At 70.8% G+C, this 57,671-nt stretch carries 47 protein-coding genes and 1 tRNA gene (1 of these 48 running past the window's edge); 43 read left to right on the plus strand and 5 right to left on the minus strand.

What is annotated here, in order from left to right:
* Window positions 1–351 precede the first annotated feature (351 nt).
* The 18 genes from FLX08_RS30835 (at window position 352) to FLX08_RS30920 (ending at window position 23,096) form a co-directional block, all read left to right on the plus strand.
* Window positions 352–1,635 (plus strand): bifunctional folylpolyglutamate synthase/dihydrofolate synthase, encoded by a 1,284-nt coding sequence (locus FLX08_RS30835; RefSeq protein WP_142623834.1) that lies wholly within the window; start codon window positions 352–354, stop codon window positions 1,633–1,635.
* Entirely contained in the window at window positions 1,632–1,982 is a 351-nt protein-coding gene (locus FLX08_RS30840; protein WP_244313028.1) for a DUF4233 domain-containing protein, read from the plus strand. Before FLX08_RS30835 ends, FLX08_RS30840 begins: the two co-directional genes overlap by 4 nt.
* Window positions 1,983–1,993: 11 nt before the next feature.
* A complete protein-coding gene (locus FLX08_RS30845; RefSeq protein WP_142623788.1) occupies window positions 1,994–3,517 on the plus strand; it encodes a hypothetical protein in 1,524 nt (507 codons plus the stop codon).
* A gap of 318 nt (window positions 3,518–3,835) precedes the next feature.
* A complete protein-coding gene (ndk, locus tag FLX08_RS30850) occupies window positions 3,836–4,246 on the plus strand; it encodes a nucleoside-diphosphate kinase (protein WP_030505860.1) in 411 nt (136 codons plus the stop codon).
* A gap of 219 nt (window positions 4,247–4,465) precedes the next feature.
* Window positions 4,466–5,497 (plus strand): rod shape-determining protein, encoded by a 1,032-nt coding sequence (locus FLX08_RS30855; protein WP_142623789.1) that lies wholly within the window; start codon window positions 4,466–4,468, stop codon window positions 5,495–5,497.
* A gap of 8 nt (window positions 5,498–5,505) precedes the next feature.
* Window positions 5,506–6,780: a rod shape-determining protein MreC gene (gene mreC / locus FLX08_RS30860; protein WP_142623790.1), complete on the plus strand. Its 1,275-nt coding sequence runs from the start codon at window positions 5,506–5,508 to the stop codon at window positions 6,778–6,780.
* A 3-nt stretch (window positions 6,781–6,783) separates the two neighbouring features.
* Window positions 6,784–7,302: a rod shape-determining protein MreD gene (gene mreD, locus FLX08_RS30865; protein WP_142623791.1), complete on the plus strand. Its 519-nt coding sequence runs from the start codon at window positions 6,784–6,786 to the stop codon at window positions 7,300–7,302.
* Window positions 7,299–9,353 (plus strand): penicillin-binding protein 2, encoded by a 2,055-nt coding sequence (gene mrdA, locus FLX08_RS30870; protein WP_142623792.1) that lies wholly within the window; start codon window positions 7,299–7,301, stop codon window positions 9,351–9,353. The genes mreD and mrdA overlap by 4 nt, the downstream gene beginning before the upstream one ends.
* A gap of 12 nt (window positions 9,354–9,365) precedes the next feature.
* Window positions 9,366–10,538 carry a rod shape-determining protein RodA gene (gene rodA / locus FLX08_RS30875; RefSeq protein WP_142623793.1) on the plus strand — a complete coding sequence of 391 codons (1,173 nt, stop codon included), beginning with the start codon at window positions 9,366–9,368 and terminating at the stop codon, window positions 10,536–10,538.
* Between the two features lie 108 nt (window positions 10,539–10,646).
* Complete coding sequence (locus FLX08_RS30880; protein ID WP_142623794.1) at window positions 10,647–12,569, plus strand: TIGR03960 family B12-binding radical SAM protein; 1,923 nt, start codon at window positions 10,647–10,649, stop codon at window positions 12,567–12,569.
* Between the two features lie 94 nt (window positions 12,570–12,663).
* Window positions 12,664–13,392: a TIGR03936 family radical SAM-associated protein gene (locus FLX08_RS30885; RefSeq protein WP_142623795.1), complete on the plus strand. Its 729-nt coding sequence runs from the start codon at window positions 12,664–12,666 to the stop codon at window positions 13,390–13,392.
* A 103-nt stretch (window positions 13,393–13,495) separates the two neighbouring features.
* A complete protein-coding gene (locus FLX08_RS30890) occupies window positions 13,496–16,546 on the plus strand; it encodes a ribonuclease E/G (protein ID WP_142623796.1) in 3,051 nt (1,016 codons plus the stop codon).
* A gap of 188 nt (window positions 16,547–16,734) precedes the next feature.
* Window positions 16,735–17,049 (plus strand): 50S ribosomal protein L21, encoded by a 315-nt coding sequence (gene rplU, locus FLX08_RS30895; RefSeq protein ID WP_030505848.1) that lies wholly within the window; start codon window positions 16,735–16,737, stop codon window positions 17,047–17,049.
* A 45-nt stretch (window positions 17,050–17,094) separates the two neighbouring features.
* Window positions 17,095–17,352, plus strand: coding sequence for a 50S ribosomal protein L27 (gene rpmA, locus FLX08_RS30900; RefSeq protein ID WP_030505847.1), 258 nt, complete (start codon window positions 17,095–17,097; stop codon window positions 17,350–17,352).
* A gap of 96 nt (window positions 17,353–17,448) precedes the next feature.
* On the plus strand, window positions 17,449–18,798 hold the full coding sequence (obgE, locus tag FLX08_RS30905) for a GTPase ObgE (RefSeq protein ID WP_142623797.1): 1,350 nt from the start codon (window positions 17,449–17,451) through the stop codon (window positions 18,796–18,798).
* A gap of 24 nt (window positions 18,799–18,822) precedes the next feature.
* A complete protein-coding gene (proB, locus tag FLX08_RS30910) occupies window positions 18,823–19,953 on the plus strand; it encodes a glutamate 5-kinase (RefSeq protein ID WP_244313030.1) in 1,131 nt (376 codons plus the stop codon).
* A gap of 14 nt (window positions 19,954–19,967) precedes the next feature.
* Window positions 19,968–21,224 carry a glutamate-5-semialdehyde dehydrogenase gene (locus tag FLX08_RS30915; protein WP_142623798.1) on the plus strand — a complete coding sequence of 419 codons (1,257 nt, stop codon included), beginning with the start codon at window positions 19,968–19,970 and terminating at the stop codon, window positions 21,222–21,224.
* Window positions 21,225–21,449: 225 nt separating this feature from the next.
* Complete coding sequence (locus tag FLX08_RS30920) at window positions 21,450–23,096, plus strand: serine/threonine-protein kinase (RefSeq protein ID WP_142623799.1); 1,647 nt, start codon at window positions 21,450–21,452, stop codon at window positions 23,094–23,096.
* Between the two features lie 182 nt (window positions 23,097–23,278).
* Here the strand turns inward: FLX08_RS30920 and FLX08_RS30925 are convergent, their stop codons facing one another.
* On the minus strand, window positions 23,279–24,289 hold the full coding sequence (locus tag FLX08_RS30925; RefSeq protein WP_425280653.1) for a M48 family metallopeptidase: 1,011 nt from the start codon (window positions 24,287–24,289) through the stop codon (window positions 23,279–23,281).
* A 114-nt stretch (window positions 24,290–24,403) separates the two neighbouring features.
* On the opposite strand from FLX08_RS30925, the gene nadD reads away from it, so the two are divergent.
* Window positions 24,404–25,015 (plus strand): nicotinate-nucleotide adenylyltransferase, encoded by a 612-nt coding sequence (gene nadD, locus FLX08_RS30930; protein ID WP_167530632.1) that lies wholly within the window; start codon window positions 24,404–24,406, stop codon window positions 25,013–25,015.
* Here the strand turns inward: nadD and FLX08_RS30935 are convergent.
* A complete protein-coding gene (locus FLX08_RS30935) occupies window positions 24,978–26,195 on the minus strand; it encodes an MFS transporter (protein ID WP_208761769.1) in 1,218 nt (405 codons plus the stop codon). The two genes, nadD and FLX08_RS30935, sit on opposite strands and share 38 nt — an antisense overlap.
* A gap of 71 nt (window positions 26,196–26,266) precedes the next feature.
* On the opposite strand from FLX08_RS30935, the gene FLX08_RS30940 reads away from it, so the two are divergent.
* The 4 genes from FLX08_RS30940 to FLX08_RS30955 all read left to right on the plus strand — a co-directional run bounded on the left by FLX08_RS30940 (window position 26,267) and on the right by FLX08_RS30955 (window position 28,181).
* Window positions 26,267–26,788, plus strand: coding sequence for an ArsR/SmtB family transcription factor (locus tag FLX08_RS30940; RefSeq protein ID WP_142623803.1), 522 nt, complete (start codon window positions 26,267–26,269; stop codon window positions 26,786–26,788).
* Between the two features lie 163 nt (window positions 26,789–26,951).
* On the plus strand, window positions 26,952–27,356 hold the full coding sequence (gene rsfS / locus FLX08_RS30945) for a ribosome silencing factor (RefSeq protein WP_142623804.1): 405 nt from the start codon (window positions 26,952–26,954) through the stop codon (window positions 27,354–27,356).
* 25 nt (window positions 27,357–27,381) lie between these two features.
* Entirely contained in the window at window positions 27,382–28,017 is a 636-nt protein-coding gene (locus FLX08_RS30950; RefSeq protein WP_142623805.1) for a histidine phosphatase family protein, read from the plus strand.
* A 91-nt stretch (window positions 28,018–28,108) separates the two neighbouring features.
* Window positions 28,109–28,181, plus strand: a tRNA-Ala gene (locus FLX08_RS30955).
* A gap of 146 nt (window positions 28,182–28,327) precedes the next feature.
* Here the strand turns inward: FLX08_RS30955 and FLX08_RS30960 are convergent.
* Together FLX08_RS30960 and FLX08_RS30965 are read right to left on the minus strand one after the other, a co-directional pair.
* Window positions 28,328–29,713: a Dyp-type peroxidase gene (locus tag FLX08_RS30960; protein WP_142623806.1), complete on the minus strand. Its 1,386-nt coding sequence runs from the start codon at window positions 29,711–29,713 to the stop codon at window positions 28,328–28,330.
* An 86-nt stretch (window positions 29,714–29,799) separates the two neighbouring features.
* Window positions 29,800–31,260, minus strand: a complete 1,461-nt coding sequence (locus FLX08_RS30965) for a DUF2254 family protein (RefSeq protein ID WP_142623807.1) — start codon at window positions 31,258–31,260, stop codon at window positions 29,800–29,802.
* Between the two features lie 187 nt (window positions 31,261–31,447).
* On the opposite strand from FLX08_RS30965, the gene FLX08_RS30970 reads away from it, so the two are divergent.
* From FLX08_RS30970 to FLX08_RS31005, 8 genes are all read left to right on the plus strand, one after another.
* Entirely contained in the window at window positions 31,448–32,542 is a 1,095-nt protein-coding gene (locus FLX08_RS30970) for a carboxylate-amine ligase (protein ID WP_142623808.1), read from the plus strand.
* Between the two features lie 136 nt (window positions 32,543–32,678).
* Entirely contained in the window at window positions 32,679–33,032 is a 354-nt protein-coding gene (locus FLX08_RS30975; protein ID WP_142623809.1) for a hypothetical protein, read from the plus strand.
* A gap of 76 nt (window positions 33,033–33,108) precedes the next feature.
* The gene (locus FLX08_RS30980; protein ID WP_142623810.1) at window positions 33,109–33,522 is read left to right on the plus strand and encodes a hypothetical protein; all 414 of its coding nucleotides are present in this window, start codon (window positions 33,109–33,111) and stop codon (window positions 33,520–33,522) included.
* Between the two features lie 92 nt (window positions 33,523–33,614).
* A complete protein-coding gene (locus FLX08_RS30985) occupies window positions 33,615–35,024 on the plus strand; it encodes a CynX/NimT family MFS transporter (protein WP_142623811.1) in 1,410 nt (469 codons plus the stop codon).
* Between the two features lie 73 nt (window positions 35,025–35,097).
* A complete protein-coding gene (locus FLX08_RS30990; RefSeq protein WP_142623812.1) occupies window positions 35,098–35,772 on the plus strand; it encodes an SRPBCC family protein in 675 nt (224 codons plus the stop codon).
* A 148-nt stretch (window positions 35,773–35,920) separates the two neighbouring features.
* Window positions 35,921–36,679, plus strand: a complete 759-nt coding sequence (locus FLX08_RS30995; protein WP_142623813.1) for a dienelactone hydrolase family protein — start codon at window positions 35,921–35,923, stop codon at window positions 36,677–36,679.
* 252 nt (window positions 36,680–36,931) lie between these two features.
* Entirely contained in the window at window positions 36,932–37,828 is an 897-nt protein-coding gene (locus FLX08_RS31000; protein ID WP_142623814.1) for a DMT family transporter, read from the plus strand.
* A 136-nt stretch (window positions 37,829–37,964) separates the two neighbouring features.
* Window positions 37,965–39,023 (plus strand): LacI family DNA-binding transcriptional regulator, encoded by a 1,059-nt coding sequence (locus FLX08_RS31005; RefSeq protein WP_425280654.1) that lies wholly within the window; start codon window positions 37,965–37,967, stop codon window positions 39,021–39,023.
* A gap of 131 nt (window positions 39,024–39,154) precedes the next feature.
* Here the strand turns inward: FLX08_RS31005 and FLX08_RS31010 are convergent, their stop codons facing one another.
* On the minus strand, window positions 39,155–42,925 hold the full coding sequence (locus FLX08_RS31010; protein WP_142623815.1) for an alpha-L-arabinofuranosidase C-terminal domain-containing protein: 3,771 nt from the start codon (window positions 42,923–42,925) through the stop codon (window positions 39,155–39,157).
* 254 nt (window positions 42,926–43,179) lie between these two features.
* Between FLX08_RS31010 and FLX08_RS31015 the strand changes: the two genes are divergently transcribed.
* The 12 genes from FLX08_RS31015 to FLX08_RS31070 form a co-directional block, all read left to right on the plus strand.
* Window positions 43,180–44,166, plus strand: a complete 987-nt coding sequence (locus FLX08_RS31015) for a LacI family DNA-binding transcriptional regulator (protein WP_142623838.1) — start codon at window positions 43,180–43,182, stop codon at window positions 44,164–44,166.
* Window positions 44,167–44,239: 73 nt separating this feature from the next.
* Window positions 44,240–45,232 carry an ABC transporter substrate-binding protein gene (locus FLX08_RS31020; RefSeq protein ID WP_208761770.1) on the plus strand — a complete coding sequence of 331 codons (993 nt, stop codon included), beginning with the start codon at window positions 44,240–44,242 and terminating at the stop codon, window positions 45,230–45,232.
* Window positions 45,233–45,470: 238 nt separating this feature from the next.
* Window positions 45,471–46,982, plus strand: coding sequence for a sugar ABC transporter ATP-binding protein (locus FLX08_RS31025; RefSeq protein WP_142623816.1), 1,512 nt, complete (start codon window positions 45,471–45,473; stop codon window positions 46,980–46,982).
* Window positions 46,979–48,025 carry an ABC transporter permease gene (locus tag FLX08_RS31030; RefSeq protein WP_142623817.1) on the plus strand — a complete coding sequence of 349 codons (1,047 nt, stop codon included), beginning with the start codon at window positions 46,979–46,981 and terminating at the stop codon, window positions 48,023–48,025. Before FLX08_RS31025 ends, FLX08_RS31030 begins: the two co-directional genes overlap by 4 nt.
* Window positions 48,022–49,020, plus strand: coding sequence for a galactofuranose ABC transporter, permease protein YjfF (yjfF, locus tag FLX08_RS31035; RefSeq protein WP_244313031.1), 999 nt, complete (start codon window positions 48,022–48,024; stop codon window positions 49,018–49,020). Before FLX08_RS31030 ends, yjfF begins: the two co-directional genes overlap by 4 nt.
* A gap of 68 nt (window positions 49,021–49,088) precedes the next feature.
* The gene (chvE, locus tag FLX08_RS31040; RefSeq protein ID WP_142623818.1) at window positions 49,089–50,207 is read left to right on the plus strand and encodes a multiple monosaccharide ABC transporter substrate-binding protein; all 1,119 of its coding nucleotides are present in this window, start codon (window positions 49,089–49,091) and stop codon (window positions 50,205–50,207) included.
* 50 nt (window positions 50,208–50,257) lie between these two features.
* On the plus strand, window positions 50,258–51,796 hold the full coding sequence (mmsA, locus tag FLX08_RS31045) for a multiple monosaccharide ABC transporter ATP-binding protein (RefSeq protein ID WP_142623819.1): 1,539 nt from the start codon (window positions 50,258–50,260) through the stop codon (window positions 51,794–51,796).
* Window positions 51,793–53,052 (plus strand): multiple monosaccharide ABC transporter permease, encoded by a 1,260-nt coding sequence (gene mmsB, locus FLX08_RS31050; protein ID WP_208761771.1) that lies wholly within the window; start codon window positions 51,793–51,795, stop codon window positions 53,050–53,052. The genes mmsA and mmsB overlap by 4 nt, the downstream gene beginning before the upstream one ends.
* Before the next feature lie 94 nt (window positions 53,053–53,146).
* On the plus strand, window positions 53,147–54,796 hold the full coding sequence (gene araB / locus FLX08_RS31055) for a ribulokinase (protein ID WP_167530633.1): 1,650 nt from the start codon (window positions 53,147–53,149) through the stop codon (window positions 54,794–54,796).
* Window positions 54,793–55,452 (plus strand): L-ribulose-5-phosphate 4-epimerase, encoded by a 660-nt coding sequence (locus tag FLX08_RS31060; RefSeq protein WP_142623820.1) that lies wholly within the window; start codon window positions 54,793–54,795, stop codon window positions 55,450–55,452. The genes araB and FLX08_RS31060 overlap by 4 nt, the downstream gene beginning before the upstream one ends.
* Entirely contained in the window at window positions 55,449–56,942 is a 1,494-nt protein-coding gene (gene araA / locus FLX08_RS31065; RefSeq protein ID WP_142623821.1) for an L-arabinose isomerase, read from the plus strand. Before FLX08_RS31060 ends, araA begins: the two co-directional genes overlap by 4 nt.
* On the plus strand, window positions 56,942–57,671 hold the beginning of the coding sequence (locus FLX08_RS31070; RefSeq protein WP_142623822.1) for an immunoglobulin-like domain-containing protein. 1,466 nt of this gene lie beyond the right edge of the window; only the first 730 of its 2,196 coding nucleotides appear in the window; the start codon lies at window positions 56,942–56,944; its stop codon lies beyond the right edge, outside the window. The genes araA and FLX08_RS31070 overlap by 1 nt, the downstream gene beginning before the upstream one ends.

A 57,671-nucleotide genomic window follows, 5' to 3' on the forward strand; every position in this document is an offset into this window, starting at 1 on the left:
CTTTGTATGGAAGGGCCATCCCGTTGGGGTGGCCCTTCCGCATTTCCGGGATCTTTTTTCCTGGTGGTGGCCCCGGCTGGGTATGGCCGGGGCTTTCGCATGTCCAGGGACCGTTTCCGGGGGCCCGGCCGGCACCGGTCCGGTGTGGGGGTGAGCACTACCCGGAGCTTCCGGTCGTCGCAGTGACGTCCTAATGACACCGAACCACCACCCCGACTCGACCAACCCAACGGCGCCCGATCCCTGGCCTCGCCCCACCCGACCCCGGACCGCGTACCGCCTCGTGAAGGGGCGGCAGGGAGTTCCCGTACGCTGAGGGTCGTGGAATATCGAGCCGTCGAGCAAGCGATCATGGAACGGGGAGTGGAGTGGGATTTCAGCCCCACTCTTGATCGGATCACCGCGCTGATGGAGATCCTCGGCGACCCCCAGAACTCGTACAAGGTCGTTCATGTCGCGGGCACCAACGGGAAGACGAGCACCGCGCGCATGGTCGAGGCTCTGCTACGCGAGCGTAACCTGCGGGTGGGCCGCTACACGAGCCCTCATCTGCAGTCGATGCGCGAGCGCATCTCGGTCGACGGCGAGCCCCTGTCGGAGGAGCGGTTCGCCGAGGTGTACCAGGACGTCGCCCCCTACCTCGAGATGATCGACGCCAGGGTCGGCAAGCTGAGCTTCTTCGAGGTGCTGACGGCGATGGCCTTCGCCGCGTTCGCGGACGCGCCCGTGGACGTCGCCGTGGTCGAGACCGGCATGGGCGGCACCTGGGACGCGACGAACGTCGCCGATGGGACGGTATCCGTCATCACGCCCATCTCGCTGGATCACACGGACTATCTCGGCCCGGACATTGCGACGATCGCCGGAGAGAAGGCCGGCATCATCAAGCCGAAGGCGATGGCGGTGCTGGCACAGCAGGCGCTGCCCGCCGCCGAGGTGCTGATGCGGCGGGCGGCCGATGTCGGTGCGGTGGTCGCCCGCGAGGGGCTGGAGTTCGGCGTGCTGCACCGCGAGCTCGCGATGGGCGGCCAGATGCTTCAGCTCAGGGGCTTGAAAGGCGTGTACGAGGACGTGTTCCTGCCCTTGTACGGCGCGCACCAGGCGGGCAACGCCGCGGGCGCCCTGGCCGCGGTGGAGGCGCTGACGGCGGGCGACGACCCGCTGGGCGAGGAGGTCGTACGGCAGGCCTTCGCCCAGGTGAGCAGCCCCGGGCGGCTGGAGATCGTGCGAAGGGGCCCGACCGTCGTGGTCGACGCGGCGCACAACCCCGCGGGCATGGAGGCCACGGTCGAGGCCCTGACCGAGGCGTTCGGGTTCACCCGGCTCGTCGCCGTGGTGGCCGTGATGGCGGACAAGGACGTGGACACGATTTTGGACCTGCTGGAGCCGGTGGCCGAGGAGATCGTGGTCACCCGCAACTCCTCTCCGCGCTCGCTCAGCCCGGACGATCTCGCGGCACGGGCGGAGGCCGTGTTCGGCCAGGACCGCGTCCACATCGAGGACCGGCTCGACGACGCCATCGACAGGGGCGTCGCGCTGGCCGACCAGGGCGACGAGCTCGGCTCGGGCGTCCTCATCACCGGTTCTGTCGTGACCGCGGGTGAGGCGCGCATCCTCCTCAAGGCCACCAAGTGAGCAGCGCCGTGTTCGAGGTGACCCCGGGCATGCGCCGGCTCTGCGCGACCGTCCTCGGGATGCAGGCGATCGTCGTCGCGCTGATCAGCCCCGTGGCGATCACCATCAACCACGTGTCCACCCCGCTCGCGCTGACCGTCGGGCTCGGGCTGGCCGTCCTGTGCGTGGTGGTCGCCGGCCTGTTGAAGCGCCCGTACGCGTACATCGCGGGCAGTGTGCTGGAAGTTCTGACAATCGCCACAGGATTCCTGGTTCCGATCATGTTCTTCCTCGGGGTGATCTTCGCCGCCCTGTGGATAACGGCTATCTTCGTCGCTCGCCGTGTCGAAGGGGCGACGAAGCGCTAAAGTCGGCAACCATGGCCGTCCCTCCCGTACCGCAGGCTCGGACCGCCGTGCCGGTCCGAGCCGTGCGCGTCCCTCTGCTGGTCGACGTCGTCATTGGGCTGCTCACCCTGGTGGCCCTTCCTCTGGCGCTCGTCGCCATCCCGAACACGATCTCCGTCGTGGCGGCGCTGCTGCCGCCGGGTGTGTCGCAGGTCGACATGATCCGCGCGCACGGGCTGGCGCTGCCCGCCATGCTGGTGACCGTGCCGCTCGCCGCGGTCGCGGTACGCAGGTTCCGCGCGGCGCCGATCCTCGTGGCGGGGCTCACACTGCTCGCGCTCGCCGACGTCGCCGGGGGCTACACCGACACGGTCACGCTCGTCGGCGTGCTGCGCGTGCTCCACGGGATCGGCGCCGGCATGCTCGTGCCGGCGACTCTGGTCGCGGTCGCCGAGCGTCCCCGCCACCGGGTGCTGCTGCCGATCTGGGCGGGCACGCTCGCCGCCTCGCTGCTGTCGGCCCAGGCCCTCGCCCTGTGGGCGATCCGGGACGTCTCCTCCTGGCGGGTCACGCTTCAGCCGTACCCGCTGCTCACCGGGGTGGCGCTGGCCCTCGCCGCGGCCTACCTGGTGCTGTGGATGATCTCCAGTGACGGCGGCCCGCGGGCCGAGGGGGAGATCCTGCCCGGGGGCCGGCCGACGTCGGCGGAGCGCGGGAGGCTCGCGCTGGCCATCGTGCCCGCCGCGGCCATCGCGGTGCTGGGCGTCGGGATCACCTTCGACTGGCCGCCACCTCTGGTCGTCGTCGCGGCGGCGGTCGTGGTGGTGGCGATGCTGGCCCTCGCGGCTCTCGGCACGTTCGAGGGGCCAGGCGGCCGTACGCTCGCCTTCGTCAACGTCGCGGTGGGCCTGGTGGTGCTGCCGACCGCCGCGCAGATGACCTACATCGAGCTCGGCGGCCCGCTGGGCGGTCCCGGCCTCAAGGGTCTGTGGGTGCCGTTCCTGGTGGCCGCGGCGACCGCCCTCGTGGGCGCCGTCCTGGCGGGCCGGGCGCCCGAGGCGTTGGCGGCCCGGATGACGGTCATCGGTCTCGCGGCCGTCGTCGTGGGGCTGGCCGCGATCAGGCTGCTGGTCCCGGCGCCGTCGGGCACGCCGCTGGTGGTGCCGTTCGTCCTGCTGGCCGCGGGGTCGGCCGTGGCGCTGGTCGGCGCGTTCCGTACGGCGGGCCTCGGGACGGCGATGCTGGGCCTGTCACTGTGCTTCCCTGCCGTGCTCGCGGGATTCCTGCTCGGCACCGGCATCCAGGTGAACCGGCTGCGCGAGGCCGCGGAGAGCGCGCAGGGTGACGGGAACGCCCTGGTCAACGGGTTCATCGACGCGCTGCACATGTGGGCGCTTGTCGGCGGGTTCGTCGTGGTCGGCGTGATCGTGCTCGCCTCCGTCCTTGCCCGGAGGGCCGCCGCCGCATCCGCGGACGGTGACGTGGTGATCCCGCTGCCGACGCCCTCGCCGGAGGAGAACGACGACGCCCCCGGGGACTCCGGCCCCAAGCGCTGACCCGGCACGCGCGGCAACCCGCCGCTCACGCACCGACCCGGTAAGGGCGGTAACACGCGCCGCCCACACACTGACACGGTGCGCACAGGAACACCGCCGCCCGCGCACCGACACGGCAGGCGAAGGAACGCCCGCCCGAGACGCTCCGCCGCAGACCCGCGGGCATCGGACTCATCCGATCGGAGCGGCGTTCCAGGACCGGTAAGCTGCCGTTGCGTCGGAGCTTCCCAGCCGGAGCTCCTCAGACGCGTGACGGGTGGGCCCGTGATCCGCCGGGTCACCGTGTACGGCGAGTCAACGACCTTAGGAGAAGAGACCGTGTCCGAGCGTACGCTTGTCCTGATCAAGCCCGACGGGGTCCGTCGCGGCCTCATCGGGGACGTCATCGGCCGCATCGAGCGCAAGGGCCTCAAGATCGTGGCGATGGACCTGCGCACGCTCGACGCCGAGACGGCCAAGGCCCACTACGCCGAGCACTCGGAGCGCCCGTTCTTCGGCGAGCTGGTGGAGTTCATCACCGGCGGCCCGCTGGTCGCGATGGTGCTGGAGGGCCCCCGGGCCGTCGAGGCGTTCCGCGCGCTGGCCGGCCTGACCGACCCGGTGAAGTCCGCGCCCGGCACCATCCGCGGCGACCACGCCCTTGAGATCGGCGAGAACGTCGTGCACGGCTCCGATTCGCCGGAGTCCGCCGCCCGGGAAATCAAGATTTTCTTTCCCGACCGTTTCTAGTCCTTGCCACACGAGAGGCCCCGGTTTAAACCGGGGCCTCTCGTGTTTTTCCAGGTGGTGAACAAGCTTAGGCAGGGGGACACCGGTTTTTCCGGGGGCTTGGGAGCTCGATGTGCCCAGTGATGAGCACATGCCGTTACGATTCGAATGCGATGCGTCATCCCGCACTCCCGCTGAACCCGGTAACCGCTAACCACCTGAAGGAAGGCTTCCTTCCGCATGGGCAGCAAGCTGACATTCCTGGGCCGTGACATGGCTGTTGACCTTGGCACGGCGAACACTCTCGTCTACGTCCGAGGGCGCGGCATCGTCCTGAACGAGCCGTCCGTCGTCGCCATCAACGTCACGACAGGCAAGATCGTGGCAGTTGGGATAGAAGCGAAGCGGATGATCGGTCGGACGCCCGGAAACATCGTCGCGATCCGTCCCCTGAGGGACGGTGTCATCGCGGATTTCGATGTGACCGAGCGGATGCTGCGTTACTTCATCCAGAAGATCCACAAACGGCGGCACTTCGTGCGTCCGCGCATCATCGTGGCCGTGCCGAGTGGCATCACCGCGGTGGAGCAACGCGCCGTGAAGGAAGCGGGCTACCAGGCCGGCGCCCGCCGCGTATACATCATCGAGGAACCGATGGCGGCCGCGATCGGAGCCGGTCTGCCGGTCCACGAGCCGACCGGGAACATGGTCGTCGACATCGGCGGCGGCACCACCGAGGTGGCCATCATCTCGATGGGCGGCATCGTGACCAGCCAGTCGATCCGCGTCGGCGGCGACGAACTCGACCATGCGGTCATCGCCTTCGCGAAGAAGGAGTACTCGCTGATGCTGGGCGAGCGCACGGCGGAGGAGGTCAAGATCGCCGTCGGGTCCGCCTGCGTCACAGGCGAGGACTTCCACGCCGAGGTGCGCGGCCGCGACCTGGTCAGCGGTCTGCCGAAGACGGTCGTCATCAGCGCCGAGGAGATCCGCCGGTCGATCGCCGAGCCGGTCAACGCGGTCGTCGACGCGGTGAAGTCGACGCTGGACAAGTGCCCGCCGGAGCTCTCCGGCGACCTCATGGACCGGGGGATCGCCGTGACCGGTGGCGGCGCCCTGCTGCGCGGCATGGTCGACCGGTTGCGTGAGGAGACCGGCATGCCGGTCCACCTGGCCGAGAACGCGCTCGACTCGGTCGCGCTCGGCTCCGGGCGGTGCGTGGAGGACTTCGAAGCCCTCCAGCAGGTGCTCGTGCCGGAGCCCCGCAACTAAGGAGCGTCATGAGAGACACCCGCCGCGCCCGTCTCACGCTCGGAATCCTCCTCGCCGTGGCGCTGATCCTCATCACCGTGGATCACCGGGCCGGGAACAACCGCGTCCTCGGCCCGGTGCGCGACTTCGCGAGCGCCGTGTTCGGGAAGGCCGAGCGTGCCGGCGCCGCCGTCACCAGACCGATCACCGGATTCGTCGGCATGCTGCGCGACGCGCCCTCCGCGCGGCGCACCATCGCCGACCTGCGCAAGGAGAACGCGCAGCTGCGGGACGAGGCGTCGGCGCAGAAGCTCGACAGGGCGCGGGCCGAGAAGCTCGACCGCATGCTCGGGCTGGCGGGGCTCGGCCGCTACCGCATCGTGCCGGCTCAGGTCGTCGCACGGCGTACGGTGGCCGGTTTCGAGGACACGATCGAGATCGACGCCGGCACCGACGACGGGATCCGGCCCGACATGACGGTGCTCAGCGACGCCGGGCTGGTCGGCCGCGTCGTCCAGGCGGGCCCGGCCGGCTCGACGGTGGCCCTGCTGACCGACCCGGCCCTGTCGGCCGGGGCCAGGCTGGAGGGCGGCAACGAGCTCGGCGTCGTGAGCGGCCTCGGCGAGGCGGGCGGCGGCGGCAACCTCGTCAGGTTCCGCCTGCTCGACTCGACCGTGCCGATCGGCGTGGGCCGCCGGATCGTGTCGTTCGGCTCCCAGCAGAGCAAGCCGTACGTGCCGGGGGTGCCGGTCGGCGTGGTCGAGCGGGTGGACAACACGCCCGGTGAGGTGACCAGGACGGCCTATGCGCGGCCCTTCACGGACTTCTCCGCGCTGGACGTCGTCGGCGTGGTGGTCGCGGCGCCGAAGCGTGATCCGCGCGACGCGGTGCTGCCGCCGAAGCCGCCACCGCCGAAGCCGCCGCGCGAGGACCAGCGGCGCGGCGACACCCGCGGGCAGGGACGCGCCTCGCTGGAGGCCGAGTGGGGGCTCGACGGCCGGGGCCGCGGCTCGGGCGACGAGGCGCGGGCCTCGACCGAACGGCAGGTGCGCGAGGGCCGGCCCGAGGCCGCGCAGGAGCGGCGCGGCCGGAACGGCGCGCAGGCCGTGGACGGCGAGCAGCGCGCACAGGAGCAGTACGCACAGGAGCAGTACGCCCAGGAACGGCAGGCGCAGGAGCAGCAGAGGCGCGAGCAGCCGGCGCAGGGGCGACAGGCCCACGAGCCGCCCGCCGCGCACCAGCCGCCGGCCGTGGAGCCGCGCGACGCGCCTCGGCAGCACGACGGCCACGGTGAAAGGAACTGACCGATGGCCCGCAACATCATCGCCGCGCTGCTGCTCTTCGTCGCTCTGGTGCTCCAGGTCAGTGTGGTCAACCGGCTGCTGTTCTCCTGGGCGCCCGATCTGGTGCTGGTGACGGTGGCCGCGCTCGCGACCAGGCGCGGGCCCGTCCCGGGCGCGGTGATCGGCTTTTGCGGCGGGCTCGCCTATGACCTGCTGCCTCCCTCCAACCACACGCTGGGCCAGTATGCGCTGGTGCTGTGCGCGCTCGGCTACGCGGCCGGGCGGGTGGGAGAGCGGGTGCCGCTGTTCGCGGTGGCGGTGTGCGCCGTGCTCGCGCCCGGCATGCTGGCGGGCCTGGGCGCGTTGATCGGCGCGCCGGGGGTCACCTGGCCGGTGCTGGCCACGGCATGGCCCCGGGCGGCGATCTGCAATCTCGTGGCCGCTCCGCTGGCGCTCTGGGCGGTCAAGATCACGCACGGCGGCCATCGCAGGCGCGCAGGCGGTGGCGAGCTCGTGCCGAGCTGGAGACGGGGGACGGCATGACACGTGTGCGCGGACGCCTGATCGTCCTGCAGGTGCTGGTCATCGCCATGATCGTGGTGCTCGTCGTCCGGCTGTGGCAGGTCCAGGTGGTGCAGGGGCCGCGGTTCGTCACGGTCGCGACGGAGACACGCACCCGCGAGGTGCGGGTGCCCGCTCTGCGCGGGGCGATCCTCGACTCCTCCGGCCGCCCGCTCGTGCGCAACCGTACGACGCTGGTGGTCTCCGTGGACCGCGGCCGGCTGGAGCGGATGCCGGACGGCGGCGACGCGGTTCTGCGCCGGTTGTCCGCCGTGCTGAAGGTGCCGTTGTCGAAGCTGAAGCAGGAGATCCGGGCGTGCGGCCCGGGCATCAGCCGCCCGTGCTGGCCCGGCTCGCCGTACACGCCGATCCCGGTCGCCAACAACGTCAATCCCCGGGCGGCGCTGCAGATCCTGGAGCGCCAGGAGGACTTCCCCGGCGTCACGGCCGACATCCAGGCGATGCGCGACTATCCCAACGGCAAGGACGCCGCGCAGCTCCTCGGCTACCTGCAGCCGGTGACGGAGAGCGAGCTGGAAAAGCGCGAGGGTCTCAAGGCCAACTATTCGGGCGTCGACCTCACCGGCCGCGACGGGCTCGAGCGCACCTACGACTCCGCTCTGCGCGGCACGCCCGGGCTGCGCAACGTCCAGGTCGACCGGATGGGCAAGGTCATCACGGTCAACCAGCAGTCCGACCCGGTCCCCGGCGACATCCTGGTGACCAGCATCGACGCCAAGGTGCAGCGCATCGTAGAGAAGTCGCTGGACCAGGCCATGCAGGAGGTGCCCCACTCCGACGGCGCCGCCGGCGTGGTGCTCGACGTCAAGACCGGCCGCGTGATCGCGATGGCCAGCCGGCCGACGTACGACCCCAAGGTCTGGACGGGCGGCATCTTGGAGAAGGACTACCGGCGGCTGCTGTCGGACAAGTCGGGCAAGCCGCTGGTGTCACGGGCGATCGCCGGCGAGTACGCGCCGGGTTCGACCTTCAAGATCAGCTCGGTGTCGGCGATGATCGCGGACGGCCAGCCTCTGCACGGCACCTATCAGTGCCCGAGCTCCTACAACGTCGAGGGCCGGTCGTATCCGAACGCGGGCGGCATGAGCCTGGGCGCGATCTCACTGCACGAGGCGCTGGTCAAGTCGTGCGACACCGTGTTCTACCGGGCCGGATATGAGGAATGGCTGCGCGACGGCGGCAAGACGCCCAAGTCCAAGGTCAAGGAGCCGATGCCGAACATGGCCAAGGCCTACGGCTTCGGCAAGCGCACCGGCATCGACCTGCCCGGCGAGTCCGCGGGCCGCATCCCGACCCGCGCGTGGAAGCTCGACCTGTACAACACGACGAAGCCGGAGATGTGCAAGCGGGCCAAGATCGGCTACCCGGAGATGAAGGACCAGAGCCGGGCCGCGTTCGCCAAGCGGCTGGCCAACGAGAACTGCCTGGAGGGCATGATCTTCCACGCCTACGAGGCGGTCAACCTCTCGATCGGCCAGGGCGACGTCCTGGTCACCCCGCTTCAGCTCGCACGGGCGTACGCGGCGCTGCTGGGTGACGGCAACGTGCGCAGCCCGCGTGTCGGCTGGGCGCTGATGCGCCCGGACGGCACCCTTAAGAAGGAGATCCCGGTCCCGGTCGTGGCGCATCTCCCGGTCAACGACGAGACCCGCACGTACATCCGCAAGGCGCTCAGCGAGGTGCCGTCGGACGGCACAGCCGCCGGCGCGTTCCGCGGGTTCCCGATGAACGTCGTCAAGATCGGCGGCAAGACCGGTACGGCTGAGGTCTACGGCAAGGAGGACACGTCGTGGTTCGCGTCCTTCGCGCCTGCGGACAACCCGCGGCTGGTCACCGTGGTCATGGTGGCGCAGGGCGGCTTCGGCGCCTCGACCGCCGCGCCCGCGGTGCGGCGCATCTGGGAGGGGATCTTCGGCCTCGGCAAGGGGGACGACGGCAAGCCGCTCAAGCCGGCGCTTCCGGACGGCAAACCGGCGACGCGGCTGCCGGCCATCAGCCGCGAAACGCAGTGAGGCGGATCTGCCATGACTGAAGCCCTCGGGGTACGGCGGAGGTCGTTCGCGAGCCGCGTCGTCGGCAGAGGGTCCGTCGTCTGGCGGATGGACTGGCTGCTGTTCGGCGCGGTAGTCGCGCTCAGCGCGATCGGCACGCTGCTGGTGTGGTCGGCCACCCGCACGTGGTCGTCGATCGAGCCGACGGGCATGGCCAAGAAGCACGTGCTCAACCTGCTCATCGGCCTGGCCCTCTACAGCGCGATCGCGGTGACCGACTACCGCTGGCTGCGCACGTACGCACCGGTCCTGTACGCCATCGCCGTCCTCGGGCTGATCCTGGTCATCAGCCCGATGGGTTCGACGATCAACGGCCACCACTCGTGGATCCTGCTCGGCGGGGGCTTCGCCCTGCAGCCCGCCGAGCTCATGAAGCCGGCGCTGGTGGTGATGCTGGCGCGGCTGCTGGCCCCGGCATCCGAGAAGGGGAAGACCAAGGACCGGCCGAGGGGCTCCGGTCTCGCGCTGTCCCTGGCGGTGGCGGGCGCGGCGGCGGCGCTGGTCATGCTGCAGCCCGACCTCGGCACCACGATGGTGCTGATGGCGACGACCGGCGCGATCATCGTCTTCGCCGGGATCCGCAAGCGCTGGGTGCTGGCGGGGGTGCTGCTCGCCGGCCTCGCGGCGGTGGCGGTGTGGTCGCTGGGGCTGCTCAAGCCCTACCAGGTGGCGCGGTTCACCGCGCTCATCGACCCGTCGAGCGACCCGCGCGGCGTGGGCTACAACAGCACGCAGGCGCTGGTGGCGATCGGGTCGGGCGAGGTGTTCGGCAAGGGCCTGTTCCACGGCGGCCAGACCACGGGACGCTTCGTGCCCGAGCAGCACACCGACTTCATCTTCACCGTCGCGGGCGAGGAGCTCGGCTTCGTCGGGTCGGTCACCGTCGTGGCCCTGCTCGGCGTGGTGCTGCTGCGCGGCGCGCGGATCGCCCGGATGTGCAACGACCGGTTCAGTGCGCTCGTCTCCGGCGGCATCGTCGCGTGGCTGGCCTTCCAGACCCTCGTCAACGTCGGCATGACGATCGGCATCATGCCGATCACCGGCGTTCCGCTGCCGTTCGTCTCCTACGGCGGCACGGCGACGTTCGCGAACATGACGGCGGTGGCCATCCTGCAGGCGATCCATCTCAGGTCACGGCCCGGGTGACCTGTACCGCCCGATCCGTGCCGCCTGATGAGTGCCGCCTGATTTGGCGCCCCTGCTGAGGACGGGAGATCCGCAGGGGCCACTCCCCGGAGCCGATACCCTGGATACATGTCTGTCGAGTCGTTGTTTCCCCGCCTGGAGCCGCTGCTGCCCAAGGTGCAGAAGCCGATCCAGTACGTCGGGGGCGAGCTGAACTCGACCATCAAGGACTGGGACGAGGCGACCGTCCGGTGGGCCCTGATGTACCCGGACGCCTACGAGGTCGGCCTGCCCAACCAGGGGGTGCAGATCCTCTACGAGATCCTCAACGAGCTGCCCGAGACGCTGGCGGAGCGCACCTACGCGGTGTGGCCCGACCTCGAGGCGCTCATGCGGTCCGAGGGTGTCCCGCAGTTCACCGTGGACGGGCACCGGCCGGTTCGCGCGTTCGACATCCTCGGGGTGTCGTTCGCCACCGAGCTGGGCTACACCAACCTCCTCACCGCGCTCGATCTGGCGGGGATCCCGCTGGAGGCGGCGGACCGCACCGACGAGGACCCGATCGTTCTGGCGGGCGGCCACGCCGCGTTCAACCCGGAGCCGATCGCCGACTTCCTCGACGCCGCCGTGCTCGGCGACGGCGAGCAGATCGCCATCGCGATCTCCGAGGTGCTGCGCGAGTGGAAGGCCGAGGGCTCGCCCGGCGGCCGCGACGAGCTGCTGCTGCGCCTCGCCTCCACGGGCGGGGTGTACGTCCCGAAGTTCTATGACGTCGAGTACCACCAGGACGGCCGCATCATGCGCGTCGTCCCCAACCGCGACGGCGTGCCGACGCGCGTGTTCAAGCACACGGTCATGGACCTCGACGAGTGGCCCTACCCGAAGAAACCGCTGGTCCCGCTCGCCGAGACCGTGCACGAGCGGTTCAGCGTCGAGATCTTCCGGGGCTGCACCCGGGGCTGCCGCTTCTGCCAGGCCGGGATGATCACCCGTCCGGTGCGGGAGCGGTCGATCACCACGATCGGTGACATGGTCGAGGCGGGGATCAGGGAGTCCGGCTTCAGCGAGGTCGGACTGCTGTCGCTGTCCAGCGCGGACCACTCCGAGATCGCCGACGTCACCAGGGGTCTCGCCGACCGTTACGAGGGCAGCCAGGTCGGCCTGTCCCTGCCCTCCACCCGGGTCGACGCGTTCAACATCGACCTGGCGAACGAGCTGTCCCGCAACGGCCGCCGTTCCGGTCTCACGTTCGCGCCGGAGGGCGGGTCCGAGCGGATGCGCAAGGTGATCAACAAGATGGTCACCGAGGAGGACCTGATCCGCACGGTCACCACCGCCTACTCCAATGGCTGGCGGCAGGTGAAGCTCTACTTCATGTGCGGGCTCCCGACCGAGGAGGACGTGGACGTCCTCGGCATCGCCGACCTGGCCAAGAAGGTCATCAAGGCGGGCCGCGAGGCGACGGGCTCGCGCGACATCCGCTGCACGGTCTCGATCGGCGGATTCGTGCCCAAGCCGCACACGCCGTTCCAGTGGGCCGCCCAGTGCGACCACGAGACGGTGGACCGCCGGCTGCGCGCGCTGCGCGACGCTCTGCGTTCCGACAAGGAGTACGGCAGGGCCATCGGCTACCGCTACCACGACGGCAAGCCGTCGATCGTGGAGGGGCTGCTGTCGCGGGGCGACCGCCGGGTGGGCCGGGTCATCCGGGCCGTCTGGGAGGACGGCGGCCGGTTCGACGGCTGGAGCGAGCACTTCTCGTTCGAGCGGTGGATGGCCGCGGCCGAGCGCGCCTTCGCCGACGAGCCGGTCGACGTGGACTGGTACACGACGCGCGAGCGGGACGAGCACGAGGTGCTTCCCTGGGACCACCTCGACGCCGGTCTCGACCGCGAGTGGCTGTGGCAGGACTGGCAGGACGCGCTGAACACGGTCGAGGTCGAGGACTGCCGCTGGACGCCCTGCTACGACTGCGGCGTCTGCCCCACCATGGGGACGGAGATCCAGATCGGCCCCACGGGCAGGAAACTGCTGCCACTCACCGTGATCTGACGGTCACGGCCTATCCTGAAAGACGATCGACCGACAGCGGAAGGACGACGGAACTCTGAAACCCGTTCCCGACGGGCCCGCGCCCGAACCCACCGTGCAGCGCCTTCGTGTGCGCTACGCCAAGCGGGGCCGCCTGCGTTTCACCAGCCACCGCGACATCTCGCGTGCCGTCGAAAGGGCGGTGCGGCGAGCGGGCATTCCGGTGGCCTACAGCGCCGGCTTCAGCCCTCACCCCAAGATCTCCTACGCCGGCGCCGCCCCCACGGGAGTGGCGAGCGAGGCCGAATACCTGGAGATCGGGGTGAACCGGCCGTGTGACCCGCGGCGGGTTCGCGACGACCTCGACGCCTCGCTGCCGCCGGGGCTCGACGTGCTCGACGTGGTGGAGGCGCGGGACGGGAATCTGGCCGACCGGCTGGAGGGCTCGATGTGGGAGCTGCGGCTCCCCGGAGCCGATCCGGGCGAGGCGGAGCGGGCGGTGAAGGAGTTCCTCTCGGCCGATCTGGTGGAGGTCGAACGCCTGACCAAGAAGGGAATGCGGCGGTTCGACGCCCGCCAGGCGGTGCGTTCGCTGGCCGTCGTGGGGGAGCCGGGAATTACGGCAGGTCAGGAGACCGTTCAACCGTGTGTCATACTTCGTATGGTTGTTCGGCACGAAACACCTGCCGTCCGGCCCGATGACGTGCTCATGGGTCTGCGTCTCGTGGCAGGCTTCGCGCCGCCGTCACCCGCTGCGGTGACCAGGCTGGCGCAGGGGCCGCTCGACGCGACCGGTGAGCCCGCCGACCCGTTCGCCTTCGACCGGGCAGGCGGAGACCGATAAGACTTGCCGCCGAGGCGCCGACAGGAAGCCCGGCGGACCGCGAGAGACGAGAGCCTTCGCGCGGCGCGGCAACGTGCCCGGAGGCTGACGGGAGAGCGCCCGCATGCTCGACAACGAGCCCACTGACGGGGCTGTGAGCCTTGACAGTGACACGACAACAGAAGAACGCCGACAGGCCGGGGGAGAGGTCGTTTCCTCCGGTCCCTCGACCGTATCCACGACCCGGCGCCGCCGGGCGGCGAGCCGTCCGGCCGGGCCCCCGCCCGAGCCCGACGACCTGCCCCCGCCGGTGACCACCGTGGCCGCGGCCACCATGCCCAAGGCCGCGGAGACCACTGCGCCGAAGGGTGCGGAGACCAAGGCGCCGAAGGGTGCCGAGAGCACTGCGGCCTCCGTGGCCGAGCCCGCCGCGGCCTCCGCGCAGGAGGAGCCTGTCGCGAAGGAGAAGCCCAAGCGGGTCACCCGCCGCCGCACCAAGGCGGCCGAGGAACCGGTCGCCGAGGAGCCGGCGCCGGCGGTCACGGAGACCGTGACGACCCCGGCGGAGACGGCACCGGCCGCCACCGAGACGGCGCCGGCCGCGCAGGACGAGCCGCCCGCGCCCACCCGGCGCCGCCGGAGCCGTAAGCGGACCGACGAGGCCGAGCCGCCCCAGCAGGCCGTACAGGCCGAAACGGTGCAGGCTGACACAGTGCAGGCTGACACAGTGCAGGCTGACACAGTGCAGGCTGACACGGTGCAGGCTGACACGGCGGAGACCGAATCGGCGCGGGCCGCAACGGGCCAGGCCGAGCAGCCGGCGCAGGACGTGCGGGCCGAGCAGCCCGCCACGTCGAGGCGCCGCCGCCGCGTCCGCGCGGAAGAGCCGGAGCCGGAACGATCCAGGGCGATGAGCGCCGCCGAGGCGGAGGTCGACGCCGCGCTGCGGCTCAACCTTCCCGACGAGGAGCCGCTGGACGACGAGCCGCTCGACATCGAGGACGTCGACCTGGAAGAGGTCGACGACGACGAGGACGGCGGGCGGCCGGACGTTGTGGCCGACCCCTTCGGGCTGTCCGCGCAGCAGCCGGCGGTGCCCTCGGTGACCTTCCAGGCGCCGTCGGCGCTGTTCCAGCCGATCTTCCAGGCCCCCGATCCGTACGCGGTGCCCGTGCAGAGGGCCGCGACGCCCGTGGCCGAGCCGGCGCCGGTGGAGGACGAGGAAGCCGAAGCGGAGGAGCCGGAGGAGACCGCCGATTCCGGCGAGGACGACTCCGAGGGCGAGGGCGGCAGCCGCAGGCGGCGCCGCCGCAGGGGCGGCCGCGGCCGCGGTGCCCGCGCCAGGGACGCCGAGGACGGCGAGGAGCAGGAGAGCGAGGGCGAGGAGCCCCAGGCCGCGTCGGCCGAGGAGGACGACCGCGAGCAGGCGGAGGACGACTCCGAGGGCCAGACCGGCACCCGGCGTCGTCGCCGTCGCCGCCGCCGGGGCACCGAGGACGCCGATCTGGCCCCCGACGACCCGCCGAACACCGTCGTCCGCATCCGGGCGCCCCGCGCGACCAGGTCCACCTCGGTGGACGAGGTCCAGGGCGTGCGGGGATCGACCCGGCTGGAGGCCAAGAAGCAGCGCCGCCGTGAGGGCCGCGAGCTGGGCCGCCGCCGTCCCCCGATCATCACCGAGTCGGAGTTCCTCGCCCGGCGCGAGTCGGTCGAGCGGATCATGGTCGTGCGCCGCCAGGGCGGCCGCACCCAGATCGCGGTGCTGGAGGACGGCGTTCTCGTCGAGCACTACGTCGACCGGGAGTCCAGCCAGTCGTACGTCGGCAACGTCTATCTTGGCAAGGTCCAGAACGTGCTGCCCTCGATGGAGGCGGCGTTCGTGGACATCGGCAAGGGCCGCAACGCCGTGCTGTACGCCGGCGAGGTGAACTTCGACACGGCGGGGCTGGAGGGCCAGCCCAAGCGGATCGAGGCGGCGCTGAAGTCCGGGCAGTCGGTGCTCGTCCAGGTGACCAAGGACCCGATCGGTCACAAGGGCGCCCGGCTGACCTCGCAGATCAGCCTCCCCGGCCGCTACCTGGTCTACGTGCCGGACGGCTCGATGACCGGGATCAGCCGCAAGCTGCCCGACAAGGAACGGGCCCGGCTCAAGCAGATCCTGCGCAAGGTCATGCCGGAGAACGCGGGCGTCATCGTGCGCACCGCCGCGGAGGGCGCCTCGGAGGAGGAGCTCAGCCGCGACGTCGCCCGGCTGTCGGCCCAGTGGGAGAACATCCAGCGCAAGGCCAAGTCGGCCAGCCCGCCGGAGCTGCTGTCCGGGGAGCCCGACCTGACCATCCGGGTGATCCGCGACGTCTTCAACGAGGACTTCAGCTCCCTGGTCGTCGAGGGTGACGACGCGTGGACGACGGTGGACGAGTACGTCCGCTACGTCGCCCCGCACCTGGCCGAGCGGCTGTCGAAGTGGGAGGGGGAGACCGACGCGTTCTCCGCCTACCGCATCGACGAGCAGATCGCCAAGGCGATGGAGCGGAAGGTGTGGCTGCCGTCCGGCGGCTCGCTGGTGATCGACAGGACCGAGGCGATGACGGTCGTCGACGTCAACACCGGCAAGTTCACCGGGCAGGGCGGCAACCTCGAGGAGACCGTCACCCGCAACAACCTGGAGGCGGCCGAGGAGATCGTCCGCCAGCTCAGGCTGCGGGACATCGGCGGCATCATCGTGATCGACTTCATCGACATGGTGTTGGAGAGCAACCGCGACCTGGTGCTCCGGCGGCTGCTGGAGTGCCTGGCACGGGACAGGACCAAGCACCAGGTGGCGGAGGTCACCTCGCTGGGCCTGGTGCAGATGACGCGCAAGCGGGTCGGCCAGGGCCTGCTGGAGGCGTTCTCCACGCCGTGCGACTGCTGCCACGGGCGCGGGATCATCGTGTCGACCGAACCGGTCGAGGCGAAGCCCGAGCCGCGCGGCACGCAGGGCAAGATGGCCATCGAGAAGGCGGTGGCCGAGAAGGTGGCGGCGGGCGATGGCTCCGTCGCCGCGGCGGCGGGCTCGGTGCGCGAGAGCGTCACCGACGCCATCGACGCCGATTCCTCCGACTCAGACGGGGTCGACGGCTCCGCGTCGTCTTCCCGGGGACGGCGACGTTCCCGCAGGAAGACGGCGGAGTGACGACTTCGTCACCCGGCGGTCCGCTCGGTTCGACCTGGGTGCCGGCTATCCGGTACCCTGGTCATCCGGTGCGCCTGGTGTCGGCGTGCCTGGCTTCGCGCGCCTGCCCGGATCGCCGGTCGTTTCATCGACAGCAGCTGGATGCGGGGCGCGGCATCTCAGCATTTAGCCAGTAGAAGGGTTCCGCGGTGTACGCGATCGTTCGTTGCGGCGGCAGGCAGCAGAAGGTCTCCGTCGGGGACGTCCTCGAGGTGGACAAGGTCGCCGGCGAGGTTGGGTCCTCGGTGTCGCTGCCGGCGGTGCTCGTCGTCAACGACGGCGATGTCACCACCGACGCCGCCACGCTTTCCCGGTTCCAGGTGACCGCCGAGATCCTCGGCGAGACGAAGGGACCGAAGATCCGGATTCTGAAGTACAAGAACAAGACCGGATACAAGAAGCGCCAGGGTCACCGCCAGCGGTACACCCAGGTCAAGGTCACCGGCATCAACCCCGGACAGTAGTTTCCCGGGGGACGACCCCCGCTTACCCCCGAAAGGGAGTGAATCATGGCACACAAGAAGGGCGCCTCGTCCACCCGGAACGGCCGTGACTCGAACGCTCAGCGCCTCGGTGTCAAGCGTTTCGGTGGCCAGCTGGTGAACGCCGGCGAGATCATCGTCCGCCAGCGCGGCACGCACTTCCACCCCGGCGACAACGTCGGCCGTGGTGGCGACGACACGCTGTTCGCCCTGGCCACGGGCCGGGTGCAGTTCGGCACCAAGCGCGGTCGCCGCGCGGTGAGCATCGTCCCGGCCGCGGAGTAGATCCGCCCAGGACACCGACAAGCAGCGCGATGAGGCGGATCGAGCATTCGGTCCGCCTCATTCGTTTTTTCATACGGCAGTAAGGGGGAGCGGCTGATGGCCGACTTCGTGGACCACGTCGTCCTGCACATCAAGGCGGGTGACGGGGGCAACGGCTGCGCCTCCATCCACCGGGAGAAGTTCAAGCCGCTCGGCGGGCCCGACGGCGGCAACGGCGGGCGCGGCGGCGACGTCATCCTGGAGGTCGATCCCAACACCTCCACTCTGCTGGAGTATCACCACCGTCCGCACCGCCGGGCGGGCAACGGCAAGCAGGGCATGGGCTCCAACCGGGACGGCGCCAACGGCGAGGACATCGTCCTGCCCGTGCCCAACGGCACGGTCGTGAAGGACGCCAGGACCGGCGAGGTGCTGGTCGACCTGGTCGGCGCCGGCACCCGCTACGTAGCCGCCCAGGGCGGCTTCGGCGGCCTCGGCAACGCCGCGCTGGCCAGCGCCAAGCGCAAGGCCCCGGGCTTCGCGCTGCTGGGCGAGCCGGGTGACGAGGCCGAGATCGTGCTCGAACTCAAGACCGTCGCCGACGTGGCGCTGGTCGGGTTCCCCAACGCGGGCAAGTCGTCGCTGATCGCGGCGCTCTCCGCGGCCCGCCCCAAGATCGCGGACTATCCGTTCACGACGCTCATCCCCAACCTGGGGGTGGTGACGGCCGGTGAGACGGTCTTCACGGTCGCCGACGTGCCGGGGCTCATCCCGGGAGCGTCGGAGGGCCGGGGACTCGGCCACGAGTTCCTGCGGCACGTCGAGCGCTGCTCGACGATCGTGCACGTGCTCGACTGCGCGACGATCGAGCCGGGACGCGACCCGATCACGGACTTCGAGGTGATCGAGGCCGAGCTCGCGGCGTACGGCTCGCTGCAGGACCGGCCGCGGCTGGTCGCGCTCAACAAGGTGGACGTCCCCGACGGACGGGACCTGGCCGACATCGTCACGCCCATGCTGGAGGAGCGCGGACTGCGCGTCTTCGAGATCTCCGCGGCCAGCCACGAGGGCCTGCGGCCCCTGGCGTACGCGATGGCGGAGATGGTGGCCGCGGCCCGGGCCCAGGCCCCGGTGGAGGAGCCCACCCGGCTGGTCATCCGGCCCAGGCAGCTCGGCGAGACCGGCTTCGCCGTACGCAGGATCGACGAGAACCGCTTCCAGGTGACCGGCGAGAAGCCCGAGCGGTGGATCCGCCAGACCGACTTCTCCAACGACGAGGCCGTCGGCTACCTGGCCGACCGGCTCGAACGGCTCGGCGTCGAGGAAGCGCTGATCAAGGCCGGTGCGACGGCCGGCGCCGAGGTGATCATCGGCCCGATGGAGGGCGGCTACGTCTTCGACTGGCAGCCGTCGCAGGGCACGGAGGCGACCATGGGACCGCGTGGCACCGACGCCAGACTCGACTGATCGGTGGCCGGAGTGGGAGAGGGCGTGACAGGCAGGGAACGGATCCGCGACGCCGCGCGGCTGGTGGTCAAGGTGGGGTCGTCGTCGCTGACGACGGCCCGGGGCACGATCGACGTCGACCGCGTGGACGCGCTGGTCGACGTGCTGGCGGCCCGGCGTACGGCCGGCACGCAGATCGTGCTCGTGTCGTCCGGCGCGATCGCCGCCGGGCTGGGGCCGTTAGGACTGCGCGACCGGCCCAAGGACCTGGCCACCCAGCAGGCGGCGGCCTCGGTGGGGCAGGGGGTGCTGGTCGCCCGCTACACCTCGTCGTTCGCGAGATATGGGCTGCGCGTGGGGCAGGTGCTGCTGACGGCCGACGACATGATGCGCCGCTCGCACCACCGCAACGCCCAGCGGACGCTGGCCCGGCTGCTCGAACTCGGCATCGTCCCCGTGGTCAACGAGAACGACACGGTTGCGACCGACGAGATCCGGTTCGGCGACAACGACCGGCTCGCCGCGCTGGTGGCCCACCTCACCCACGCCGACGGCATGGTGCTGCTGTCGGACGTCGACGCGTTGTATGACGGCGACCCGCGCAAGGACGGCGCCCAGCGGATCGCCGAGGTCCGGGGGCCGCAGGACCTGGAGGGGGTCGAGTTGGGCACCTCCGGCCGGGTCGGCACCGGCGGCATGATCACCAAGGTGGAGGCGGCCCGCATCGCGACCGGGGCGGGCGTCCCGGTCGTGCTCACCGCGGCGGCGCACGCGGCGCAGGCGCTCGCCGGGGCCGACATCGGCACCTGCTTCCACCCCGGGGGCCGGCACCCCGGCACGAGGCTGCTGTGGCTGGCCCACGCGACGACCGGCCGGGGCCGCCTGCACCTGGACGCGGGCGCGGTCGAGGCCGTGGTCGACCGGCGCAAGTCGCTGCTGCCCGCGGGCGTCCTGAAGGTCGAGGGCGACTTCGCCGTGGGCGACCCCGTCGATTTGTGCGCGCCGTCGGGCGCCGTCGTCGCCCGCGGTCTGGTCAACTATGACGCGGGGGAGGTCCCCGACCTGCTCGGCCGCTCCACCCGGGAGCTGGCCAGCACACTCGGCCCGGAGTACGAGCGCGAGCTGATCCACCGGGACGACATCGTGATATTGGAGCCTGTTCACCACCACAAATGACGGAGCGCGAGGCAATGTCTGAGGCAGAGGAATTTCTGAAGGTCGCACGGCCGGCGAGGGACGCCGCGACACTGCTCGCGCCGATGCCGCGCGCGCCGAAGGACGCGGCGCTGCGTGCCGTGGCCGACGCCCTGGAGGCCGCCACGGACGAGATCGTCGCGGCCAACGCCGTGGACGTGGAGCGGGCCAGGGAGAACGGCACCTCCGAGGCGATGATCGACCGGCTGCGGCTCGACGCGGCCCGGATCGCCGGCATCGCGGCGGCCGTCCGCCAGGTGGCCGACCTGCCCGACCCGGTCGGCGAGGTCGTGCGCGGCAGCACGCTGCCCAACGGCCTGGAGCTGCGTCAGGTGCGGGTGCCTCTCGGCGTCATCGGCATCATCTACGAGGGCCGGCCCAACGTGACCGTGGACGCGGCCGCGCTCTGCCTCAAGAGCGGCAACGGCGTGCTGCTGCGCGGATCGTCCAGCGCGTACTCCTCCAACACGGCGCTGGTGCGGGTCATGCAGGAGGCGCTGGCGGCGACCGAGGTGCCGGCGGACGCCGTGCAACTCGTGCCGGGCCAGACCCGCGATTCGGTCAAGCACCTGATGCGCGCCCGCGGGCTGGTCGACGTGCTGATCCCGCGCGGCGGCGCCTCGCTGATCAAAAGCGTGGTCGAGGAGTCGACCGTGCCGGTGATCGAGACGGGCGTGGGCAACTGCCACGTGTACGTGGACGCCGACGCCGACATCGAGACCGCCCTCAAGATCCTGGTGAACGCCAAGGCGCAGCGGCCCTCGGTGTGCAACGCGGCCGAGACCGTGCTTGTGCACGCCGCCATCGCCGACGCGTTCGTGCCCAGGGCCCTGACGGCGCTCAAGGACGCGGGCGTGACCGTCCACGGGGACGAGCGGGTGCGGGCCTACGGCGCCGACGTAGTGGCCGCCACCGAGGAGGACTTCACCAGCGAGTATCTGTCGCTCGACATCGCCGCCGCCGTCGTCGACTCGCTGGACGACGCGGTCGCGCACATCCGCAGGTATGGCTCGGCCCACACCGACGCCATCGTGACCCGCTCCCAGCAGGCCGCCCGCAGGTTCGTGGCGACCGTGGACTCGGCGGCGGTCGCCGTGAACGCCTCGACCCGGTTCACCGACGGTGGGGAGTTCGGCTTCGGGGCGGAGATCGGCATCTCCACGCAGAAGCTGCACGCCCGGGGCCCGATGGGGCTGCCGGAGCTCACCTCCACCAAGTGGATCTACACCGGCGAGGGCCACGTGCGGGTGTGACCGCCGGATGCGTGTGAGCCCGGGGACGCGAGCCGAGGCCCGCGTCCCCGGCCCCGCACGGCCGCGCCCGCCGTCCCGCGGGGCTGCGTCCGTGGCGGTCGGGCGCGGGCGGTTTCGGGCCGGCGGCCTATCAGTTTCCGGCCTGTCCGCGCCATCGGTTTTATCGCGATCGGACGGCGCGCCTCCGCCTATTCGGACGGCCGGACCGCTATGGTTGGCGCTCCTATGGCTGGACGTCTCGGGCGGGTCGGCCCCTACGCGCTGCTGGAGCGGCTGGGCCGGGGTGGCATGGGTGAGGTGTATCTCGCCGTCGGCCGCCGGGGCGACCGCGTCGCGGTGAAGATGCTGCGCGACCCCATCGAGAACGATCCCGACGCCCGATTACGGCTCGAACGCGAGGTGCGGGCGTTGCGCCGGGTCGAGAGCCCGTACGTCGCCCAGGTGCTCGACGCCGACCTGTCCGGCGACCGGCCGTACCTCGTCATGGACTACATCGAGGGGGAGAACCTCCTCGACGCCGTACGGCGGCACGGGCCGCTGCAGGAGTCCCGGCTCATCACGCTGGCGCAGGGCCTCGCGTCGGCTCTGGCGATCATCCACGCGGGCGGGATCGTGCATCGCGACGTCAAGCCGGCCAACGTCCTGCTGGGCGAGGACGGGCCGGTGCTGATCGACTTCGGCATCGCCCAGGTGCTCGACGCGACGCGGGTCACGATGACCGGCACGTTCCTCGGCACGCCCGGCTACTGCGCCCCCGAGGTCTTCGCCGAGGAGACCGTGGGGGCGCCCGCCGACGTGCACGGCTGGGCCGCCACGGTGGCGTTCGCCGCCACCGGACGGCCGACCTTCGGCCGGGGCACCGCCGAGTCGCAGATGTACGCGGTGCTGAACGGCAAGGCCGACCTGGTGGGGGTGCCGGCCGCCCTGCTGCCGCTCGTCCGCGCCGCCCTGCACCGCGACCCCGCCCGCCGCCCGACCGCCGCGCTGCTGGCCGACCGCCTGTCCCGGCTCGCGCGGGCCGCCGGAGAGTCCTCCCGCGCGCCGGGTGAGCCGTCCGCCGCCGAGACCACCACGCGTACGCCCGTGGAGGCGGCCCGGGCCCGCACCGCGTCCGACGCCAAGCCGGGCGCGAAGACGGGCACGAAATCGGACGCGAAAGCGGGGGCCAGGAAGGCGGCCAAACCGGAGGACAAGCCGGCCAGGAAGGGCGCGGAGACCACGGCGCGGGAGCCGGCGACGGCGGCCGAGCGGGCCGCCCGGCGCGGCGGCCCCGGCTCCGCCGCCCGGCCCCGGCGGGTGAAGGCCGCCACGGCCCTCGCCACCGCGCCGGAGGGGGCGCCCGAAGGGGCGCTCGGCATCCCGACCGGGAACGCTGCCCTGGTGCTGGTCGCGCTGCTCGCCGTGCCGTGCGTGGTGGCGTCGGTGGTCTATCCGCTCGCGACCTTCGCGATCACGGCGGCCCTCGCGGTGGTGATCAGGGCCGTGTGGACCAGTCACTGGCTCGTACGGCGCCGCAAACCCGGCCGGGCCCGGGCCTGCCTGCGCGCGCTGGCGTTCCCGCTCACGCTGGCCGGTTCGCTGCTGTCGGCCGTCGCGTGGCCGGGGCTGCCCGCGGCCGCGGTGGCGTTCGCGGGGCTGTGGGTGGGCTCCGGGGGACGCCTGGAGCCCGAGTGGTGGTCTCGGCCGGTGCCCGTGACGATCGCCGGCATCGCGTTCGGCGTCGTCAGCGGCGCGATCATCGGCCGGGAGATCGAGCGTGCGGGCGCGGCCATTCCCGGCCTGCGGCGGGAGGGCCTGCGGGCGCTCGCCGTCCTGGGCGGCTTCGTCGCGCTCTGCGCCGCCGCCGTCCGCGCCGTGGCGTTCTTCTTCTGACGGTCGTGGAAAGCCCGCCGCGGCCGGTTGTGGAAAGCCCGCCGCGGCGCACGCACGGATCCGTCCGGCCGGGCCTGCCCGGTGCCCGCGCCAGTGTCCGTCACGGGGCCCAGTCCCGGGTCCTGTCCCGGTCCAGTCTCGGGCCCGGTCTCGGGCCCGGTCTCGGGGCCCGGTCGAAGCGGTCAGTTCTCGCGGCGGGCGAAGCGGTTGAAGATGCGCTCGCCGGCGTTGACCGCGCCCTCGGCGACGTCGCGCAGCACGCCGATGAACGGGTCCTGCGACTGCGCCCACGACTCCCGGTAGGAGTTGGCCGCCGCCTTGATCTCTTCCGTGAGGCGGGCGTTGGCGTCGTCCTCGCGGCGGGGGTAGGTGCCGGCGATGATCCGTTCGTACTCTCCGCTGCGACGCCAGCGGTCGAGCTCGGCGACGCGGGTCACCGCGAACGGGTGGGTCGTGCCGAGCATGTTGAGGACCTTGAGCAGGCCGTCGCGCACGTCGCCCGCGGTGTCGTACTCCCTGGCCTGGTCGAGGAACGCCTCGATGTTCATCTCATGCAGGCGGGAGCCGCCGGCGAGCTTCATGAGCGCCCGCAGCGCGGCGTCGGGGTCCTGCCCGGCGAGCAGGCCGCCGCGGTCGGCGGACATCTCCGCCTTGCGCTGCCACTCCTCCAGGGCGGCGACGATGACCCGCAGGCCGATGTAGCCGAGCGGGATCCAGGCCACGCGGGTGGCCAGGCGGGTCAGGATCGCGAGCATCGTGCCATAGACGGCGTGGCCCGACAGGATGTGCGAGGTCTCGTGGCCGATGACGAAGCGCAGCTCCTCGTCGTCCATGAGGTCGAGCAGGCCCGTCGAGACGATGATGAACGGCTCGTCGAAACCGATCGCCATCGCGTAGGCCTTCGGGTCCTGCTGCACGTAGATCTCGGGGATCCGGTGCAGGTCGAGGATGTAGGCGCTGTCGCGGCCCATGTCGTGCAGGGAGCGGAACTGGGTGTCGGTCGTGCGCACCGCGGAGGCCAGGAACATGAGGCGGAGCCGGCGCTCGCTGAACAGGCCGGACGTCCGCTTGAGCACCGCGTCGAATCCGGACAGCGATCGCATCGCGACGAGGGCGGAACGATCGGCGGGGTGTTCGTAGGCTCGCGAGCTGATGCCGGGCAGCTGCACGCGATTGCGATCGGGAGTGGTCATGTTCCGCATGCTATGTCTCACGGGCCGGACGCGCGCGGGCACCGCGGGGAGCCCGGGCCGTCACGGGAGGGCCGGTTTCCCGGTTGGTCCGGTAGGGGCGTTATCGTCCGTTCCATGCGTAACGGGACGGCGATCCGGCGACTGGGCGTGATGGGCGGGACCTTCGACCCGATCCACCACGGCCACCTGGTGGCGGCCAGCGAGGTGGCCCACCACTTCAACCTGGACGAGGTGGTGTTCGTCCCGACCGGTCAGCCCTGGCAGAAGGCCGAGCAGACCGTATCCTCGTCCGAGGACCGCTACCTCATGACGGTGATCGCCACCGCGTCGAACCCGCGCTTCTCGGTCAGCCGGGTGGACATCGACCGGCCCGGCCCCACGTACACGATCGACACGCTCCGTGACATCTCCGCCGCGTACGGCCCGGACGTGGAGCTGTACTTCATCACCGGCGCCGACGCGCTCGCGCAGATCCTGAGCTGGCGCGACGCCGACGAGCTGTTCACGATCGCGCACTTCGTCGGCTGCACCCGGCCCGGCCACACGCTCCAGGACCCCGGCCTGCCGGCGGGCAAGGTCAGCCTGATCGAGATCCCGGCGCTGGCGATCTCCTCCTCGGAGTGCCGCGCCCGGGTGGCCGCCGGGGAGCCCATCTGGTATCTGGTCCCCGACGGCATCGTGCAGTACATCAACAAGCGGCACTTGTATCGCGATCCGGAGTCGTGACGGCTCCTCGCGGTTTCCGCAGGCCGTACGCCGCGGCGAGCGCGCCGGCGAGCGCCGCCGCCCACAGCACCGGGCGGTAGGACGTCAGGACGAGGAGCCCGGCGCCGAGCGCCATCCCCACGGCGGTCGGGACGAACAGCACGGTGTTGGCGGTCGCGGACACGGCGGCCAGCAGGTCGCGGGGCGCGATCCGCTGCACGGCGGTGAAGGCGGCGACCAGCACCCAGGGCAGCCCCAGCCCGGACAGCAGGCTCGCCGCCGCCACGACGGGCGTCCACGGGACGGCGCGTAGCGCCACCGAGACGACGAACAGGAGCCCTCCGGCGGCGGACAGCCGCGCCTCGCCGGCCCGGCGCAGCAACGACCCCGCGATCATGCCGCCGAGCACCGTGCCGCCGCCCTGGATCGCGGACAGCGCGCCGGTGAAGCCGGGCTCCCGGTGCAGGCCGTGATCGACCACGGCGAAGACGACCGCCCCGTTGACGCCGGAGACCAGCATCAGCGCGGCCCCGGACAGCATGAGGCGGCCCAGGAGCGGGTCGCGGAACAGGAAGCGCGCCCCCTCCGCGGTGCGGGCCGCCCAGCCCCTCGTCACGCGGGCGCGTCCTGCGGGGGCGGCCGGCAGGCGCAGCGTGCCGAGCAGCCACGCGCCGGCCGCGAAGGTGGCCGCGTCGAGCGCCACCACCGCGTCGCCGCCCGCGACGGCGAACAGCCCGGCCCCCAGCAGGGGCGCGGCGAGGCGTGTGCCCTCGGACGCGCTCATGCGCAGCCCGTTGACCCCGGCCAGCAGGGTCTCCGGCACGGCCTCGGGCAGGACGGCCGCCTCCGCCGCGTCGAGCACGACGAAGCTCACGCCGTACAGCAGGAGCACCGCGAACAGCAGCCAGACCTGCGCGGGGGATCGGACCAGGAAGAGCAGGCAGAGCGCCGCGCCCATCACGACGTTCGTCCAGACGAGCACGGGCCGGGCGCCGAGGATGTCGACCACCGCGCCGAGCGCGGGGCCCGCCGCCGTCGGCGCCCAGAAGCAGAACGACGTGAGGGCGGCGAGGCTGTCGGAACCGGTCAGCGACTTCACCCAGATGCCCGCGGCCAAGGACATCGCCATGGTGCCGAATCCGGAGACCACGACGGCGCCCAGGTAACGACGGGCGTTGCGGTCGGAGAGGGCGGCTTTCATGCCGGGGATCATCGTCCCGGAGCAACCCCCAAGTCAATGCTTGGGGGTCGTGATGGTGTTTACTTTCCGCCATGGCGGAGGGGGATCCCAGGCTCAGGGCGCTCGCGCATCCGGTGCGGCTGCGCATGCTCTCGCTCATGTGGGGCGCGCCCATGTCCGCGGCCGAGCTGTCCCGTGAGCTGGGCATCTCGCACGCCCTCGCCAGCCACCACCTGCGCTGCCTGGACGACGCCGGGCTCGCCGAGCTGGCCGACGTACGGGTCCGGCGCGGCGGCCGGGAGCACCGCTATCGGGCGGCGGGAGGCACGCCGCTGACCGAGCAGCGCGACGGTTTCCCGCTGCTCGCCGAGGCGCTGGCGCAGTCGCTGCGGGAGCGGGCCGGGCGGCGCCGCGCGGATGAGGAGGGGGTCACGGCCGACGCCGAGCTGTGGGTCGAGCCGGAGCTGTGGCACGACGTCCGCGGCAGGATCCTCGCCGCGATCGTGGACCTGCACCAGGGCGCGGCGGCCCCGCACACGCCGGGGACGATCCGGGTCGGCGCGACCGTCGCCGCCTTTCCCATGACGGAATCCACGGGCCCGGACGGACGTTGAACTGCTGATCCCGGGCATAAAACCGGAGTGACAGGGTGTGCCGGTAGGGTCTCCCCGGGAAAGCCGGTTGTACGGGGCACGCGGACTGTGCACCCTGGAATGACACTGTGCACCCTGGAAGAACCCGACAGAAGAACCCGACAACGGAGGACAGAACCGAATCGTGACAGCATCCGAGAGATCGATCCAGCTCGTGCGCGTGGCGGCCGAGGCAGCCGCGGAGAAGCTGGCCGACGACATCATCGCCTACGACGTGAGCGACCAGCTCGTCATCACCGACGCCTTCCTTCTCTGCTCCGCGTCCAACGACCGGCAGGTGCGCGCGGTCGTCGACGAGATCGAGGAGCGCCTGCGCGTGGAGGCCGACGCCAAGCCCGTACGCCGTGAGGGGGAGCGGGAGGGCCGCTGGGTCCTGCTCGACTACCTCGACATCGTGGTGCACGTGCAGCACGAGGAGGACCGCAACTTCTACGCGCTTGAGCGCCTGTGGAAGGACTGCCCGTCCATCGAGCTGCCGGAGAGCGTCAAGCGGGTCGCCGCCCAGCGCGGGCACGGGGCGGCCCAGTGACGAAGGCCATCATCGGGGCGGCGCGATGAGCCGTCGTGTCGTCTGCCTGCGGCACGGGCAGACGCTGTGGAACGTCGAGAAGCGATTCCAGGGGCACACCGACATCGCACTGGACGAGACCGGCGTCGCGCAGGCGGCCCGGGCGGCCTCCCTGCTCGCGGCCCTGCGGCCGACCATGCTCGTCTCCTCGGACCTGCGCCGCGCGTACGACACCGCCTCGGCCCTCGGCCGGCTCACCGGCCTCGACGTGTCGGTCGACAAGGACCTGCGCGAGCGCGGCGGCGGCGAGTGGGAGGGCCTGACCCGCGACGAGATCAGGGCGGGCTGGCCGGTCGAGTACGAGGCGTGGGAGGCCCCGGGCGGCGAGGACGTGGGGCACGTCGCCGACCGGGTCGCCGACGCGATCGGGCGCTGGGCGGCCCGCCTGGACGAGGACGGCCTGCTGGTCGTCGCCTCGCACGGCGCCGCGCTGCGGCTCGGCATCTGCCGGCTGCTCGGGCTGCCGCAGGAGCTCTGGTCGGCGCTGGGCGGCCTCGGCAACTGCTCGTGGTCGGTGCTGGAGGAGGGCCGCCGGGGCTGGCGGCTGCTCGAGCACAACGCGGGCACGCTGCCCGAGCCGGTCAGCAGCGACGACAGCCCGGCCGCCACCGCGGACGGCTGAGACGCGTGTGACGGGTGACGATTAGGTAAACGGATGGGCATACCTATATGCTCTCCGAGCGCCGCGCCGGGAGCACCCGGAGCGGTGGCAAGGGGCTATAGCGCAGCTGGTAGCGCACTTCCATGGCATGGAAGGGGTCTGGGGTTCGAATCCCCATAGCTCCACCCTTCACCTGGCCCGTGGTCCCGCCGACCGGCGAGCGCCGCGCGTCGAGGCCGGCCCTCCCAGCAGGCCGCTCACGGCGCGGCCGCCCGCGCGGAGGACGACGGCATGATCGCTCACGAGCCCGGTCTGCCTCGCCGGCGGCTGGTCAGAGGCTCTTGAGGTAGGCGAGCGACGGCATGAAGAAGTATTCGCCCCCCTTCATGGTCACGGTCTGGGGGACCTGGCGCTGGGGGGCGCTGAGCTTGGTGCTGTTCCACGCCTTCGGGTAGCGCACCTTGACGTCCCGCCTGCCCTGCCCGATCACGGGGTCGTGGCCGGTGCCCCCGTCCGGGAAGTCGGGGTTGTCGGCCCAGGTCTGCTGGGTGAACTCGAACTGTTCCTGCAGGCCGGCGTTGAACGCCATGAACAGCAGGCCCACCCCACCGGTCGGCCGGGTCGCCGGGGGCGCGTCGTCCCACGGCGTGTCGGTGCGCCTGCCGTAGGTCTGGCCGCGCCGCGCCATCATGACGCCGAGCGTGCGCTCCAGGCCGCCGTCCCGGGAGTCACGGGGATTGGCCTTGCGGATGTGCGCACCGACCGGGCACTTGGCGCCGGGATCGTCGCGGTAGCTGAAGTCGTTCTGCACCGGGTGGCCCTCGGAGCTCGGCTTCCCGTGTAGCCGCAGCGGCGTGCCGTTGCGGAACCGGCCGACCAGCATCGCGCCCGCGAGCGGCCGGTCGTCTCCCTTCAGGCCGAGCGCGTCGGCGAGGGCCTCCTCGGCCTCCCGGAACGCGCGGACGTTCTGCTCCAGCTTGCGCAGGACGAGGTAGCTGCCGAAGTGCCGGGCCGGGTGGGGAGCGAGGGGGTCGGGGACGAGCACGTGGCTCAGCGGGAAGAAGGGGTTCCAGTTGGTGCCGGACTCGGCGGCCACCTGGTCGGCGAGGAACAGCGGCTGGCTGCGGCCGTCCACGTAGCCGAAGTGCTCGATGCCCCGGCCCTGCGCGTCGCGCAGGCCCTCGCCCTTCTCCTCGCCGACGATCTTCGCGGTCTTCGGCAGCAGCGCGAGGACGCGCTTGCGGGTGGCGGCGACCGGCTCGGGCGCGGCGTCGCCGATCAGCACGATCGCGTGGATCTCCTCCTGGTAGTGCTTCTCCCAGGCGCTCACCGCCGGGTCGCTCAACGTGTCCTTGCGCCGCTTCATCCCCGATTTGAACGCGTTGTCGGTGAATCGGGTGGTCGAGTGGCCCAGTTTCAGATAGCCGATTTTGCTGATGCCGACGCCCACATACGGCGTGCCGGGTTTCTTCGTGCGGTTGAAGGCGCGGACCTCCTCCAGGTGCTTCCTGGCCGATTTCATGAGCGGCAGCAGGGAGCGCAGGAAGCGCCTGCCGTCCTCTCCGTCGCCGAAGTGCACGAGCAGCAGGGACATGCTCTCCCGGACGTGCGCCTGCAGGATGTTCGGCTGCAGGTTGTCGAGCATGGCCTTGGTGTCGGCGTCGAGTTTCGCCGAATCCCAGGCGAGCGGTTTGGCGTTGGACAGGTCGACCGGCATGTCGAATCCTTCCCCGTAGTGGAAATGTCGGGCCCCCACCCGATAAGAGCCATCATTCACGGAAAAGGTTCCACGTAAAGGGAAATTCACCGGTGACGCCGGATGCCCACCGGAGTGCCCTCGCCGATCATCGCCTGCGATCCGGGGTGTTCCGAGGGCTTGGGCAGGATCCATCGCGTCGACTCGCGGAGCTGACCCGCCGCCTGGTCGACGCGGCCGGCCGTCTCGTCCAAACCGGCATCGCGCAGCGACCGCGCCAGGCAGGTCAGGGCGCGGTGGAGTTGCTTGCTGTAGGCGTGCTCGACGACGGCCGGCAGCACCCGGCGCACGGCGTCGTCCAGCAGCCCCTGCTCTCGGGCGGGCATGCGCGGGAGGCTCGCGGCGAAGGCGGTGAGGACCTCCGCGCAGGTCTGGTGCTCCCGGGACTCGGCCGTGACCAGCCCGATCGACGCCAGCGCGTCCACCGCCTGCGCGACCACGCCGTTGCGGTAGACCACCGGCAGCTCGTCGCCCCGCTCGCGCTCCGAGCCCGACACGGCGATCCACCGCGCGAGCAGGTCGCGGAGGGCGGCGACGGCGGTGAGCGCGGTCTCCGGGCTGTGTTGCGCGCTGGAGCCGGCCGCCCAGGCGATGTTGTGCATCTCGTCCACTCCGTAGCCCGCGTCCACGTCGATGTCGCGCAGGTCGTCGAGGCTGATCGCGGCCAGCACCCCGGACCGCGCCTCGTCCGCGTCCGGCTGCCCGGTGCACACGACGGTGGCCACCGCGTCGCCGAACACCACATGTGAGCCGAGCTGGATCTCCAGCACGATCTCGGCCTCGCCCGGGCAGATCGCCGCGGCCTCCCTGAGCAGGTCGAGGTCGATCTCGACGACATAGCCGCTCTCGGTCGCGTGCACCGTCATGCCGTCGGCGTCGAGCCGGGGTTCGCGTCGCGTACGGGTGAGCAGCGCCTCCTCCGCGCCCCGGGCCTTCATGGCGAGCTGGTGGATGGACCGGATGACCGTGCCGGGCCGCATCTGGTCGACGGTGCCGTAGATGATCAGCACGAGCATGATGAACGCGACCAGCGTCAGCGCGAGGGCGACCAGAGCCGAGAAGGCGGGGTTCTTGTCGGGGCGCAGGACGGCCAGCACGAGGAAGCAGTAGAAGGACAGGCCGATGAAGAACCCGAAGTAGACCTGGTTGGTGCGGCGTCGCAGGAACTGTTCGAACACGACCGGCGTGAACGACGACGCGGTCTGCTGCACGGCGAGCAGCAGCACCGAGAACGTGATGGACGTGATCGTCACGACGCTCGTGGCGATCGAGGTGAGCAGCGTGGACACCGAATCCTTGGGCAGCATCCGGGAGATCGCGTCGTGCACGCCCGCGAGCACCGGCAGCCGGATGGTGTCCAGGGCGATCGAGCCGGCGGCGAGCAGGATGAAGGCGGCCAGCAGCGCGAAGGGCACGCGCAGGAACTCGGCGATCGACCGCTGCCAGCGGGCCTTGACCCGGCGCACACCCCTTCGTACGCGCAGTGGTTCCTTGTCCGACGTCTGCATGACTCCGCCCCCGCCAGAAGGCCCCCGAGAAGGGCTCCGCAGAAGCCCCCGCAGAAGGCCCGCAGAAGGCCCGCAGAAGGCCCCGGAGAAGCCTCAGCGGAAAGCCCGGAAACGGCCCTACCCCGCGTCCTGGCACTGATGCCCGGCCGGTCAGGCCTATTCCGCACCCCAGGGGTAGTGATCGGTCATGACGAAGAGACGGCCTGTCGGCGTTGAAGAGGAGTTCCTTGTCGTCGATCTCGAGACCCGGCGGCTGACGCCGCTGGCGGAGTCGATGCTGGAGCGGCTGCCGGACGAGGGGTTCGCGGCCGAACTGCAGCGCTCGGTGGTGGAGACCAACAGCACCCCGATGGAGGACCTGGGCGACGTGCGGGCCGAGATCGTGCGGCTGCGTCAGGCGCTCGTGTCCGCCGGTGAGCCGCTGGGGGTGGGCGTGATCGCCTCCGGCAGCACTCCGATCACCGGCGTCGAGGGCTACACGTTCACGCCCGGAGAGCGCTACGAGTACCTGCAGGAGTCCTACCGGTTCCTCGCCCAGGAGCAGCTCATCTGCGGGGCGCAGGTGCACGTGGAGATCGACGACAGGGACGTGGCGGTGCTCGCCGCCCAGCGCGTGGAGGCGTGGCTCCCCCCGCTGCTCGCGCTCAGCGCCAGCTCCCCCTACTGGATGGACGAGGACAGTGGTTATGCCAGCAGCCGCGCGCTGACCTGGCAGCGCTGGCCGACCGCGGGCCCGCTCGGCCCGTTCGCCGACGCCGCCGACTATGACAGGACGGCCGACGACCTGGTGGCCTCCGGCGTGATCGAGGACCGGGGCATGGTCTATTTCGACCTGCGGCTCAGCGCCCACGTGCCGACGGTGGAGATGCGCGTCTGCGACTCCTGCCCGCTCGCGGACGACGTGGTGCTGCTCGCCGGTCTCTTCCGCGCCCTCATGACGAGGGAGTCGGAGGCCGTGGAGCGGGGCGAGCCGCCGGCCGGCGAGCATCGCCTGGCGCTGCTGCGGGCGGCCAATTGGCGGGCGGCCCGCGATGGGCTGGAGGGCGACCTGCTGTCGCCGGTGACGAGCAGGCCCGAACCGGCCCCGCGGATCATCACCTGGATGCTGGAGGAGCTGCGGCCGACCCTGGAGAAGCTGGGTGACTGGGAGATCGTCTCGGAGCTCGCCGACGCGGCGCTGCGCCGGGGCAGCTCCGCCTCGCGTCAGCGGGGGGCGTACGCGGTCAACGGGAAGCCGGAGGACGCGGTCGACCTGCTCCTCGCCGAGACCCGCCGGCGCTAGCCGGCGCCGGCCCGGCAGGCCCCCGGCGGCAGGGCCGGGGAGGTTGTGCGGCAGGTGCCGGGAGGCCGTGCGGCGGGGCGGGCGTGGGGGCCGATACCCTACTCGCCATGTCTGTGATCCCCGCCCCGAGCGCGGCATGAACGGCGCCTACTCGGGCTGGCTGATCGGCGCCGCCCTGGTGCTCGCACTGGTCAGCCTGATCACCGCCGTACGGAACCGGCCCATGGGGCCCGTGCTGCTGGCCGGGCTCGGGCTGCTCGAACTCGCCGTGCTCGTGCAGGCGGGCTTGGCGCTCGCCGATCTCGGCCACGTGGCGGAGAAGGCGACCTTCATCGGCTACCTGCTGGGCACCGTGGTGATCCCGCCCGCCGCCATGTGGTGGGGCCGGGCGGAGCGCACGCGCTGGGGCCCCGTGGTCATCACCGTGGCCGCCTTCACCGTGGCCGTCATGACCGGCCGGCTGCTGCAGATCTGGAACGCGGGCGCATGAGCGAGCGCAGCGAGCGAATCAATAGAAACAGCGTGCTTCGCTCATGCGACTCCGAGCCGCAAGGCGAGGAGGTGGCATGAGTACTCGCTCCGGGCAGGGCCGGGGCGGCGAGGCCGTACGCTCCGGGCCGGGACGCGTGCTCGTCGCCGTGTACGGGATCTTCGCGCTGGCCGCGACCTCCCGCGCCGCCGTGCAGATCGCCACGAGATTCGCCGAGGCGCCGCTGGCGTACGTGCTGTCTGCGTTCGCCGGGGTGGTCTACATCGTGCTCACTGTGGCGCTGGCCCGCGGCGCGCGGCGCGTCGGGATCGCCGCCTGCCTGGTCGAGCTGGCCGGGGTGCTGGTCGTCGGCACGCTGAGCCTGGCCGATCCCGCCGCGTTTCCGCAGGCCACCGTGTGGTCGGGGTATGGCAGCGGCTATGGCTTCGTGCCGCTCGCGCTGCCCGTGATCGGCCTCCTGTGGCTGCTGCGCGGCGCGCGGCGTTCGTAGAAAGTTCTCCCAGCCTGGAACAAATGAGAGCGATGAGGGCTTTGGTATGGTGTCAATCGTAGGATGACCGGATGAGGGGAGATGTTGCGGCGATGAGTGCCGTCGTGACGCGGAGGGGCGTGCTCGGAGCACCGTTGCGAGCACACGGCGGATCGATGGCGTGGCTGATCGCCGGGGGCATCGCCCTCGCCGCGTTGAACCTGCGTACCGCGGTGACCAGCGTGGGGACCGTGCTCGACCAGGTGAGCGCGGGGCTGGGCCTGTCGGCGGCGATGACGGGGCTGCTCACCACGCTGCCGGTGATGAGCTTCGCCCTGTTCGGCGCGCTGACGCCGGCCATGTCCCGAAGGATGGGGGAGCAGCGGCTGCTGCTCGGGGCGATCGTCCTGCTCGCTGCGGGGCAGGCCGCGCGCGCCCTCGTCGATTCCGCTGTGCCGTTCATGGCGGCCAGCGCGGTCGCGCTGGCGGGCGGCGCGGTCGGCAACGTCGTCATCCCCGCGCTGATCAAGAGGCACTTCCCCCGGCGGGCGGGGGCGATGACCACCGTCTACTCGACGGCCCTCGCGGCCGGGACGATGGTCGCCGCCGCCGCGACCGTTCCGGTGCAGCAGGCCGCGGGAGGCAACTGGCACGTGGCACTCGGGGTGTGGGCGGCTCTGGCCGCCGTGGCCGCGATTCCGTGGCTCGCGCTCAGGCGCGGTGAGCCGGAGCGGCGCGACACATCCGTGAGGGCCGGGGCCGACGGCCTCCTGCGCAGCAGGCTCGCCTGGGCCGTGGCCGGATATTTTGGCTCGCAGTCGCTCATCGCGTATGTGATGTTCGGCTGGCTGCCGCTGCTGCTGCGGGACAACGGCTACACCGCCGGGCAGGCCGGTCTGGTCCTCGCCGTGTTCACCGGGCTCGGCATCCCCGTCTCCATGGCGGTGCCCGCCCTGGCGGCCCGGCTGTCCGGCCAGCGTCCGCTGGTGATCGCGTTCTCGGTCCTGTACGCGGCCGGCTTCGCCGGTCTGCTCACCGGGCACGCACTGTGGGCGTGGTCGATCCTCGTGGCCGTCGGCGGGGGCACGTTCCCGCTCGCGCTGGCCATGCTGGCCATGCGGACCCGCACGCCGGCGGGCACCGCCGCGCTGTCGGCCTTCGGGCAGAGCGCCGGATATCTCATCGCGGGCGCCGGACCGATCACGTTCGGCCTGCTCCACCAGGTGAGCGGCGGGTGGGCGCTGCCGTTCGGGCTGCTGTTCGCCGCGCTCGCCGTACAGGTGGTGACCGGCTGGTACGCGGCGGCCGACCGCACTCTCGAAGACGAGACCACGCCCGCGCCCGCCGGGCGCCCGAACGACCACGTCTCGCGGGGCGTGCGCGACCTCGTCACGGGACGGGCGCGCCGGTCGGCCGGCAAGGCGCGGCACGCGCGGGCGAGTGACGAGGGCAAGGCGCCCCGGCCGCGCCTGGCCCGCCCGGCCGCACGGCACGGCGGACGCCGCAGGTCGCCCTCCCGCTGAGGCCGGCCGCCCGGGTTTACCTCCATCTCTCAGGGCAGGCGTAGTGCGGCAACCGACGAGAGAAGGAGAAGGCATGAGCTCGATCGAGCAGTCCGTCGACGTGAATGTCCCGATCCGCACGGCGTACAACCAGTGGACGCAGTTCGAGAGCTTCCCGGAGTTCATGGAGGGCGTGGAGTCGGTCAAGCAGATCGGCGACACGCGCACCGACTGGGTCGTCGAGATCGCGGGCGTCCGCCGCGAGTTCGAAGCGGAGATCACCGAGCAGCACCCCGACGAGAGGGTGGCCTGGCGCTCGGTGGACACGCCGCGGCAGGCCGGCGTCGTCACCTTCCACCGGATCGACGACGACACGACCCGCGTCACGCTGCAGATGGAGTATGACCCCGAGGGCTTCCTGGAGAAGGCGGCCGACGCCCTGCAGATCGTCCGCATGCGCGTCAAGGGCGACCTGGAGCGTTTCAAGACGTTCATCGAGACGCGCGGCGGCGAGACCGGCGGCTGGCGCGGCGAGGTCCCCGGCCCGCACCAGCAGGACGGCACGGGCCCCGCTCCCGGCACTGGCGGCTCCGGCACGGGTTATGACATCGGCGAGCCGATGCCGCCCCGCACCGTGAACCCCGAGTATCCGCGCGAGACGCCGCTGCCGCCGCCCGGCACCGGCCCGATTCCGCCCGCTCCCGGCACGGGCCCCGCTCCCGGCACCGGCCCCGTGCCGCCGCGCGACACGCCCGGCCCGGTGATCTGATCCGGAGCATTTTCAGGCCCGTCTCCCGAAAGGAGACGGGCCTGTTATCTGCGAGAAATCGGAAATTTATTTTGTCCTGATATGATGGGAGAAACGTATTGTAGCCTCACGGGCGTATCCGCCAATCTCAGTGAAAGGGATATCGCCCGTGTGTTACGAGCCCGACGCCGTGCCGCCCGTCTACGGTTCTCCGATCACGACCGTCACCTCCGGACGCATCGTGCTGACCTCGGCCGACGGTGCGAACTTCGCGGCGTTCCTGTCCCGCCCCGGCCGGGCGTCCGGCCCCGCGGTGCTCGTCCTGCCGGACAACCGCGGCTTGTCGGGATTCTACGAGCGCCTCACCGAACGGCTCGCCGAGCAGGGGCACACCGCGCTTGCCATCGACTATTTCGGGCGTACGGCCGGGACCGATCCGAGGCCCGGTGACTTCCCGTTCATGGAACACCTGGGCAAGGCGCACAGGGACGGCTTGTTCGCCGACATCGCCGCCGGCGCCGCGCACCTGCGGGCCGAGGGAAGCGAGGACGTGGTCTCCCTCGGCTTCTGCTTCGGCGGGAGGCTCGCGTTCATGACGGCCAGGCCCGCCTTCGGATTCGCGGGCGTCATCGGCCTGTACGGATATCCGGACGTGCTCTTCGGCAACCCCGGCCCCACCCAGATGGCGGGCGAACTGCGCGGGCCGATTCTGGGCCTGTTCGGCGGCGCGGACGAGGGCATCACCCCCGAGGTGGTGAGCGCGTTCGGCGAGGCGCTGGACGGCGCCGGGGTGGCGCACGAGTTCGTCACCTATCCGGGAGCGCCGCACAGCTTCTTCGAGCTTGGCCGCCCGGAGCTCGCCGATGCCTGTGCCGACGCCTGGTCGCGCATCCTCGGCTTCGTGAGCGGACAGCCCGAGGCGACCTGACCTCGCCTCGGGCTGCCACGATGCAAGACTAAGCCTTCCGCATCCCGTCGCGCGCACCGGCACCCCCGAAAGTGCCCAAATGGTGATGCGGACGGCGGTGCGGACACGTTACGGTGCCCGCGTGACATTGATCGTCTCTCCACCCCCCGCCCGCTAGCGGGCGGCGTCATCCGGTGAGCCGGGCCTGGGCGGCCCGGCCGGTGGCCCCTGCCCGCCTGCGGGAATCGGGCCCACCTCACTGGAGAGACGTTGATGAACCATGCTCCAGCCCTGTCCGTACGGCAGGGCCTTGTCTACGTGTCCACCGCCGCCGTCGCCTGGGGAACCGGGGGAGCGGCGGGGGCGCTGCTGCACGGCGCGGGACAGCTGAGTCCCGTCGCCGTGTCGTTCTGGCGCTTCGCCTGCGGCGCGGTGCTCCTGCTCGCCGTGGCCCGCAGCAGGCCCTCCTGGCGGGTGGTGCTGCTCGTCGGCCCGGCGATGGCGGTGTGCCAGGCGGCCTACTTCGCGGCCATCGCCGAGGCCGGTGTCGCGGTCGCCACGATGATCACGATGGGCGCCGCCCCGCTCCTGGTGGCGGCCGGCGGCCGGATCTTCCTGGGCGAACCGCTGGGCCGCACCGGCCTCGGATGCGCCGTGCTCGCCGTCGCGGGTCTCGCCATGCTCACGGGAGGCGCGCAGACGGTCACCCTGGCCGGAGCCGGTTACTCGCTGCTGTCGGCGGCGGCCTACTCCTTCGTCACCCTCACGACGCGCCGGATGCCCGCCGACGGCGTGGCCGTGTGGGGGTTCGCCGGGGGTGCGGCCTGCCTGCTCCCGCTCGCCGCGACCGGAGGGCTGCTGCCCGCCGGGCACACCATGACCAGCATGGTGACCAGCGTGCTGCTGCTCGGCTATCTGGCGGCCGTGCCGACGGCGCTCGCGTACGGGCTGTTCTTCGCGGGGCTGCGCGTGGTCGGCGGCACCGCGGCCGCGGTCCTCTCCCTGCTCGAACCTCTCGTCGCCGCCGTCATCGGCGTTGTGCTGCTGGGGGAGCGGATGTCCGCCGTACAGGTGGGCGGGGCGATGGTGCTCCTGTGCGCCCTCGCCTTGCTCGCCAGGGGGGAACTTCGTGACGCTCCGCGCCAACACAGGGGGAGCGGGACCTGTTAGCGATACCATGAGCTGGGCACGTGCGCACACGTGGTCGCCAGGCGGAACGTTCCTCACCGGGCTCGTGACGCGCTGTGATCACCGTAGTGGTGGCACGCCTTGCTGTTATCGCAATCACTCAGGAAACCTGACCGGAATGAGCGGGGCGCGGCGGATGACGAAGGTCCGGCCTGGAGAGAGCCCGACCGAACGCCCGAAGGCGGCGGTCATGGAGGACGTCGCGGAGCTGGCAGGAGTGTCGGCGATGACGGTGTCGAGAGTGCTGAACGCCCCGGAGAAGGTGCGGCCGGAGACCCGGGCGCGCGTCCTCGCGGCGGTCCGCGAGCTCGACTACCGGCCCAACTCGGCGGCGCGCGTCCTCGTGACCGGCCGCTCGGGGGTGCTGGGGGTCGTCTGCTTCGACACCACCTTGTATGGCCCGGCCTCCACGCTCTTCGGCATCGAGCAGGCGGCCAGGGACAGCGACTACCTGGTCAGCATCGCCAGCCTGCCCGCGCTCAACCGCAGCTGGATCACCCGGGGCATCGACCGCCTGAGGTCCCAGTCCGTGGACGGCGTCATCGTCGTCGCGCCGCACGAGTCGGCCGCCGAGGGGCTGCGCCACCTTCCCCAGGGGCTCCCGGTGGTCGACGTCGGCGGGGGAACGGACCTGCCGGTGCCGGTGCCGGTCGCGGCGGTCGACCAGCACGCCGGTGCCGCCCGCGCCACCCGTCACCTGCTCAGTCTCGGTCACCGTACGGTCTGGCACCTGTCGGGCCCGCCCAACTGGATCGACGCGAGCGGCCGGGTGGCGGGCTGGCGATCGGCGCTGGAGGCGGAGGGCCGGGAGGTGCCCGAGCCGCTGGTCGGCGACTGGACCGCCCACTCCGGCTACGAGATCGGCAAGCGGCTCGCCCGTGAGCCCGACGTGACGGCGGTCTTCGTGGCCAACGACCACATGGCGATGGGCGTGCTGCGGGCCCTGCGGGAGGCGGGCCGGCGGGTCCCCGACGACGTGAGCGTCGTCGGCTTCGACGACGTCCCCGAGGCGGCCTATTTCTGGCCGCCGCTGACCACCGTGCGGCAGAACTTCGGCGAGGTCGGGCGGCAGGCGTTCCAGCTCCTGCTGGACCGCATCGCCGGGGTGGAAGGCGAGGCGCGGCGCATGGTGGAGCCCGAGCTCGTGGTGCGGGAGAGCACCGGCGTCAGGCCCTGAAAGAGCCCGCCGCGGCTCGAAAAGGAGCCGCCCGGGCGCTCGGAAGACGGCCGCCCGGGGCGCTGGCGCATCCCGGACGGTCGTCCGCGAAGAGCCGCCCGGGGGGATGGCGTACCCCGGGCGGCCGCTTGTTACGGCTTCACCTCCAGCGTCAGCGTGGTGGCCGACGGCCGGAAGCGGGCGTCGCCGGAGTAGGAGACGCTCAGCTCGTGCGTGCCCACCGGCAGGTCGAGGCCGAGCTCGGTCTTGCCCTGGCCGCCGGGGTTGAGGGTGCCCGTGCCGAGGATCGTGGCGCCCTCGGACACGGTCACCTCGCCGGTCGCGCCCTTCGGGCTCACGCTGTAGTGCACCTGGACCTTCTTGCCCAGCTTCACCTGCTCGGGTGACGCGTGGGCGGTGACGGCGGTGCCGGTCCTGGTGTCCTTGCCGAGGCGGATGAACGTCACCGAGTGGGCCGGGAAGTCGTAGGTGAAGGCGGAGGAGAATCCGCTCACCTCCCGCTCGACCGGGGAGATCTTCGTGGGCTCGGCGAGCGAGTTCACCGCGGCCGGGTCGCCGGTCAGCGAGGTGACGAGGGCCTTCGGCGCGATCGCGGCGTCGCCCAGGTCGACCGTGCTGCGCACGGCGGTGTCCTGGACGTTGACGGCCTTGATCACCACGTCGCCGGTGTCGCCGTCCTTCGAGACCACCTGGTAGAGCGGCTCGACGGAGACGTTGTCGGTGAAGTCGTTGATCTTCTGCCCGTCGAGCCAGGTGGTGATGTGCCGCCCGGAGACCTGGATCCTGACCTTGTAGTCGCGGCCGGTCTGCACCGTGGTGCCCGACGTCGCGATCGACGACTTGCCGCCGTTCGTCGCCTTCTCGATGGCCGACTGGGTGTTGTTCCAGCCGCCGATGTTCCACCAGTAGAAGTTGCCGGTGTCCTTCACTCCGAACATCACCAGGAAGCCCTCGGCGCCGCCGGTCTTGCGGGCGGTGACCTCCAGCGTGTAGTTGGACCAGTCCGCCGAGCCGGCCGTCGACCGGGCGTCGGTCACGCCGGCCGTCTGGACGTACGCGCCGTCCTGCACCGCCCACGTCCCCTGGCCGGGGGTCCACTTGCCCGTGCCGTTCGAGAAGTCGTCGCTGAACAGGACCGTGCCGTCGGCCCCGGTCACCGTGACGTCGTCGTAGCGGACCTGGGTGCTCCAGGAGCCGAGGCCGATGGCACCCTTGATGTCGTCCACCGGCAGCGGGCTCGCCTTGTAGGTGCTCGGCAGCACGGTGTCGCCCACGTTGCGGGAGAACAGGCGCTGCACGTAGTAGCTGGGCGAGCCGTACACCTGGTCGTTGTCGAACCAGATGAGGTCCGGCGTCCAGTTGACGTAGTCGACGTTGGACAGCAGCGGCGCGTACGACGCCAGCTCGACGACGTCGGAGTTGCGCTCGATGCCGGTCAGGTAGGACGCCTCGGTCAGCGCGTTCCAGTAGGTGTTGCCCTTGGAGGCGTACTCGCCGACGAACACGTGCGGGCCGTTGCGGTCGTAGTCGTCGTAGCGGTGGTTGTTGGCCAGGAACCAGCTCGGGTCGTTGTAGTAGTGCTCGTCGACCAGGTCGGCCTTCTGGTCACGGGCGAACTGCCACATCCGGTCGAACCAGGCGCCCTGGGACGTCTGCCCGGAGTTCGAGAGGATCTTGATGTCCGGATACTTCGCCCTGACGGCGTTCGCGAACGTGGGGAAGTTCGTGAAGAACTCGTTGTAGATCTCCTCGTTGCCGAGGCCGATGTACTTCAGGCCGAACGGCTTGGGGTGCCCCATCGCCGCCCGCTTGGAACCCCAGGTGGAGCCGGCCGGGCCGTTGGCGAACTCGATGAGGTCGAGCGTGTCCTGGACCCACCGCTGGAGCTTGGCCTCGTCGGTCAGCGGCCGGTTCTCGTTGCAGCCGTTGACGCCCACCGACAGCACCGGCAGCGGCTCGGCGCCGAGGTCCTCGGCGAACTGGAAGTACTCGTAGTAACCGATGCCGTACGACTGGTTGTAGCCCCAGAAGTTGAAGTTGGTCGGCCGCTCCTCGACGGGGCCGATCGTCTCCTTCCACTGGTAGATGCGGCGCCGGTCCTGGTTGAGCGCGTAGGGATCGTAGGTGCCGACGTTGGTCACGCAGCCGCCGGGGAAGCGCAGGAACCGCGGCTTGAGCGCGGCGATCGTCTCGGCGATGTCCTTGCGCATGCCGTTCGCGCGGCCCTTGAATGTGTCCTCGGGAAACAGCGAGATCATGTCGAGGTCGACCAGGCCGCCGCCGCCGGCCAGCACGACCAGGCGCGCGGCGTCGGTGGTCGCGTTCGCGGTGATCTTCGCGGTGTACTTCTTCCAGCCGGCCGGCTGGGCGTCGATCGTGGCGGTGCCGTAGACCGTGGAGCCGTCCGCGCTCTCGATGGACGCGGTGATCGGGCCGCCGCTGGTGCGCCGGGCGAACAGCGACAGGTCGTAGGTCTTGCCTGCCTGGACCGCGACGCCCCGGTTGAAGCCGGCGTTGCTCACGCCGAAACCGGTGCCCGGGGTGGTGATGTCCAGCCGCAGGAAGTTGCGGTTGCCGGCGTTCAGCGGCTGGTCGCCGGAGACCGCGGCCGTGCCGGTCGCGCCGCCGCGCCCGACCGGGGTCCACGCGGTCATGCCGCTGTAGTTCCGGTTGTCGACCGAGTTGAACTCGAACGACCGGTTCTGCACGAGCTCGGCGTAGAGGCCGCCGTCGGCCGCGTGGTTGATGTCCTCGTAGAAGATGCCGTACAGGTTGGGGCTGACCTTGGTGCCGGCGGCGGAGGTGTCCACCGTGAGCCTGCCGGTGTCCTTGGCGTAGCCTTCGACCTGGAACTTCGTGCCCTGGCTGGTCGCGTTCCCGCCGGTGGCGACGAGCCTGCCGTCGCTGACCGCGATCTGCCTGTCCCCGGCCGACAGGTACACCTTGCCGCCGCCGGCGTCGCGGAGCTGGAACGATCCAGCCGCCCGGCCGAGGTGCAGGGAGGAGTCGTCCGCGACGCGCAGGTAGCCCGTGCCGTCCAGCTCCTTGAGCGCGACCGTGCCGTCGCCCTTGTCCTCGGCGGTGACCGCGAGGCTCGTCAGGCCCTGGGCGTCGGAGGCGACCACCCGTCCGTCCTCGGTGGCCGACAGATACGGCGTGGCGCCGGCCGCGCGCAGCGTGAAGGGGCCGGAAGGGACGATCGCCTTGCCCGCGGCCGCCTTGACCGCGAAGTAGTCGAAGTCGGCCGCGATCGGCGTGCCGTTCTGCGCGGACAGCGCGAACAGGCCGACCTGCCTGACGTCCAGCGCGGCGGTGACCTTGGACGCCTGGACCCAGGCGGAGCCGTCCCAGTATGAGGAGGTGAACTCGTCGCCCGACCTCGCCAGCTTGAGGATCTCGCCCGTGGATCCCGGGCGGCTCGCGAAGGCCGCGGTGAACGCCGCCTTCACCTCGGTGTCGGTCTCGATGACGTTGCCCCCGGACGAGCCGACGTGCGCGAGACCGGCGCGGACGTAGTTGTCCCAGTCCTGCCAGGCGAAGATGCCGGCGCTCTGGTAGTCGAGCGCGACCGGGGCGCCGACCTTGGTGACGACCTCGAAGTCCCCGGAGGGGACGTCCATGAGGAAGATGTTCCTGGCCGAGTTGTCGGTCTGGTAGGTGTCGCCCTTCAGCGAGTGGATGCGCAGGCTGCCGGGCTGCTCGCCGAGGGACCACTGGGTGTCGTCGGGATTGAGAACCTGCCAGTCGGGGCCGAGCGCGGCGGTGTCGAACTGATCGACGACCGCGCCTGCCGGGATCGGGTCGGCGGCTTCGGCCTGAGCCGGCGTGGTGGAGAGCATGCCGCTGACGATGCCGCTCACCATGGCCGCCGATAAGGCCAGTGACCAGGCCTTTCTGCTCATTCGGGGGGCTCCTCCGGGTTCTGTTAGCGATAACATCACGAGATGGTCGCAAAGTGAGCGCTAACAAGGTGGATTCGGCCACCAGTTAAGGGCTATGCGACATGTCCGTCAATACTGTGTTACCGCGATGTGTCGGTGTGACCGGACCGTAATCGGCCATCACCTTGACGGAGGGTCGTGTTAACGCTCACAGTCTTCCCAAGCAGTTGAGAGGAGCGCCAGTGGGACCCAACGTCGACCGCCGCCCGCCCGTCATGGCCGACGTGGCCAGGCTGGCCGGAGTGTCGCACCAGACGGTCTCGCGGGTGCTCAACGACCATCCGAACGTCCGCGCCGAGACCCGCACCCGGGTCATGCGGGCCATCGACCAGCTCGGTTACCGCCGCAACCTCGTCGCCCGGGCCCTGGTCACCAAGCACTCGCGCACGCTGGGCGTGGTCAGCTTCGACACGACGCTGTACGGCCCGGCGAGCACGGTATACGGAATCGAGCAGGCGGCGCGGGACGCGGGTTACTTCGTCAGCATCGTGAGCCTGCGGACCATCGACAGGGCCGGCGTGAACGACGCGATCGGCTACCTCGCCGAGCAGGGCGTGGACGGCATCGTCGTCGTCGCCCCGCAGCGATCGGCGGCGCGGGCGCTCGACGACCTGCCGGCGGGCATGCCCGCCGTGGCCGTCGAGGGCTGGCACCAGGGCGAGGTCTCCGTGGTGAGCGTCGACCAGGTCGAGGGCGCCAGGCTGGCGACCTCGCACCTGCTCGACCTCGGGCACGAGACCGTCTGGCATGTCAGCGGTCCGGCGGACTGGCTGGAGGCCGAGGGGCGCATCGAGGGCTGGCGCGCGGCCCTGACCGCCGCGGGGCGGCCCGTTCCCGGCATGCTGACCGGCGACTGGAGCCCGCGTTCGGGCTACCGGGCCGGCAAGGAACTCGCCGCGATGGCCGGCGACGTCACCGCGGTGTTCGTCGCCAACGACCAGATGGCGCTCGGCCTTCTGCGCGCGTTCACGGAGGAGGGGGTGAAGGTCCCCGAGCAGATCAGCATCGTGGGCTTCGACGACATCCCTGAGTCGGAGTTCTTCTCCCCGCCGCTCACCACCATCAGACAGGACTTCGGGGCCGTCGGCAGGCGCAGTATCGACGTGCTGCTCCGGCAGATCGAGTCGGGCGAGGCGCTGCCTCACGAGCGTCTCGTGGTGCCTCCCCAGTTCGTGCTCAGGGGAAGCACAGCCGCGCACTAGCCGTACGGAAACACATCGGATAACCAGCGCCGCACCCCAGGTGTTAGCGCTAACTTTAGAAAGGATCCCCCCAGTGTTGAAGAGGATCTCGGCACTGATCCTGGCCGGTGCCACGGCCCTGACGATGGCCGGTTGCAGCAGCAGCGACGGCGGCGGCGACTCGTCCGTCGGCGGCGGCGCCGACGACGGCAAGCTCGTGATGGGCTTCGCCCAGGTCGGCGCGGAAAGCGGTTGGCGTACCGCCAACACCAAGGACATCCAGGAGTCCGCCAAGGCCGCGGGCGTCGAACTGAAGTTCTCCGACGCGCAGCAGAAGCAGGAGAACCAGATCAAGGCGATCCGCTCCTACATCCAGCAGAAGGTCGACGTGATCGCCTTCTCGCCGGTCGTGGAGTCGGGCTGGGACACCGTGCTCAAGGAGGCGCAGAACGCGAAGATCCCGGTCATCCTCACCGACCGGGCGGTGGACTCCAAGGACACCAGCCTGTACAAGACCTTCCTCGGCTCCGACTTCGTCGAGGAGGGCAAGAAGGCCGGTCAGTGGCTGGTCGACCAGTACAAGGACAGCAAGGACGACGTGAACATCGTCCAGCTTGAGGGCACCACCGGCTCCGCGCCCGCCAACGACCGGAAGTCCGGGTTCCAGGAGGTCATCTCCGCGGATCCGAAGTTCAAGGTCATCGCTTCGCAGAGCGGCGACTTCACCCGCGCCAAGGGCAAGGAGGTCATGGAGGCCTTCCTGAAGTCCAACCCCGACATCGACGTGCTGTACGCGCACAACGACGACATGGGCCTCGGCGCCATCGAGGCGATCGAGGGCGCGGGCAAGGTCCCGGGCAAGGACATCAAGATCATCACGGTCGACGCGGTGCACGACGGCATGCAGGCCCTCGCCGACGGCAAGATCAACTTCATCGTCGAGTGCTCCCCGCTGCTCGGCACCCAGCTGATGGACCTCGCCAAGAAGGTCGTCGCCGGCGAGCAGGTGCCCCAGCGGGTGGTCACCGAGGAGACCACCTTCACCCAGGAGCAGGCCGCGGAGGCCCTGCCCAACCGTAAGTACTGATCGGGTTCCGGGCCGCCCCGCCACCGGGGCGGCCCGCTCACACGAGACACGAGCACCGAGCGATCCGGAGGAGCGCGCCGCCGATCTGGACTGAGGAGCGCGCGGGAGCGAAGCGACCAGAGCGCGACGAGGAGGCGCTCCATTGCGCGCCTCCGGCACGACCAGGCGGAAGTGAGCGCTCCGATGGTGAGCGGGAGACAGGGATCGAGCGATCCGGAGACACAGGAAGGGGCGCCGCATGGCCGCACCCGCGCCGATCCTGCGGATGAGCGGGATCGGCAAGCAGTTCCCCGGCGTGAAGGCACTGGACGGCGTCGACTTCCGGCTGCTTCCGGGCGAAGTCCACGCGCTGATGGGAGAGAACGGCGCCGGCAAGTCCACCTTGATCAAGGTGCTGACCGGCGTCTACGACATCGACGCGGGCGAGATCGAGCTCGAGGGCAGGCGGGTCGCCTTCTCCAGCCCCCTCGCCGCGCAGCAGGCGGGCATCAGCACCGTCTATCAGGAGGTCAACCTCTGCGCGAACCTGTCGGTGGCGGAGAACATCTTCATCGGCCGTGAGCCCCGCCGGTTCGGCCGCATCCAGTGGAAGGCGATGCGCCGCCGGGCCGAGGAGATCCTCGCCCGGCTCGACCTCGATCTCGACGTGTCGGCGCCCCTGTCGTCCTACTCGCTGGCGATCCAGCAGATGGTCGCGATCGCGCGGGCCGTCGACATCGACGCGAAGGTGCTCATCCTCGACGAGCCCACGTCCAGCCTCGACGCGGGCGAGGTCGCCCAGCTCTTCCGGGTGATGCGCAGGCTCAAGGAGCAGGGCATCGCGATCCTGTTCGTCTCGCACTTCCTCGACCAGATCTACGAGATCTCCGACCGGATGACGGTGCTGCGCAACGGGACGCTCGTGGGGGAGTACCTCACCAGCGAGCTCAGCCAGGTCGAGCTGATCGGCAAGATGATCGGCCGGGAGCTGGCCGACCTGGAGAAGCTGGAGGAGCGCCCGCCGGCCAGCGAGGGCGCCCCGCTGATCGAGGCGGAGAAGCTGGGCCGCACCGGCGCCATCCAGCCGTTCACGCTGACCATCCGCGAGGGCGAGGTCGTCGGCCTGGCGGGGTTGCTCGGCTCGGGCCGTACGGAGATCGCCCGGCTGCTGTTCGGGGCCGACCACGCCGGCACCGGATCACTGAAGATCGGCGGCGAGCCGGTCAACCTGCGTACGCCGCGATCCGCGGTCTCCCGGAAGCTGGCCTTCTGCTCGGAGAACCGGCGGGCGGAGGGACTGATCCCCGACCTGACGGTCCGGGAGAACCTCGTTCTCGCCCTGCAGGCCTCCCGCGGCTGGACCCGGCCGATCCCGCGGCGCAGGCAGGACGAGCTGGTCGACAAGTACATCGCCGCGCTGAACATCCGCCCGGCCAACCCCGACCAGCTCATCAAGAACCTCAGCGGCGGCAACCAGCAGAAGGTGCTGCTGGCCCGCTGGCTCATCCTGGAGCCCCGCCTGCTCATCCTCGACGAGCCCACCCGCGGCATCGACGTCGGCGCCAAGGCCGAGATCCAGCGCCTGGTCGCCGAGCTGTCGGACGGCGGGATGGCGGTGCTGTTCATCTCCGCCGAGCTTGAGGAGGTGCTGCGGCTCAGCCACAGGGTCGGCGTGCTGCGCGACCGCCGGCTGGTCGCCGAGCTGGACAACGACGAGGGCCTGACCACCGACACTCTGACGGAGACGATCGCGAGCGGAGCCCGATCATGAGCCGGATCCTCAAGCACCGCCTGTTCTGGCCCCTGGTCATCCTGGTCGCGCTGCTGGCGCTGAACCTCTTCTTCACGGACAACTTCTTCAAGATCGAGATGAAGGAGGGGCACCTCTACGGCAGCGTGATCGACATCGTCCGGTTCGGCGCACCGCTGATCCTGGTGTCGCTCGGCATGACGCTGGTCATCGCCACCAGCGGCATCGATCTGTCGGTCGGCTCGGTCGTGGCGATCGCCGGCGCGCTGGCCTGCCTGCGCATCAGCGACCTGTCCGATCAGAACTCCGTGGGCGGCGTGCTCGGCGCCGTGGGCCTCGCGCTGGTGCTGTCGGTGGTCCTCGGCGCGTGGAACGGCTTCCTGGTCGCCGGCATCGGCATCCAGCCGATCATCGCGACGCTGATCCTGATGGTCGCCGGGCGCGGCCTGGCCCAGCTCATCACGGACGGGCAGATCACCACCGTCAACAGCTCGCCGTACAAGCTGATCGGCGGCGGCTACTGGCTCACGCTGCCGTTCGGGATCATCGTCGTCGCGGTCGTGCTCGCGCTCACCGCGTTCCTCACCCGGCGCCTGGCGCTCGGCCTGCTCATCGAGTCGGTCGGCGGCAACGCCGAGGCGAGCCGCCTGGCCGGCATCAGCGCCCGCGGCGTGCTCATGACGGTGTACGCGTTCTGCGGGCTGTGCGCCGGCATCGCGGGCCTGATGATCAGCTCGAACGTCTCCAGCGCCGATGGCAACAACGCCGGTCTGTGGATCGAGCTGGACGCGATCCTCGCCGTCGTCATCGGCGGCACCCCGCTGTCCGGCGGCCGGTTCTCGCTCAGCGGCACGGTGCTCGGCGCCCTCATCATCCAGACGCTCACCACCACCATCTACTCGATCGGCGTCCCGCCGGAGACGACGCTGCTGTTCAAGGCGCTCGTGGTGACGATCGTCTGCCTGATCCAGTCCCCGGCCTTCCGCACGAAGGTGTTCCACCGCCGCAGGCGCCCGGTCACGGCGTCCCCGGCGCCCGAAGAGAAGGTGAGGGTCACGGCGTGACGGGCATCACCGGTCTGCTGGACCGCCGCCGTGCGATTCCGCAGAAGTACATCCCGGTCCTGGTGACCGCGGGCCTGTTCGTGGCCATGTTCGTGGCGGGCGGCATCCGCTACGAGAACTTCGCCACCGGGCAGATCATCCTCAACGTCTTCATCGACAACGCGTTCCTGCTGGTCGTCGCGGTCGGCATGACGTTCGTGATCCTCACCGGCGGCATCGACCTGTCGGTCGGCTCGGTGGTCGCGCTGGCCACGATGCTGAGCGCGAGCCTGCTGAAGGACGGCTGGCCGGCGTACGCGGTCATGGTCTTGGTGCTGGTGATCGGCGCGGTGCTGGGCCTGGCGATGGGCGCGATCATCCACTATTTCGAGATCCAGCCGTTCATCGTCACGCTGGCCGGGATGTTCCTCGCCCGCGGCCTGTGCTACACGATCAGCACCGAGTCGATCCCGATCGACAACCCGACGTTCACCGACATCGCCCAGTCGCGGATCAACCTCGGCGGCGACCTGTCGGTCTCCCCGAGCGCGGTGATCGCGGTGGTGGTCGTGCTGATCGCGGCGTACGCGCTGCACTACACGCGGCTCGGCCGCAACGTCTACGCGACCGGCGGCAGCGAGCAGTCGGCGCTGCTCATGGGCCTGCCGGTGGCCCGTACGAAGATCGCGGTCTACACGATCAGCGGGTTCTGCTCGGCGCTCGGCGGCCTGCTGTTCGCCTTCTACTCCCTGTCGGGCTACGGACTGAGCGCCGTGGGCATGGAGCTGGACGCGATCGCCGCGGTCGTGATCGGCGGCACCCTGCTGACCGGCGGGAGCGGCTTCCTGTTCGGCACCGTGCTCGGCGTGCTCGTGCTGGGACTGATCCAGACGATCATCAGCTTCGAGGGCACGCTCAGTTCCTGGTGGACCAAGATCTTCATTGGTCTGCTGCTCTTCGTCTTCATCCTCCTGCAGCGCGTGTTCTCCGGTGGCTCGCGCCGCAGATCACCTTGATGTGCGGAAACATCCCGTCCCTTCCATCGGCCGCACAGCGTTGTGCGGCGACCCCCAAGGAGATGTACATGAGGTTGCTACGAATCGGGGGCGTGGTGTCGGCCATCGCGCTCGCCGCGACCATGACCGCCTGCGGCTCCAGCCAGAAGACGGTGGACACGGAGGCGTCCGCGTCCTCCGGGGCCGGCAACGCCGGGGCCCTGATCGGCGTCACCATGCCGACGAAGTCGTCGGAGCGCTGGATCCACGACGGCGACAACGTCAAGCAGCAGCTTGAGGCCCTCGGCTACCAGGTGGACCTCCAGTATGCCGAGAACGACATCCCGACCCAGGTCAACCAGATCGAGAACCAGATCACCAAGGGCGCCAAGCTCCTGATCATCGCCTCGATCGACGGCACCGCGCTCACCTCGCAGCTGCAGGAGGCCGCGGACAACAAGATCCCGGTCATCGCCTACGACCGGCTCATCCGCAACAGCCCGAACGTCGACTACTACGCCACCTTCGACAACTTCAAGGTCGGCGTGCAGCAGGCGTCCTCGCTGCTGAAGGGCCTCGGCGTCGACGGCGGCAAGAAGGGCCCGTTCAACGTCGAGCTGTTCGGCGGCTCGCCCGACGACAACAACGCCACCTTCTTCTGGAACGGCGCGATGTCGGTGCTCCAGCCGAAGATCGACGACGGCACGCTGAAGGTCAAGAGCGGCCAGACCGACTTCAAGCAGGCCGCCATCCTGCGGTGGGACCCCGCCACGGCGCAGAAGCGCATGGAGGACATCCTCACCAAGACCTACACCGGTGACACCAAGGTCGACGGCGTGCTCTCGCCGTACGACGGTCTGTCGATCGGCATCCTGTCGGCGCTCAAGAGCTCCGGCTACGGCACCAGCGGCCAGCCGTACCCGGTCGTGACCGGCCAGGACGCCGAGCTGGCCTCGGTCAAGTCGATCATCGCCGGTGAGCAGTACTCCACCATCTTCAAGGACACCCGCAAGCTCGCGGAGCAGACCGTGAAGATGGCCGACGCGGTGCTGAAGGGCCAGCAGCCCGAGGTGAACAACACCACGGACTACAACAACGGCAACAAGGTCGTTCCGTCGTACCTGCTGGACCCGGTGGTCGTCGACAAGGACAACTACAAGGACGTCATCATCGGCAGCGGCTACTACACAGAGGACCAGCTCAAGTAGGGATCCGGGCCCGGGGAGCAGTCCCCGGGCCCTCCCTGAGCGGGGGGCACATGACCGAGCACATCTTGCGGATGAGCGGGATCACCAAGACGTTTCCCGGGGTGAAGGCGCTGCAGGACGTCAACCTGGCGGTGCGGCGGGGCGAGATCCACGCGATCTGCGGCGAGAACGGCGCCGGCAAGTCGACGCTGATGAAGGTGCTGTCCGGGGTCTATCCCCACGGCCAGTACGACGGCGAGATCACCTTCGAGGGCAGACGCTGCGAGTTCGGCGGCATCCGCGACAGCGAGCACGCCGGCATCGTCATCATCCACCAGGAACTGGCGCTGTGCCCGCAGCTGTCGATCGCGGAGAACATCTACCTCGGCAACGAGCGGGCCACACGTGGCGTCATCGACTGGAACCGCACCAACTACGAGGCCGGCGAGCTGCTGAAGCGGGTCGGCCTGCGCGAGAACCCGACCACGACCGTCTCCGACATCGGCGTCGGCAAGCAGCAGCTCGTGGAGATCGCCAAGGCGCTGTCGAAGGAGGTGAAGCTCCTCATCCTCGACGAGCCGACCGCGGCGCTCAACGACGAGGACTCGGCCCACCTGCTCGACCTGCTGCGCGGGCTCAGGGACGAGGGCATCACCTGCGTGATCATCTCCCACAAGCTCAACGAGGTGATCGCGATCGCCGACTCCGTCACGATTCTCCGGGACGGGCGCACGATCGAAACACTCGACATGGCCGCCGGCGACGTGAGCGAGGACCGCATCATCTCCGGGATGGTCGGCCGCGCCCTCGACAACCGCTTCCCGCCGCGCACGCCGGCGATCGGCGAGGAGGCGTTCCGCATCGAGGACTGGACGGTCTACAGCCCCAGCCAGCCCGGCAGGAAGGTGGTCGACGGGGCCTCCCTCACGCTGCGGCGGGGCGAGATCGTGGGCCTGGCCGGGCTGATGGGCGCCGGCCGCACCGAGCTGGCGATGAGCGTGTTCGGGCGGACGTACGGCGTGCACATCTCCGGCAGGATCTTCAAGGACGGCAGGCCGATCGAGATCCGCACCGTGCAGGACGCGATCAGGCACGGCGTCGCCTACGCCACCGAGGACCGCAAGCGGTATGGCCTCAACCTCATCGAGGACATCAAGCGCAACATCAGCGCGGCCTGGTTGAAGGGACTGTCGAGGCGCGGCTGGGTCAACGAGTACGAGGAGTACCGCGTCGCCCAGCAGTTCCGCGCAAGCATGAACATCAAGGCGCCGGACGTCGACAGCGTCGTCGGCAAGCTGAGCGGCGGCAACCAGCAGAAGGTCGTGCTCTCCAAGTGGATCCTGACCGAGCCGGACGTGCTGATCCTCGACGAGCCGACCCGGGGCATCGACGTCGGCGCCAAGTACGAGATATACATGATCATCAACCGTCTGGCGGAGCAGGGCAAGGCCGTGCTGGTGATCTCGTCTGAGCTGCCCGAGCTGCTCGGTCTCTGCGACCGCATCTACACGCTCTCGGAGGGGCGCGTCACCGGCGAGGTGCCGCGCGAGGAGGCCACGCAGGAACGCCTCATGTATCTCATGACCAAGGGACAGGAGTCGCTCGCATGAGCAGCATCACGCCCGCCGACATCGAGGTCGGCGCCAAGAACGGCGGGGGAGCGCCGGGGCGGCCGGGCCGGGTGTCGCTCGGCGGGCTGTCGCTCAACCTGCGCTCCAGCGGTATCTACATCGCGTTCGCGCTGATCATCGCGTTGTTCTCGGTGCTCACCGACGGCGCGCTGCTGCAGCCGCAGAACATCTCCAACATCATCGTCCAGAACTCCTACATCCTGATCCTCGCGATCGGGATGATCCTGATCATCATCGCGGGGCACATCGACCTGTCGGTCGGCTCGGTGGTCGCGGTCACCGGCGCGCTGGCGGCTGTGCTCATGGTGAACATGGGCGTGCCCTGGCCGCTGGCCCTGCTGATCACGCTGGTGGCCGGCGCGCTGATCGGGGCCTGGCAGGGGTATTGGATCGCCTACTTCGGCATCCCCGCGTTCATCGTCACGCTGGCCGGCATGCTGCTCTTCCGGGCGCTGACCCTGACCGTCCTGGGCAACCAGGGCATCGGCCCGTTCCCCGACCAGGTCCGCACACTGGCCAACGGCTTCACCAACGGCTGGCTGGGCAACATCGGCCTCGGCCCGCTCGGGGGCGCCGACCTGTTCAGCCTGCTGATCGGCATCGTCGCGATCGCCGGCATGGTCCTCGCGCAGTGGCGCAGCCGCAGCGCGCGCAAGGGGTATGGCCAGGCGGTCGACTCCCTGGCGCTGTTCGCGCTGAAGATGGCGGCCGGAGCCGCGCTGATCCTCTTCCTCGTCGTGCAGCTCGCCCGCTTCAAGAACCTGCCGTGGGTGCTCGTGCTGCTGGCGGTGCTCGTGCTGGGGTACTCGCTGATGGCCAACCGCACCGTCTTCGGACGGCAGATCTACGCGATCGGCGGAAACCTCCAGGCGGCCGTGATGTCCGGCGTCAAGGTCAAGTCGGTCGTCTTCTGGATCTTCGTCAACATGGGGGTGCTGTCCGCGATCGCCGGCGTCATCTTCGCCGGCCGGCTCAACCAGGCGGGTCCCACCGCGGGCAACAGCTTCGAGCTGGACGCGATCGCCGCGGCCTTCATCGGCGGCGCGGCCGTCCAGGGCGGCGTGGGCAAGGTCGTCGGCGCGATCACCGGCGGCCTGATCATGGCGGTGATCAACAACGGCATGTCGCTGATCGGCTCGCCCAGTGAGCGGGTGATGCTCGTCAAGGGCGCCGTGCTGCTCGCCGCGGTGGCGTTCGACGTGTGGACCAAGCGCAGGGCAGGCACCGCACGCTGATGGCCGCAGACATCGACAGGAACCCGGGCCACCGGCCGCACCGCCGGCCGGCGGCCCCCGCCCCGGCCGGCACGACAGCTTGTGGAGGTTGAGTGTGAGCGTTAACAATGACCGCTACGTGGTCGGTGTGGACTACGGCACGTTGTCCGGCCGCGCCGTGGTGGTGCGGGTGAGCGACGGCGCGGAGCTGGGCAGCGCCGTGCACGAGTACGCCCACCGCGTGATCGAGGACGCGCTGCCCGGCTCCGGGGTCCGCCTCGCTCCTGACTGGGCCCTCCAGTCGCCGGCCGACTGGATCGACGTGCTGCGCAACGCCGTGCCGAAGGCCCTGGCCGACGCGCAGGTCCCCGCGCAGCAGGTCGTCGGCATCGGCACCGACTTCACGGCCTGCACCATCCTGCCCGCCACGGCCGACGGCCGGCCGCTGTGCGAGGAGTTCCCCGAGCGGCCGCACGCCTGGCCGAAGCTCTGGAAGCACCACGCGGCCCAGCCGCACGCCGACCGGATCAACGCGCTGGCCGCCGAGCGCGGCGAGGCGTGGCTGCCGCGGTATGGCGGCAAGATCTCCTCCGAGTGGGCCTTCGCCAAGGGCCTGCAGCTGCTGGAGGAGGACCCGGAGATGTACGACCGGGCCGACCGCTGGATCGAGGCCGCCGACTGGATCATCTGGCAGCTCACCGGCGTGGAGACCCGCAACGTCTGCACCGCCGGATACAAGGCCGTCTTCCAGGACGGCGCCTATCCGTCCGAGGACTTCCTGACCGCGCTGAACCCCGCCTTCTCCGGGTTCACCCGGAAGCTCGGCCAGGAGCTCGCGCCGCTCGGCGGGCTCGCCGGTCGCCTGACCGCGCGGGCCGCCGAGTGGACGGGACTGCCCGAGGGCATCGCGGTCGCGGTCGGCAACGTCGACGCCCACGTCACCGCCGCCGCGGCCGACGCCGTGCGGCCCGGGCAGATGGTGGCCATCATGGGCACCTCCACCTGCCACGTCATGTGCTCCGACCAGCTCGCCGAGGTCCCCGGCATGTGCGGCGTGGTGCGCGACGGCATCGTCCCCGGACTGTGGGGCTACGAGGCCGGCCAGTCCGCCGTGGGCGACATCTTCGGCTGGTTCGTGGACAACTGCGTGCCCGCCGCGTACGCCGAGCGGGCGGCGGAGGCGGGGGTCGGCCTGCACGAATATCTGACCTCGCTCGCGGCCGAGCAGCGCGTGGGGCAGCACGGGCTGGTCGCGCTCGACTGGCACGGCGGCAACCGCTCGATCCTGGTCGACCACACCTTGTCCGGTGTCATCGTCGGGCAGACGCTCGCCACCCGTCCCGAGGACGTCTACCGCGCGCTCATCGAGGCCACGGCGTTCGGCGCCCGCACGATCGTGGAGACGTTCGAGGCGGCCGGGGTGCCGGTCGAGGAGTTCGTGGTCGCCGGCGGTCTGCTCAAGAACCGCTTCCTCATGCAGACGTACGCCGACGTGCTGCGCCGCCCGCTGTCGGTGATCGGCTCCGACCAGGGGCCGGCCCTCGGCTCGGCCGTCCACGCCGCCGTCGCCGCGGGCGCCTACCCCGACATCACCGCCGCCGCGGCGGCGATGGGCAAGCGCGAGGCGGCGGCGTACGTGCCCGACGCCGGGCGGGCCGACGCCTACGACCGGCTGTACGCCGAATATCGCAGGTTGCACGACCACTTCGCGGACGGCGAGATGCTCCACCGGCTCCGCGCGATCAGGAACGAGGCCAGCGCATGATCGACGAACTCCGCAGGGAAGTCTGCCGGCTCCACGCCGAACTGGTGCGATACAACCTCGTCGCCTGGACGGCCGGCAACGTGTCGGGCCGGGTGCCGGGCGAGGACCTGTTCGTCATCAAGCCCAGCGGGGTGTCGTACGACGACCTGACCCCCGAGTCGATCGTGGTCTGCGACCTCGACGGCAACCTCGTCGAGGGAGACCTCGCCCCGTCCAGCGACACGGCCGCGCACGCCTACGTCTACCGGCACATGCCGGAGGTCAACGGGGTCGTGCACACCCACTCCACGTACGCCTCGGCGTGGGCGGCCCGCGGCGAGGCGATCCCGTGCGTGCTCACCGCGATGGCCGACGAGTTCGGCGGCGAGATCCCCGTCGGGCCGTTCGCGCTCATCGGCAACGACGACATCGGCAAGGGGATCGTCGCGACCCTGACCGGGCACCGTTCCCCCGCCGTGCTGATGCAGAACCACGGCGTGTTCACCATCGGCGGGTCGCCGAAGGCGGCCGTCAAGGCCGCCGTGATGTGCGAGGACGTCGCCCGCACCGTGCACGTCTCCCGGCAGCTCGGCGAACCCCTGCCCATCGCCCAGGGTGACATCGACCGCTTGTACGACCGCTATCAGAACGTCTATGGACAGAGGAGTCACCTGTGAAGCTTTGGTTCCTGACCGGTAGCCAGGGCCTGTACGGCGAGGACACGCTGCGGCAGGTGGCCGAGCAGTCCCAGCGCATCGCCGAGCAGCTGGGCGAGGCCCTGGGGGAGTCGGCGCCGTTCGAGCTCGAGTGGCGGCCGGTGCTCACCGACGCGGCGGCCATCCGCCGCGTCTGCCTTGAGGCCAACAGTGACGACGACTGCATCGGCCTGATCGCGTGGATGCACACGTTCTCCCCGGCCAAGATGTGGATCGCCGGGCTGGACGCGTTGCGCAAGCCGCTGCTGCATCTGCACACGCAGGCCAACGTGGACCTGCCGTGGAGCTCCATCGACATGGACTTCATGAACCTCAACCAGGCCGCCCACGGCGACCGCGAGTTCGGCTACATCCAGACGCGCCTCGGTGTGCCGCGCAAGACCGTCGCGGGTCACGTGAGCGACCCCGCGGTGGCGGCGCGCATCGCCACCTGGGCCCGCGCCGCGGCGGGCCGGGCCGAGGTCGGCTCGCTGCGCCTGGCGCGCTTCGGCGACAACATGCGCGACGTCGCCGTGACCGAGGGCGACAAGGTCGAGGCGCAGCTGCGGTTCGGGGTGTCGGTGAACACCTACGGCGTCAACGAGCTGGTCGAGGCCGTGGACACCGCCGCGGACGCCGACGTGTCGGCCCTGGTCAAGGAGTACGACGACCTCTATCGGCTGGCCCCCGAGCTGCGCGCGGGCGGGGAGCGGCACGAGTCGCTGCGTTACGCGGCCCGCATCGAGCTCGGCCTGCGGCACTTCCTGGAGGGCGGGGGCTTCAAGGCGTTCACCACGAACTTCGAGGACCTGGGCGGGCTGCGCCAGCTCCCCGGCCTGGCCGTGCAGCGGCTCATGGCCGAGGGCTACGGCTTCGGCGGCGAGGGCGACTGGAAGACCTCGGTGCTGCTGCGCACGCTCAAGGTCATGTCGGCGGGCCTGCCCGGCGGCACCTCGTTCATGGAGGACTACACCTACCACCTCACCCCGGGCGAGGAGCTCATCCTCGGCGCGCACATGCTGGAGGTCTGCCCGACGATCGCGTCGGACACCCCCTCGTGTGAGATCCACCCGCTGAGCATCGGCGGGCGGGAGGACCCGGTGCGGCTGGTGTTCGACGCCGCCCCCGGCCCCGCCGTGGTGGTCGGCCTGTCCGACATGGGCGAGCGGTTCCGGCTGGTGGCCAACGAGATCGACGTGGTCGCCCCGCCCGAGCCGCTGCCCGCCCTGCCGGTCGCCCGCGCCGTGTGGCGGCCCCGGCCCGACCTGCGCACGTCCGCCGAGTCGTGGATCACGGCGGGCGCCCCCCACCACACGGTGCTCTCCTCCGCCATCGGGTCCGAGGAGCTGTCCGACTTCTCCGACATGCTCGGCGTCGAGCTGCTCGTCATCGACGAGGCCACCACCCCGCGCCAGTTCGCCAAGGAACTGCGGTGGAACCAGGCCTACTATCGGCTCGCGCAAGGATTCTGATGCTCAGCAAGATCGTGATGGGCGGCCTGGCCACCCTCACCCTCGGAGCCGGGGCACTCGTCCCGTCCGCCGCGTCGGCGGCGGACGAGGGCCTCGCTCTCTGGTACAAGCTCGACGAGACCTCCGGCACCGTGGCGGCCGACTCCTCCGGCAACGGCAGGGACGGCACGCTCAACGGTGACGCGAGCTGGGGCGACGGCCTGCGGCTCGGCGGCACGAACGGGTACGTCAAGGCGCCCGACGACCTCATGCGCGGCATGACCTCGATCACGGTCGCGCTCGACGTCTGGATCGACCCCACGCAGGCCACGCCGTACTTCGTCTACGGCTTCGGCAACTCCAGCGGGTCCAGCGGCAACGGCTATCTGTTCACCACCGGCAACACCTTCCGCACGTCGATCGCCTCGGGCAACTGGTCGACGGAGCAGAACGCCAACGCCGGCGTCAACCTGCCGCGCGGCGGCTGGCAGCACATCGCGTACACCCTCGGCGGCGGCGTCGGCGTGCTGTACCAGAACGGCGACGAGGTCGCCCGCAACCCCGCCGTCACGCTCACCCCGGGCTCGATCGGCGGCGGCACGACCACGGCCAACTACATCGGCCGTTCGCTCTACTCCGGCGACAAGTACCTCAAGGGCAGGGTCAAGGACTTCCGCGTCTACGACCGGGCCCTCGGCGCGGCCGAGATCGCCCGGCTCGCGGGGCCCGTCAACGCCGAGATCGTCAAGC

Origin of the sequence: Microbispora hainanensis (genome assembly GCF_006874475.1) — a bacterium.
Lineage (GTDB): Bacteria > Actinomycetota > Actinomycetes > Streptosporangiales > Streptosporangiaceae > Microbispora > Microbispora hainanensis.

Excerpts from the sequence above, each read along its gene's own strand:
- FLX08_RS30835 (WP_142623834.1), top strand. The coding sequence starts at position 352 with ATGGAACGGGGAGTGGAGTGGGATTTCAGCCCCACTCTTGATCGGATC.
- FLX08_RS30845 (WP_142623788.1), top strand. The coding sequence starts at position 1,994 with ATGGCCGTCCCTCCCGTACCGCAGGCTCGGACCGCCGTGCCGGTCCGA.
- FLX08_RS30855 (WP_142623789.1), top strand. The coding sequence starts at position 4,466 with ATGGGCAGCAAGCTGACATTCCTGGGCCGTGACATGGCTGTTGACCTT.
- mreC (WP_142623790.1), top strand. The coding sequence starts at position 5,506 with ATGAGAGACACCCGCCGCGCCCGTCTCACGCTCGGAATCCTCCTCGCC.
- mreD (WP_142623791.1), top strand. The coding sequence starts at position 6,784 with ATGGCCCGCAACATCATCGCCGCGCTGCTGCTCTTCGTCGCTCTGGTG.
- mrdA (WP_142623792.1), top strand. The coding sequence starts at position 7,299 with ATGACACGTGTGCGCGGACGCCTGATCGTCCTGCAGGTGCTGGTCATC.
- rodA (WP_142623793.1), top strand. The coding sequence starts at position 9,366 with ATGACTGAAGCCCTCGGGGTACGGCGGAGGTCGTTCGCGAGCCGCGTC.
- FLX08_RS30880 (WP_142623794.1), top strand. The coding sequence starts at position 10,647 with ATGTCTGTCGAGTCGTTGTTTCCCCGCCTGGAGCCGCTGCTGCCCAAG.
- FLX08_RS30890 (WP_142623796.1), top strand. The coding sequence starts at position 13,496 with ATGCTCGACAACGAGCCCACTGACGGGGCTGTGAGCCTTGACAGTGAC.
- rpmA (WP_030505847.1), top strand. The coding sequence starts at position 17,095 with ATGGCACACAAGAAGGGCGCCTCGTCCACCCGGAACGGCCGTGACTCG.
- obgE (WP_142623797.1), top strand. The coding sequence starts at position 17,449 with ATGGCCGACTTCGTGGACCACGTCGTCCTGCACATCAAGGCGGGTGAC.
- FLX08_RS30915 (WP_142623798.1), top strand. The coding sequence starts at position 19,968 with ATGTCTGAGGCAGAGGAATTTCTGAAGGTCGCACGGCCGGCGAGGGAC.
- FLX08_RS30920 (WP_142623799.1), top strand. The coding sequence starts at position 21,450 with ATGGCTGGACGTCTCGGGCGGGTCGGCCCCTACGCGCTGCTGGAGCGG.
- FLX08_RS30925 (WP_425280653.1), bottom strand. The coding sequence starts at position 24,289 with ATGACCACTCCCGATCGCAATCGCGTGCAGCTGCCCGGCATCAGCTCG.
- nadD (WP_167530632.1), top strand. The coding sequence starts at position 24,404 with ATGCGTAACGGGACGGCGATCCGGCGACTGGGCGTGATGGGCGGGACC.
- FLX08_RS30935 (WP_208761769.1), bottom strand. The coding sequence starts at position 26,195 with ATGAAAGCCGCCCTCTCCGACCGCAACGCCCGTCGTTACCTGGGCGCC.
- FLX08_RS30940 (WP_142623803.1), top strand. The coding sequence starts at position 26,267 with ATGGCGGAGGGGGATCCCAGGCTCAGGGCGCTCGCGCATCCGGTGCGG.
- FLX08_RS30950 (WP_142623805.1), top strand. The coding sequence starts at position 27,382 with ATGAGCCGTCGTGTCGTCTGCCTGCGGCACGGGCAGACGCTGTGGAAC.
- FLX08_RS30960 (WP_142623806.1), bottom strand. The coding sequence starts at position 29,713 with ATGCCGGTCGACCTGTCCAACGCCAAACCGCTCGCCTGGGATTCGGCG.
- FLX08_RS30965 (WP_142623807.1), bottom strand. The coding sequence starts at position 31,260 with ATGCAGACGTCGGACAAGGAACCACTGCGCGTACGAAGGGGTGTGCGC.
- FLX08_RS30970 (WP_142623808.1), top strand. The coding sequence starts at position 31,448 with ATGACGAAGAGACGGCCTGTCGGCGTTGAAGAGGAGTTCCTTGTCGTC.
- FLX08_RS30975 (WP_142623809.1), top strand. The coding sequence starts at position 32,679 with ATGAACGGCGCCTACTCGGGCTGGCTGATCGGCGCCGCCCTGGTGCTC.
- FLX08_RS30980 (WP_142623810.1), top strand. The coding sequence starts at position 33,109 with ATGAGTACTCGCTCCGGGCAGGGCCGGGGCGGCGAGGCCGTACGCTCC.
- FLX08_RS30985 (WP_142623811.1), top strand. The coding sequence starts at position 33,615 with ATGAGTGCCGTCGTGACGCGGAGGGGCGTGCTCGGAGCACCGTTGCGA.
- FLX08_RS30990 (WP_142623812.1), top strand. The coding sequence starts at position 35,098 with ATGAGCTCGATCGAGCAGTCCGTCGACGTGAATGTCCCGATCCGCACG.
- FLX08_RS31000 (WP_142623814.1), top strand. The coding sequence starts at position 36,932 with ATGAACCATGCTCCAGCCCTGTCCGTACGGCAGGGCCTTGTCTACGTG.
- FLX08_RS31005 (WP_425280654.1), top strand. The coding sequence starts at position 37,965 with ATGAGCGGGGCGCGGCGGATGACGAAGGTCCGGCCTGGAGAGAGCCCG.
- FLX08_RS31010 (WP_142623815.1), bottom strand. The coding sequence starts at position 42,925 with ATGAGCAGAAAGGCCTGGTCACTGGCCTTATCGGCGGCCATGGTGAGC.
- FLX08_RS31015 (WP_142623838.1), top strand. The coding sequence starts at position 43,180 with ATGGCCGACGTGGCCAGGCTGGCCGGAGTGTCGCACCAGACGGTCTCG.
- FLX08_RS31025 (WP_142623816.1), top strand. The coding sequence starts at position 45,471 with ATGGCCGCACCCGCGCCGATCCTGCGGATGAGCGGGATCGGCAAGCAG.
- FLX08_RS31030 (WP_142623817.1), top strand. The coding sequence starts at position 46,979 with ATGAGCCGGATCCTCAAGCACCGCCTGTTCTGGCCCCTGGTCATCCTG.
- chvE (WP_142623818.1), top strand. The coding sequence starts at position 49,089 with ATGAGGTTGCTACGAATCGGGGGCGTGGTGTCGGCCATCGCGCTCGCC.
- mmsA (WP_142623819.1), top strand. The coding sequence starts at position 50,258 with ATGACCGAGCACATCTTGCGGATGAGCGGGATCACCAAGACGTTTCCC.
- mmsB (WP_208761771.1), top strand. The coding sequence starts at position 51,793 with ATGAGCAGCATCACGCCCGCCGACATCGAGGTCGGCGCCAAGAACGGC.
- FLX08_RS31060 (WP_142623820.1), top strand. The coding sequence starts at position 54,793 with ATGATCGACGAACTCCGCAGGGAAGTCTGCCGGCTCCACGCCGAACTG.